At 35.7% G+C, this 57671-nt stretch carries 47 protein-coding genes, 1 tRNA gene and 1 riboswitch (2 of these 49 cut by a window edge); of the genes, 35 read left to right on the forward strand and 13 right to left on the reverse strand.

What is annotated here, in order from left to right; translation table 11 throughout:
- From JNL75_08090 to JNL75_08170, 17 genes are all read left to right on the forward strand, one after another.
- Nucleotides 1-438: the final stretch of a glycosyltransferase gene (locus JNL75_08090; protein ID MBL7789768.1), read on the forward strand. 486 nt of this gene lie to the left of the window's left edge; the window shows 438 of its 924 coding nt (coding positions 487-924); its start codon lies beyond the left edge, outside the window; its stop codon occupies nucleotides 436-438.
- Entirely contained in the window at nucleotides 438-1298 is an 861-nt protein-coding gene (locus tag JNL75_08095) for an FkbM family methyltransferase (GenBank protein MBL7789769.1), read from the forward strand. The genes JNL75_08090 and JNL75_08095 overlap by 1 nt, the downstream gene beginning before the upstream one ends.
- Before the next feature lie 30 nt (nucleotides 1299-1328).
- A complete protein-coding gene (locus JNL75_08100) occupies nucleotides 1329-2267 on the forward strand; it encodes a hypothetical protein (GenBank protein ID MBL7789770.1) in 939 nt (312 codons plus the stop codon).
- A complete protein-coding gene (locus tag JNL75_08105; protein ID MBL7789771.1) occupies nucleotides 2268-3227 on the forward strand; it encodes a GDP-mannose 4,6-dehydratase in 960 nt (319 codons plus the stop codon). It abuts the gene before it with no gap.
- Nucleotides 3211-4650, forward strand: coding sequence for a hypothetical protein (locus JNL75_08110; protein ID MBL7789772.1), 1440 nt, complete (start codon nucleotides 3211-3213; stop codon nucleotides 4648-4650). The genes JNL75_08105 and JNL75_08110 overlap by 17 nt, the downstream gene beginning before the upstream one ends.
- 11 nt (nucleotides 4651-4661) lie before the next feature.
- A complete protein-coding gene (locus JNL75_08115) occupies nucleotides 4662-5600 on the forward strand; it encodes a glycosyltransferase family 2 protein (GenBank protein ID MBL7789773.1) in 939 nt (312 codons plus the stop codon).
- Nucleotides 5601-5736: 136 nt separating this feature from the next.
- Nucleotides 5737-6549, forward strand: coding sequence for a class I SAM-dependent methyltransferase (locus JNL75_08120; GenBank protein MBL7789774.1), 813 nt, complete (start codon nucleotides 5737-5739; stop codon nucleotides 6547-6549).
- Between the two features lie 5 nt (nucleotides 6550-6554).
- The gene (gene asnB, locus JNL75_08125; GenBank protein MBL7789775.1) at nucleotides 6555-8420 is read left to right on the forward strand and encodes an asparagine synthase (glutamine-hydrolyzing); all 1866 of its coding nucleotides are present in this window, start codon (nucleotides 6555-6557) and stop codon (nucleotides 8418-8420) included.
- An 8-nt stretch (nucleotides 8421-8428) separates the two neighbouring features.
- Entirely contained in the window at nucleotides 8429-9361 is a 933-nt protein-coding gene (locus JNL75_08130) for a hypothetical protein (protein MBL7789776.1), read from the forward strand.
- 10 nt (nucleotides 9362-9371) lie between these two features.
- Nucleotides 9372-10505, forward strand: a complete 1134-nt coding sequence (locus tag JNL75_08135; protein MBL7789777.1) for a glycosyltransferase — start codon at nucleotides 9372-9374, stop codon at nucleotides 10503-10505.
- Nucleotides 10489-11721, forward strand: coding sequence for a glycosyltransferase (locus tag JNL75_08140; GenBank protein MBL7789778.1), 1233 nt, complete (start codon nucleotides 10489-10491; stop codon nucleotides 11719-11721). Before JNL75_08135 ends, JNL75_08140 begins: the two co-directional genes overlap by 17 nt.
- Complete coding sequence (locus tag JNL75_08145) at nucleotides 11718-14099, forward strand: N-acetyl sugar amidotransferase (GenBank protein ID MBL7789779.1); 2382 nt, start codon at nucleotides 11718-11720, stop codon at nucleotides 14097-14099. The genes JNL75_08140 and JNL75_08145 overlap by 4 nt, the downstream gene beginning before the upstream one ends.
- Nucleotides 14100-14108: 9 nt before the next feature.
- On the forward strand, nucleotides 14109-16022 hold the full coding sequence (asnB, locus tag JNL75_08150) for an asparagine synthase (glutamine-hydrolyzing) (GenBank protein MBL7789780.1): 1914 nt from the start codon (nucleotides 14109-14111) through the stop codon (nucleotides 16020-16022).
- A gap of 162 nt (nucleotides 16023-16184) precedes the next feature.
- On the forward strand, nucleotides 16185-17438 hold the full coding sequence (locus JNL75_08155; GenBank protein MBL7789781.1) for an ATP-binding protein: 1254 nt from the start codon (nucleotides 16185-16187) through the stop codon (nucleotides 17436-17438).
- A 3-nt stretch (nucleotides 17439-17441) separates the two neighbouring features.
- Nucleotides 17442-18674, forward strand: a complete 1233-nt coding sequence (locus JNL75_08160; GenBank protein ID MBL7789782.1) for a glycosyltransferase — start codon at nucleotides 17442-17444, stop codon at nucleotides 18672-18674.
- Nucleotides 18667-19755 (forward strand): glycosyltransferase, encoded by a 1089-nt coding sequence (locus JNL75_08165; GenBank protein MBL7789783.1) that lies wholly within the window; start codon nucleotides 18667-18669, stop codon nucleotides 19753-19755. Before JNL75_08160 ends, JNL75_08165 begins: the two co-directional genes overlap by 8 nt.
- 31 nt (nucleotides 19756-19786) lie before the next feature.
- Complete coding sequence (locus tag JNL75_08170) at nucleotides 19787-20638, forward strand: neutral zinc metallopeptidase (GenBank protein ID MBL7789784.1); 852 nt, start codon at nucleotides 19787-19789, stop codon at nucleotides 20636-20638.
- On the opposite strand, the gene JNL75_08175 is transcribed toward JNL75_08170, so the two are convergent.
- From JNL75_08175 to JNL75_08195, 5 genes are all read right to left on the reverse strand, one after another.
- Complete coding sequence (locus JNL75_08175) at nucleotides 20635-21282, reverse strand: hypothetical protein (protein ID MBL7789785.1); 648 nt, start codon at nucleotides 21280-21282, stop codon at nucleotides 20635-20637. The two genes, JNL75_08170 and JNL75_08175, sit on opposite strands and share 4 nt — an antisense overlap.
- Nucleotides 21283-21287: 5 nt before the next feature.
- Nucleotides 21288-21596 (reverse strand): type II toxin-antitoxin system RelE/ParE family toxin, encoded by a 309-nt coding sequence (locus JNL75_08180; protein ID MBL7789786.1) that lies wholly within the window; start codon nucleotides 21594-21596, stop codon nucleotides 21288-21290.
- The gene (locus tag JNL75_08185) at nucleotides 21584-21820 is read right to left on the reverse strand and encodes a hypothetical protein (protein MBL7789787.1); all 237 of its coding nucleotides are present in this window, start codon (nucleotides 21818-21820) and stop codon (nucleotides 21584-21586) included. The genes JNL75_08180 and JNL75_08185 overlap by 13 nt, the downstream gene beginning before the upstream one ends.
- 100 nt (nucleotides 21821-21920) lie before the next feature.
- Nucleotides 21921-23324 carry a dihydrolipoyl dehydrogenase gene (gene lpdA / locus JNL75_08190; protein MBL7789788.1) on the reverse strand — a complete coding sequence of 468 codons (1404 nt, stop codon included), beginning with the start codon at nucleotides 23322-23324 and terminating at the stop codon, nucleotides 21921-21923.
- 67 nt (nucleotides 23325-23391) lie between these two features.
- Nucleotides 23392-23751 (reverse strand): four helix bundle protein, encoded by a 360-nt coding sequence (locus JNL75_08195; GenBank protein ID MBL7789789.1) that lies wholly within the window; start codon nucleotides 23749-23751, stop codon nucleotides 23392-23394.
- Between the two features lie 170 nt (nucleotides 23752-23921).
- Between JNL75_08195 and JNL75_08200 the strand changes: the two genes are divergently transcribed.
- The 7 genes from JNL75_08200 (at nucleotide 23922) to clpX (ending at nucleotide 32075) form a co-directional block, all read left to right on the forward strand.
- Entirely contained in the window at nucleotides 23922-26339 is a 2418-nt protein-coding gene (locus tag JNL75_08200) for a transglycosylase domain-containing protein (protein MBL7789790.1), read from the forward strand.
- Complete coding sequence (locus JNL75_08205; GenBank protein ID MBL7789791.1) at nucleotides 26340-26678, forward strand: hypothetical protein; 339 nt, start codon at nucleotides 26340-26342, stop codon at nucleotides 26676-26678.
- An 81-nt stretch (nucleotides 26679-26759) separates the two neighbouring features.
- The gene (locus JNL75_08210; GenBank protein ID MBL7789792.1) at nucleotides 26760-28295 is read left to right on the forward strand and encodes a HAMP domain-containing histidine kinase; all 1536 of its coding nucleotides are present in this window, start codon (nucleotides 26760-26762) and stop codon (nucleotides 28293-28295) included.
- A 63-nt stretch (nucleotides 28296-28358) separates the two neighbouring features.
- Nucleotides 28359-28443: transfer RNA gene (locus JNL75_08215), tRNA-Leu, on the forward strand.
- A 63-nt stretch (nucleotides 28444-28506) separates the two neighbouring features.
- A complete protein-coding gene (locus JNL75_08220) occupies nucleotides 28507-29928 on the forward strand; it encodes a hypothetical protein (protein ID MBL7789793.1) in 1422 nt (473 codons plus the stop codon).
- A 134-nt stretch (nucleotides 29929-30062) separates the two neighbouring features.
- The gene (locus JNL75_08225) at nucleotides 30063-30749 is read left to right on the forward strand and encodes an ATP-dependent Clp protease proteolytic subunit (protein ID MBL7789794.1); all 687 of its coding nucleotides are present in this window, start codon (nucleotides 30063-30065) and stop codon (nucleotides 30747-30749) included.
- Nucleotides 30750-30824: 75 nt separating this feature from the next.
- Nucleotides 30825-32075, forward strand: a complete 1251-nt coding sequence (clpX, locus tag JNL75_08230; GenBank protein ID MBL7789795.1) for an ATP-dependent Clp protease ATP-binding subunit ClpX — start codon at nucleotides 30825-30827, stop codon at nucleotides 32073-32075.
- Here the strand turns inward: clpX and JNL75_08235 are convergent.
- Nucleotides 32060-33784 (reverse strand): hypothetical protein, encoded by a 1725-nt coding sequence (locus tag JNL75_08235; protein MBL7789796.1) that lies wholly within the window; start codon nucleotides 33782-33784, stop codon nucleotides 32060-32062. The genes clpX and JNL75_08235 overlap by 16 nt on opposite strands.
- Nucleotides 33785-33852: 68 nt before the next feature.
- Here JNL75_08235 and rbfA point away from each other — a divergent pair, with 68 nt between their 5' ends.
- From rbfA to ligA, 3 genes are all read left to right on the forward strand, one after another.
- Nucleotides 33853-34215, forward strand: coding sequence for a 30S ribosome-binding factor RbfA (gene rbfA / locus JNL75_08240; GenBank protein MBL7789797.1), 363 nt, complete (start codon nucleotides 33853-33855; stop codon nucleotides 34213-34215).
- 180 nt (nucleotides 34216-34395) lie between these two features.
- Nucleotides 34396-34881 carry a hypothetical protein gene (locus tag JNL75_08245; protein ID MBL7789798.1) on the forward strand — a complete coding sequence of 162 codons (486 nt, stop codon included), beginning with the start codon at nucleotides 34396-34398 and terminating at the stop codon, nucleotides 34879-34881.
- Nucleotides 34882-34909: 28 nt separating this feature from the next.
- The gene (gene ligA / locus JNL75_08250; protein MBL7789799.1) at nucleotides 34910-36943 is read left to right on the forward strand and encodes an NAD-dependent DNA ligase LigA; all 2034 of its coding nucleotides are present in this window, start codon (nucleotides 34910-34912) and stop codon (nucleotides 36941-36943) included.
- 291 nt (nucleotides 36944-37234) lie between these two features.
- Here ligA and JNL75_08255 read toward each other — a convergent pair whose 3' ends face one another.
- Nucleotides 37235-37606 (reverse strand): hypothetical protein, encoded by a 372-nt coding sequence (locus JNL75_08255; protein ID MBL7789800.1) that lies wholly within the window; start codon nucleotides 37604-37606, stop codon nucleotides 37235-37237.
- Nucleotides 37607-37709: 103 nt separating this feature from the next.
- Here JNL75_08255 and JNL75_08260 point away from each other — a divergent pair, with 103 nt between their 5' ends.
- From JNL75_08260 to JNL75_08270, 3 genes are all read left to right on the forward strand, one after another.
- Nucleotides 37710-38699 carry an aspartate-semialdehyde dehydrogenase gene (locus tag JNL75_08260; GenBank protein ID MBL7789801.1) on the forward strand — a complete coding sequence of 330 codons (990 nt, stop codon included), beginning with the start codon at nucleotides 37710-37712 and terminating at the stop codon, nucleotides 38697-38699.
- 165 nt (nucleotides 38700-38864) lie between these two features.
- Entirely contained in the window at nucleotides 38865-39554 is a 690-nt protein-coding gene (locus JNL75_08265) for a response regulator transcription factor (protein ID MBL7789802.1), read from the forward strand.
- Nucleotides 39551-40582: a GHKL domain-containing protein gene (locus JNL75_08270; GenBank protein ID MBL7789803.1), complete on the forward strand. Its 1032-nt coding sequence runs from the start codon at nucleotides 39551-39553 to the stop codon at nucleotides 40580-40582. The genes JNL75_08265 and JNL75_08270 overlap by 4 nt, the downstream gene beginning before the upstream one ends.
- 5 nt (nucleotides 40583-40587) lie before the next feature.
- On the opposite strand, the gene JNL75_08275 is transcribed toward JNL75_08270, so the two are convergent.
- Both JNL75_08275 and JNL75_08280 read right to left on the reverse strand, forming a co-directional pair.
- The gene (locus JNL75_08275) at nucleotides 40588-41361 is read right to left on the reverse strand and encodes a TIGR02757 family protein (GenBank protein MBL7789804.1); all 774 of its coding nucleotides are present in this window, start codon (nucleotides 41359-41361) and stop codon (nucleotides 40588-40590) included.
- Nucleotides 41362-41363: 2 nt separating this feature from the next.
- The gene (locus JNL75_08280) at nucleotides 41364-41738 is read right to left on the reverse strand and encodes a hypothetical protein (GenBank protein MBL7789805.1); all 375 of its coding nucleotides are present in this window, start codon (nucleotides 41736-41738) and stop codon (nucleotides 41364-41366) included.
- A 291-nt stretch (nucleotides 41739-42029) separates the two neighbouring features.
- Here JNL75_08280 and JNL75_08285 point away from each other — a divergent pair, with 291 nt between their 5' ends.
- The gene (locus JNL75_08285; GenBank protein ID MBL7789806.1) at nucleotides 42030-44636 is read left to right on the forward strand and encodes a T9SS type A sorting domain-containing protein; all 2607 of its coding nucleotides are present in this window, start codon (nucleotides 42030-42032) and stop codon (nucleotides 44634-44636) included.
- Between the two features lie 117 nt (nucleotides 44637-44753).
- Nucleotides 44754-46277, forward strand: a complete 1524-nt coding sequence (locus JNL75_08290; GenBank protein ID MBL7789807.1) for a glutamate--tRNA ligase — start codon at nucleotides 44754-44756, stop codon at nucleotides 46275-46277.
- On the opposite strand, the gene JNL75_08295 is transcribed toward JNL75_08290, so the two are convergent.
- On the reverse strand, nucleotides 46259-47383 hold the full coding sequence (locus JNL75_08295) for a hypothetical protein (protein MBL7789808.1): 1125 nt from the start codon (nucleotides 47381-47383) through the stop codon (nucleotides 46259-46261). The genes JNL75_08290 and JNL75_08295 overlap by 19 nt on opposite strands.
- A gap of 357 nt (nucleotides 47384-47740) precedes the next feature.
- Here JNL75_08295 and JNL75_08300 point away from each other — a divergent pair, with 357 nt between their 5' ends.
- Nucleotides 47741-49957 carry a tetratricopeptide repeat protein gene (locus JNL75_08300; GenBank protein ID MBL7789809.1) on the forward strand — a complete coding sequence of 739 codons (2217 nt, stop codon included), beginning with the start codon at nucleotides 47741-47743 and terminating at the stop codon, nucleotides 49955-49957.
- Here JNL75_08300 and JNL75_08305 read toward each other — a convergent pair.
- Nucleotides 49954-51615, reverse strand: coding sequence for a hypothetical protein (locus JNL75_08305; protein MBL7789810.1), 1662 nt, complete (start codon nucleotides 51613-51615; stop codon nucleotides 49954-49956). The genes JNL75_08300 and JNL75_08305 overlap by 4 nt on opposite strands.
- A gap of 88 nt (nucleotides 51616-51703) precedes the next feature.
- Here JNL75_08305 and JNL75_08310 point away from each other — a divergent pair, with 88 nt between their 5' ends.
- Nucleotides 51704-52213, forward strand: coding sequence for a TlpA family protein disulfide reductase (locus tag JNL75_08310; GenBank protein MBL7789811.1), 510 nt, complete (start codon nucleotides 51704-51706; stop codon nucleotides 52211-52213).
- A 36-nt stretch (nucleotides 52214-52249) separates the two neighbouring features.
- Nucleotides 52250-53104, forward strand: coding sequence for a DUF4197 domain-containing protein (locus JNL75_08315; protein MBL7789812.1), 855 nt, complete (start codon nucleotides 52250-52252; stop codon nucleotides 53102-53104).
- Between the two features lie 168 nt (nucleotides 53105-53272).
- On the opposite strand, the gene JNL75_08320 is transcribed toward JNL75_08315, so the two are convergent.
- Complete coding sequence (locus JNL75_08320; GenBank protein ID MBL7789813.1) at nucleotides 53273-55474, reverse strand: TonB-dependent receptor; 2202 nt, start codon at nucleotides 55472-55474, stop codon at nucleotides 53273-53275.
- A gap of 81 nt (nucleotides 55475-55555) precedes the next feature.
- A riboswitch (TPP riboswitch) is annotated at nucleotides 55556-55654 on the reverse strand.
- Between the two features lie 42 nt (nucleotides 55655-55696).
- Nucleotides 55697-57671: the end of a gliding motility-associated C-terminal domain-containing protein gene (locus JNL75_08325; protein ID MBL7789814.1), read on the reverse strand. 2234 nt of this gene lie beyond the right edge of the window; the window shows 1975 of its 4209 coding nt (coding positions 2235-4209); the start codon falls outside the window, past its right edge — the gene reads right to left on this strand; the stop codon is at nucleotides 55697-55699.

The following is a 57671-nucleotide window of genomic DNA, read 5'->3' on the forward strand; positions in this document are numbered from 1 at the left end:
CTTAACACGAACCTCCGGAATACTGTGGTGAGTAGTAAGGTTATGCACAAATTTGGGCATGATGTTAAAACATTTTTTATTGCCTTATTGGAAGGAGAAATTAGATTCCTTCCTAAATCGACTATGAAATACAGAATTCATAGTAATAATCTATGTGGATATAAGAGAACCCAGGGAATAATCGTGTCTATAAAAGACTTTATGAAGTATTTCTACAGCTCAAATGAATATCGAAAAATAATTCTAAGACCTTATTTCGAATTGTACGAAAATCTAAAATTAAGTTACGATAAAGACATTCTTCAAACAAATGAACTATATTGTGAAGAGGATATAAATTCTTTAAATTTTATACAACGTAAGTTATGGTATCAGAAGCACTTTCTACCATTCTTTCCAAGTTATATTGAAGGAATATTAAAAGTACTAACATTTTGATGCTTAATTTTAAAAAAGTGTATTTATTTAATCTAGTAGAGACAATACAAATAGTTATCTATTCTCTATGCTCGCGAATTATACACGCTATTCCACGAAATTTAAAAAACACTTATGAATTCACCAATATTCTATTAGGCAAAGGAATTCGTTTAAATAAAGAAGGATACGGATTTTATTCATTTCCCTATTCCATAGGTAATACTATATTTCATTTTTTTATGAAGATTGATTCTTCAGATTCTAGAGTGTTTGAACAAATAATATTGAATAAAGAGTACGAACCCGTTGTAAACGAAATTAGAAATAAGAAAATTAAAATAGATTTCATACTTGACTTAGGAGCGAATATAGGTTTAAGCTCTATTTATCTATATGCGCATTTGACACCATCAAAAATAATAGCGATAGAACCATCAAATAAAACATATAGAAGGCTTCTAAAGAATATGGAGGCGAATAATCTCTCCAATGTAAAATGCATTCCAAAAGGAGTATGGAGCAAGCCTACTTTTTTAAACCCAGATATTAGTTTCAGAGATGGTGAAGATTGGTCATTTCGCTTAATAGAAGGTGATGAGAAAGGCGAGGAAGGGATTGAAGTAACTACCATCAATCAGATTTGTGAAGAAGAAAATATTACAACTTTAGATTTAGCCAAAATGGATATAGAGGGAGGTGAAATAGAAATTTTTCTTAATAGTAATTTAGATTGGCTTACTAAAACTAAGGTTATAGCACTAGAAATCCATGATGAATTCAATTGTAGGGAGAAGATTGAAGAAATACTTTTAGATCGAAACTTTGAATTAACGCATTCTGGGGAGTTGACGATTGGGTTTAATAAAAACCTAATCTAACATTGCCCTAACCTATTTGATAATACCAGTTTGACTTGTAAAAATTCTATAGCCCTCCTAATTCCATACTTCGGAAAATTTCCCGAATGGGCGCCATTGTATTTTGAGACCCTTCGTCAAAATTCTACAATTGATTTTTACTTTTATACCGATTGTGACTATACTCCTTATGCGCATATACCTAATGCTATATTTCGCAAATTCGAGTATGAGGATTATTTAAATATGGTGCGCAGTAATGCAGAAATTGATTTTAAACCTTCATCGGCTTACAAATTATGCGACCTTAGACCTTTGTATCCTCTCATTCACTTCGAAGATATTCAAAGCTATGATTTCTATGGGTGGACGGATATGGATATTTTGTTGGGAGATATACGCTCCTTTTATACTGATGAATTACTTCAAAACTACGATGTTTTTTCTACTCATGAGATACGAATATCAGGTCATCTAGCTATTTTCCGCAATACAGCTAAGAATAGAAATGCATATAAAAGCATTTATAATTGGCGTGAGAATTTAGCGCATCCAGATTTTGTAGGTATCGATGAGCATGGTATTACCAATGCCTTAACTATGACTTTTTTTGACAAGTTAAATGAAAAAATGCATTGGAAGATAGATAATTTTATTACTCGCTGGCTCAAAAAAATAAAAATGGCCAGGCTCTATTTGTTGGAGCAATACACAACTCCATTTATAAGCACCCCATGGATTGATGGCAGTGTCAATAGCGCCCAACCAGATGTTTGGTATTATAAAGATGGACACATAACAAACAATAGAGATGGTAATCGGAATTTTATTTACCTACATTTTATGAACTTCAAATCGAGTCAATGGCGCCATGATAGTACACAAGCCCCATGGGAGGGTAAAAGAAATATTGTTAGTGCCAAAGTGGAAGATATGAAACAGGGAATAGTAATTGATACGAATGGAATATATAAATTGTCAGAAGATTAAATGCGAATTTTAATAACAGGTATCGCTGGTTTCATAGGCTCTCATCTGGCAGAGAGACTTATAAGTGAAGGAAATGAAATCATTGGTATCGACAATTTTGATTCCTTTTATTCACGTTCTCAGAAGGAGAAAAATTTAGCAGCGCTTTCTATAAGCCCCATTTTTAAATTATATGAAGGAGATATTTGTGATTCCGATTTCTTACAAACGATATTTTCATCCCATAAAATTGAGCTTGTGATTCACCTGGCAGCCAAAGCAGGTGTGAGGCCATCTATTTTAGATCCTGAATCATATTACAATGTGAATGTGATGGGGACTCTAGGTCTACTAAGAACTATGCAAAACCATAGTGTCAAGAGTTTGATTTTTGCTTCATCTTCTTCTGTGTATGGAAATAATAAAAAAATCCCATTCTCCGAGACAGATAATGTTGATTTTCCAATTTCGCCCTATGCGGCTAGCAAAAAAGCAGGAGAGCTACTAACTTATACTTACCATCATCTTCATCACTTTAAAGTGATGAATCTTCGATTTTTTACAGTATATGGGCCACGCCAGAGGCCAGACCTAGCCATTCATAAATTTTTTAACAATATCTATAAGTCTCTGCCAATTGATATTTATGGAGATGGATCTACTAGTAGAGATTATACTTATGTTGATGATATCGTAGAAGGAATATTTCAGTCTATAATTTATCTAAAGTCAAAAAAGTCAATTTATGAGATTGTAAATCTTGGAAATAATAGCCCCTTAAGTTTAAGTGATTTAGTTTGGAATTTGGAATTAATCATAGGGACTACAATTCAAAAGAAATATTATAATACGCAAGAAGGAGATGTAGATAAAACGTTTGCTGATATAAAAAAGGCTAGACAATTATTAGGTTTTAACCCAGAGACAACGATTGAAGATGGACTTAGGAAATTCAAAATCTGGTATGAAGCGAATATTTAATTATCAACTGTTGATGCCTCAACCATCCCATTGGACATTTTGGATTGGAACTGCACTTTTGTTTAAGTTTTTATATTTCATTTTTTTTATAAAATTCTTCTCAAATGTGACTTTAGATGTTCATTTGTTCACTAATTTCTGGGGAACATTAGCGCCTGATACCTATACTTATTTTGAACCGATAGAACATTTAATACTTCAGCAAGATTTTTCATTTCTTTTTAAATTTAGGATGTATGGTTATGGTTTACCGTATTTATTTCTTAGGTATTTTTTCGAGCCATCCACAGCATTGAATGTATTAATAACTATTCAAACAATACTTTCTGCCATTTCAGTTTATTACCTAAGTCTAATGGCAAGCAATTGGCTAAAAAATTCAGCTGTTTTTTATTTCGTTTTTATTGTATACTTCCTGCTGATAAGTATATCTTTTTATGATATTGTTGCTTTGACTGAAAGTTTCAGCACATCCTGCTTGATAATAAGTATTTATTTTTTAGCGCATTCAAATTCAAATGTGAAAATATTTCTATCGGGAGGGTTCTTAGCTTGGGGAATTTTTATGAGACCTGTTTTCTTTCCATTAGTTCTTTTTTTTATCATATATCATATTTATCAGAATTATTCATTACAGACTAAGAAACTTTTGATTCATATATTCATTTTTCTAATTCCAATTATAATTTTTGAAAGTATTTGGCTGGTCGGTATGAAAAAGTATAATGGAAAATTCTATTTAACTACACCTTCCCTCTTTCACCCTTCATATCTAGATTCAAATCATCATTCTATGGAAAAAATCAATTTTTTAAAAACTATAGGAGAGGATTGGGAGAAGACAAATTGGTTTACATCCAATGATCCAGAGTTAGCATTGCCCTATGTAACTCAAACATCTATTTTTAACATGGACTCTTTGAGACAATTAAAATTGGAGCTAATTCAGTTTGACACGATTTCTAATACAGCATCAAAGTTAAAGCTAAATATAGATTTGAAAAGGAAATTAAATAGTTATGCCCAAGCTATTAAAATAGACTATCCTTTAGTATATTACATAATAAACCCTATTAAAAATCTAATTCGAATATCAGTTAAGAGTTCTACTCATAGAATGTTTGGGGAGTATAGTATTATGAATTCTAGCCTTAAATTTTTTAGATTTTTTTTAGATCTTATTTTTTGGTTGATAGAAATTGTTTGTATTCTGACACCATTCTTTTATGTTAGAGTAAAGTATTGTCGAAGTTTTTTTGTATTACTGCTATCAATAATCGCTTACTTTTATATTATTCATAGCCTTGTATTTAAGTCCTCAGATAATAGATATTTACTACCAGTAATGCCATTGATGGCTATGGTTTTTTCTTATTCCATTTCGCTTTTTACCTCATATCTCAATTCTTTTAAACGAAATTAGACACCTAAGTTATGATATCAATTATTCTACCTATTTATAATGAAGCTGAGAGTATTCCTGAGTTGTTTCAGGAAATAGAGAAGGCATTGAAAACTTTTGATTATGAAATCGTGGCTGTGAATGATGGCTCCAAAGATCATTCATTTCAGATAATCAAAGAGTACACAACGAAGGATAGACATATAAAATTGATCAACTTTAAATATAATTCAGGGCAAACAGCAGCTATCAATGCTGGGATTCAACATGCATCTGGAGATATCATTGTTTTTATGGATTCTGATTTGGAAAATCTACCAAGTGATATTCCTGCAATGATTGATAAGTTAAATGAAGGCTACGATGTAGTCAGTGGCTGGCGGCGCGACCGGTGGCAGGGTCAGTTTCTCACCCGTAAACTACCTTCACTTTTAGCAAACAAGCTAATAAGCAAAATTTCTGGGGTCAAACTTAATGATTATGGTTGTACCTTAAAAGTATATAGGAGTGATGTGATTAAAGATGTCAAATTGTATGGACAAATGCACCGTTTTATCCCAGTGTATTGCAAGTGGCAAGGAGGCAAGGTTGCAGAGCTCCCCGTTCAATACCAACCTAGAAAATATGGTGCCAGTAACTACGGAATTGGAAGAACATTTAAAGTGTTATTAGATTTAATTGTCATTAAATTTTTAGATAGATATATGCAGCGTCCGATTCATTTTTTTGGAGGTTTCGGATTCTTCTCTATGTTACTTTCGATAATTTCCTTTTTACTTGCTTTATACTTTAAACTATCAGGTCAGAAAGATTTTGTACAAACACCTTTGCCCACATTTACAGCTATGTTTTTTGTAGTTGGCTTAGTGATGATATTGATGGGTGTTCTGGCTGAAATGCTTATGCGAACTTACTATGAGAGCCAAAATAAATTTCCATTCATAATAAAAGAAAAAATAAATTTTGATTAGGTGATAAATGTTTCGTTTAAATATTTGTAAAATACGCATCCAAACAAGATAAGGTTTGTGTGATAAATCATTATCTTTTTAATATCGTGAAGACCCGAATTCATTAATTCCATTAAAATAATTTACATCATAAAGTATGGCTGAAAAAGACATAAAAACAGCAGAAGCCTTTGCAAATTCATGGAATAATTTACCGAACGGTTCTATTTATACGTTTGATCAATTCGAAGATTGGTTTCAACCCTTAGATCAAATTGATTTTGAAAACAAGGATATATTAGAATTAGGCTGCGGTAATGCAAGCCTATTAATGCATGCAATACGTTGGAATCCAAAGTCGATAATTGGCGTGGATTTGGGAGATTCCGTATTATCAGCGAATACGAATATGCGTGAAACAGGATTCGCTAATTTTAAAATCGAACAATCGGATTTAACTTCTTTTGATTCAGCGGTTCAGTTTGATTTAGTATATTCTATAGGTGTTCTCCATCATTTGAAAGAACCTAAAAAGGGGTTCGAGTCCGTAATTCGAAATACAAAATCAGGTGGAAATTTCCATTGCTGGGTTTATGCAAGAGAAGGAAACACTATAATTCGATATATCGTGGATCCTATTAGGAAACTAGTCTCTAAATTGCCTTGGTGGGTAACTAAATATCTTGTAGCGACACCACTTTCCTTTCTTTATTATCTCTATGCACATGCCATCACCTTCTTACATCTATCCTTTATGCCACTATATGAATATAGCATTTGGATATGTAAACGAGATTTCTTATTTTTTCGGCATGTAGCTTTCGATCAGTTAGTCACACCTCAAACTGTATATATTGATAAGCAAACAATAGAATCTTGGTTGAAATCATATGACCAGATAAATCAAACTTCCACATATATCATATTTCGAAATGGAAATTCTTGGAAGTTTGGAGGCAAACTAAAATAAATGACATGTGCGGCATTGCGGGATTTACTGGAATAGGAAATCAAGATACTATAATGGCAATGATACAAGCTATACGGTATCGGGGACCAAATGCTCAGCATACCTATATTGATAATGATATTGCTCTTGGACATGCACGCTTGGCTATCTTAGATATACGACCAGAAGGAAACTGCCCAATGTTTACAAAAAATAGAGATCTTGTAATAACCTTTAATGGTGAAATATATAATTACCAAATACTTAAAACAGAACTTAAGAATAAATATTCATTTAACACGAATACCGATACCGAAGTTCTTCTTTATTTATATAAAGAATACGGAGTAAAGATGTTGGAAAAAATAACAGGTATGTTTGCCTTTGCTATTTATGATTTCGAAAACAAGGAGCTATTTTTAGCCCGTGATCGCATGGGTAAGAAGCCACTATATTATACTTGTACAAATAATAGTTTTGTCTTCGGCTCAGAGTTGAAAGCTGTTTTAAAACATCCGGAAGTAAAGAATCAAATCAATCTGGAAGCGGTAAACCAATTTCTAACCTTTGATTATATACCTACACCATCTAGTATTATTCAGAATATTTATAAGCTAGAGGCTGCTCACTATTTGGTTGTAAAGAACAATACTTTAATTCAAAAAAAAGCTTATTGGCATCATAGTTTTCTGCCAAAGTTGAATATAACATGGAGTGATGCTAAAACTAGATTAGATAATTTGTTAGAAACAGCAGTTCAAAGGAGGTTGATGAGCGATGTGCCTCTTGGCATTTTTCTCAGTGGTGGTTTAGATAGCTCTACGGTGGCTTATTATGCTCAAAAAAATTCTAGTTCGAAAATTAAGACCTTCTCGATAGGCTTTGAAGATAAAAGTTATGATGAAGCAGATTATGCAGTTCAGGTAGCACATCATTTAAATACAGAGCATCATAGTCAAATCTTAACTCCCAAGGCTACCATAGAACTCATTGAGGAAATTTATCCTATGGTAGACGAACCTTTTGCAGATGCCTCGCTCATCCCCACATATTTTTTATCGAAGTTTACGAGACAGCATGTCACCGTTGCCTTAGGTGGCGATGGTAGCGATGAGCTTCTGGCAGGCTATCCTACCTTTATTTCAAATTATTTTACTCAGCCATTTGCCTCTTTCCCTAAATCATGGACTCGTGGATTACTCAGAATATTTCAGCATTTGCTGCCGAGTTCGGATAAAAATATTAGCCTTGATTTTAAAATCAATCAGTTTCTTAGAGGATTTCAGGGCAAAGAGAATGAGATCCATCAGCTCTGGCTAGGAAGTTTTCTACCCGATGAAAAGGAAAAATTATTTCGAAGTGACGTCTACCAAGATTTAAAAAATAAAGACGGGTTAGAAATTATTAATTATCATTTCGGAAATGTGGAATCTGCCTGGTCTGATTTTGACAAATTGATTTACTATTATTGCCATACCTATCTATTAGATGATATTCTTGTCAAAATAGATCGCGCTAGTATGTATAACTCGCTCGAAGTAAGAGCACCCTTTCTTGACACAGACCTAGTTCAGTTTTTACATCAACTACCTAAGAAGTTTCTGCAAAACGGCTTGACTTCGAAATATATTTTGAAAAAACTCATGGAAGATAAACTGCCTCGAAATATTGTATATAGGCCGAAGAAAGGCTTTGGCATCCCCGTATCTGACTGGATAAGAAAAGACATTAAACAACAAGTGGGAGAGATTTTATTCGAAAGAGATGAGCTGTTTAATGCACATTATATTGAAAAGCTATGGAATGAGCATCAATCGAAGAAGTTCAATCACAGAAAACTATTATGGAATTTATTTATGTTTAAGTATTGGCATCTCATCTATGCAAAGTAAATCAATCGATGAAAGAGGAGAATAAGGATATAAGACTTCATTTGGGGAATGTCTCCTTAGATGTCAATTTGGGCTCTTATTACATCGATATGCGCCCAGCCATGATTCATTATACGGACAATATCTATAATGGCAAGTTTGATGCTCAGGGAGTTCCAATGTGTGGCTTCGAGCTAGGTGTATTTTCTTACTTCCCAATTAATATAGCCCAGTATGGCTTTATGCTGCATGCAGAATGGTTGAAGTCGAAGGACGAAAGTTTGCTTACCACCTTAAAGGCATGTATTGAGCGCTTGGAACTTCTCAAGACTGAAACCGAAACTAGTTGCGTATGGTATCATCATCATTATGAATCTAAATACAAAATTTCTGCACCTTGGGCTTCCGCCATGGCACAGGGCGAGTGCATTTCTTTTTATTTGCGTATGTATCAGCTATTAGGAGACGATAAATATTTAAAGACTGCTTGGAAGGCGTATCAGTTTTTAGATCTAGATGTCAAGGAAGGAGGCGTTAAGCGGATAGACCAAGATGGAAATTTATGGTATGAAGAATATCCTTCCGAACCTCCGTCTTATGTATTAAATGGATTTATATATACCATGTTTGGATTATATGATTTGTTTCGTGTTACAGGCAGTCAAGAAGTACAAACTAATATTGATAAATGTATCAAAACTTTAAAGGATAATTTGCATAAATTTGATGCAGGCTATTGGTCCTATTATGATTTATTGAAAAAAGAATTGGTCCGCTATTATTATCAGAAGAATGTACATCTACCACAATTGCAAGTGCTTCATGTTTTAACGAAGGAGCCAATCTTTCAATACTTTGCACAACGCTGGGAGAAACAACTCACTCCTTGGAATTATTTTTTGGTAAAAATTATGTATCGGATACTTCCACGATGGAAAGCAAAAAAATTATTTTTAAACTAATAATCTTAAATTGAAAATATTATTTGTTGTACAATCTTTAAAGAAAGCTGGGGCAGAGAGAATGCTCGTTAACATTTGTAACGAATTAGTTAAAGATCAAAAATTCAAAGTTGCTATTTTTTTAATGAAAATGGATAATGAATTTCAAGATGAATTAGATAATCGTGTCATTTTAGCTGGTGGAGAGTGTGAAATTAAATTCTCTTTAATAAGAAGAAATATAGTTACAAATCATAAGTATATTGAGTTCATTCATAAATTCAAACCAGATATAATTCATAGTCATTTATTTCATGCAGATATTTTTGCTCATACTTACTATTATAAGGATGCTGTTTATGTGTCACATCTACAAAATAGTATAGTAGAGGAATATAATGGTTTTTTATTTAAGAGAATATTCAAAAAGCCCATGTGGACAAATCTTTATGAGTATAGCTGGATATATTCTAAATATAAAAAATTTAAAACGAATTTTATCGCATGCTCTGCTGGAGCCTACAAACTGCATAATGATAGATTAGGAATAGGAGAAGTAAAAATAATTCCGAATGCAAGCCCATTACCAAAGAATCTAGAACCAAGAACCTCTGTGAGTAGAATCGTAAAAATGATATGGGTGGGACGATTCACAGATGTTAAAAGACCACAGTTAGCTATTCAGATAGCAAAATTACTTAGATACAAAGACATACCCTTCCATTTAAAAATGATAGGTACTGGATTAGAACTGGATAATTGTAAAGAGTTGATTCACAAAGAGGGGCTTGCAAAAAATGTACAATTGTGTGGGCTCATGAATAACATGGATTCTATTTATAAGAATGCTGATTTATTGATTCATACCTCTGTCTATGAAGGTTTACCGCTAGTTTTTGCTGAAGCAAATTCTTATGGAATACCTATTGTAACAACCAATTGTATGCCAGACAATGATTTTATAGTGCATAAGAAAAATGGTTTAATAATCAAAACGGATAGTCCTACTGATTTTGTTGATGGAATTTGCGATATTATTGAAAATTCTGTTTTGTATGCGGAATTATCGAAAAATGCAATAGAACATTCGAAAAAATTTGGCATGGAAAATTATATTCAAAGTTTACTGGACTTTTATCATTCAATGCTTGAAAAAAAGAAATAACTTAATTCTTCTTACAGACTCTTACCCTTTTGGGATTGGTGAGTTGTTTTTGGATAAGGAAGTTGAGCTTTTAAGTCATTTATATGAGACTATCTATGTTTATTCACTAGAGGAAGATAGCGTTATAGCAAGACCATTTCCAGCTAACCTCGTCTTGTGGAATCCGATGCACCTTAAAAGCTTGCATAGGACAATATATCTTCTCAAGGCTTTGTTGTTTAAAGAAGTTTGGAAGGATTTTTTTAGTGTACAAATGCGATTTAAGCACAAGTCAACTTTTCTTCACTTCAAGATTCTACTAGCCGATTTTATGAAAGCTGCCTGCATAGCTAGTGATATTTCTAAATATTGCAGCAACTATTCAATAGACATGAATCAGACTATTTTTTATTCCTATTGGCATGATTCGAAAGCACTAGCTCTCTGTTTGATAAAAAATAAATATAAAATAAAGGCAATAGCGAGAGGTCACGGTTGGGATCTAGACTATCCCCGGCACCAGCCAGCTTATCTTCCTTATAAGAATTTTTTAGTTTCTACTTTAGATAAATCAATTAGTATTTCGGAATATGGTGCACGTAAGCTGCGTGAACTTACTGATTTTAGTTACCATGATAAGATAATTGTTTCACATTTAGGAACCTTAAACACAAATACTAGTTTGTCGGCAAAGAATAACAATGCGCGCATTATTTGCAGTTGCAGTAGTTTGATACCACTAAAAAGAGTAGATCGTATTATTGAAGTATTAGCCAGTCTCCAATTACATAATTTTCATTGGGTTCATTTTGGTGACGGACCATTAAGAGCTGAACTAGAAAATTTGGCAAATGAATTTAATCTAAGTGCAGAGTTCAAAGGAAATGTGAACAATGAGGAAATTCTAAAATATTATGCTGAAAACTATGTAGATCTTTTTATAAATCTCAGTACTTCAGAAGGGATTCCTGTAAGTATCATGGAGGCGCAGTCTGCTGGTATTCCAGTATTAGCTCTAGACGTAGGAGGTTGCTCAGAAATAGTCAATAATGAGAATGGACTTCTACTTCCTGCGGAAGCTACTAATTCTGATATTGCTAAAGCAATCACAGAATATTTAACAAGTCCCCAAGAAAGCATAGAGAGCAAAAGAAGTTACTCATATGAGAATTGGAAGAATAATTTTAGTGCAGAAGAAAATTATAAAGAGTTCGTAAAAATGCTGACTCAGATATGAGAAAAATACTTTTATTATCTTACTACTACCCACCAGCCAATTTTGTAGGCGCCGAGCGCATAGCCTCTTTTGCTAGGCATTTGCATAAGTTTGGTTATTATCCTATCATAGTCACTCGAAACTGGAATGAAAATCAAACGAATACTTACGAAGAAGTCATAGATAATACTATGAAGCACCATGTATTTGAAACGCATGAGGAATATTATATGCCTTATCATAGATCATGGCGAGATAAATTATTTCTCAAAACTTGTTTTTTCTGCACATCCTTGCGTCGCGTACTGACATTTATAGAACTGATAGTTTCTAGTTTTTGGATATCGGCTCTACCCTATGCCAATCTTTATTCACAGGCAAGAAAACTACTGCAAGACGACAAGGATATTCAAGCTCTCATTATTTCAGGTAGTCCTTTTGAATCCTTCCATTTTGGATATAAACTGAAAAAGGAGTTTCCATACATTCATTGGATACCTTCATATAGAGACGAATGGACGGCTTTTCGGCGTTATCCCTACACTAGCCTACTAGAAAAATTTATTTTTAAGTTCAATTCATATCTTGAAAAAAAATATATTAGCAATAGTAGTTGTTTTATAAGTGTTTCTGAAGATTGGGTAAAGCGTATCGAGCACTACATATCTAAGAAGGGATATACAGTGATGAATGGTTTTGAGCCAGTTTCGATTTCTAAGCTAGACTTACCATTAGATGGCACTAAGTTTATTTTAGCATACAGTGGTTCTATTTATCCCAATCAAGATTTTTCACCTATAGCTAGAGTATTAGATATGGTCAGAAAGGTTTTTGAAGACAAGGTGTTAATAGAATTTCAATTCTATGGAATACAAGATGATAAGTTAGCTGAAGAGGTAAAATTGTCTTTTGAGAATAACAACATTTTATGTCGTATTTTTCCACGAATATCAGTCGAAGAATTGCATAAACAATTGCAAATAGCTGATTTTATGTATGTGACTAGATATGGAGAATTTAATAGTTTTATTCCTGTAAAGGTCTTTGATTATTTTAATCTGGGTAAACCTATGTTACATTTTCCATCAGACAAAGGAGAAATAGAAAATTTTATTTTATCCACGCATTCAGGATGTGCGTTCGCTTATGAAGAGGACTGCTACATAAATCTTTCAGAAGCTATATCTAGGAAGTTAAATGGTGAAGCTGTATTTAACATGGATCGTCGGACAGATGCTTGCATGTACACGAGAGAGCACCAAGCATCTATCCTTGCGACTTATTTGAATAAGATTTTAGAAAAAGACTATCAAATTTGCAACCGCTGTGTCATGGATACCACTGACCAAGATATCGTTTTTGATGAAAATGGAACCTGTAATCATTGTACCGATTTTTCAAAAATTCTACAACAGCCACGCTATCAGAAAGACCATACATCACAAAAGCTCGACAATTTCATTCAACGTGTAAAGGGAAAAGGTAAACAATATGATTGTATTGTAGGTATTAGTGGAGGTGTAGATAGTTGTTATACCGCTTATCTCTGTCATAAATGGGGCCTCAGACCCCTCCTATTGCATATGGACAATGGCTGGAATTCTGAGATAGCTGTGCGCAATATTGAAAATATAGTAGAGAAACTCAACCTTGATTATATAAGTTATGTACTGGACTGGAATGAGTTTCGAGAGATACAGTTGGCTTTTCTTAAGTCCTCTATTGTAGATTTGGAAATACCCACCGATATAGCTATCCCAGCTAGTCTTTATCAGACAGCATCTAAATATAATATTCCTTTTATCATCTCTGGTGGCAATTATAGTGGCGAAGGAATCTTGCCGCTGACCTGGGGTTATCATGTGATGAAAGATGCTTATTTGTATAGGCATATAGTCAAGAAATTTTCTAAACTACCATTAAAGAAGGTTCCTGTGGTGGGTCTTTTAGGTGAAATATATTATAAATTTATATGTAATATCAAAACCTTGTACCCGCTAAATATCATCGATTATAACAAAGATGAAGCAAGAAAATTTTTAAAGAAAGAATTTGACTGGAAAGATTATGGCGGGAAGCACCATGAATCCAAAATCACTGCATTTTGGCAATCGTATGTTATGCCTACCAAGTACAACATGGACTATCGCCGAGCGACATATTCCTCTCAGATTGTATCAGGACAGTTGAAGAGAAATGAGGCTTTAGAAAAATTAAAAGAGTTGCCGTATAATTCCGAAACCATTTCTACGGACAAAGAATATATAGCCAAAAAGTTTGGGATTTCAGTAGATGAATTAGAATACTATCTGTCTCTGCCACCTATGACTTATAAGGACTTTCCGAATCAGAAGAATTTGATACAGTGGTTTTACAAAATATATAGAAGACTTAATTAGAATACCACTATGTGCGGCATCACAGGCTTTATAGATTTCCATAGCAATAGCAGTGAGAGTGTATTGCAAAATATGCTGGCTACAATGCATCACAGAGGACCTGATGGGAATGGAGTTTTTTATGAGCAAAATGATAATTTTTGCCTTGGTTTGGGACATAGTCGCCTCTCGATTATAGATTTGTCTTCTCATGCCAATCAACCGCTATACTACAAAGATTGGGTCATCGTTTTCAATGGAGAGATTTATAATTTTCGAGAAATTAAACAAGAGTTAGAAATACTCGGTCATACATTCACCACCCAATCCGATACAGAAGTTATGCTGCATGCTTGGGAAGAATGGGGTCAAGAGGCTGTCCATAAGTTTATCGGCATGTTTGTCTTTGTCATCTATCATCGTTTGGAGCATACCTTACATATATATAGAGACCGTGCGGGAGTCAAACCTTTATATTATTATTGGCAGGATGGATTATTTCTATTCGCATCCGAATTGAAAGCATTTCATCCGCATCCACAATTCAGAAAGGAATTAGATATGGATGCTTTAGCATTATTTCTCAAGTACTGCTACGTACCTGCACCACATTGTATTTTTAAAAACTGCTACAAGCTACTACCAGGATGCTATCTCAATCTTTCCCTCTCAACCCTCAACTCTCAACTCTCAACTCTCAACCCTCATAATTATTGGAATGTTAACGACGCCTACATCAAACCTAAACTTGATATTGGAGAACAAGAAGCTATCGAAGAAACAGAAAAAGTATTGAAGAAGGCTTTTGATTACCGCATGGTGGCCGATGTACCCGTAGGAGTATTTCTCAGTGGTGGCTATGATAGCAGCGTGGTTGCAGCTCTATTACAGAGAGATGCGACACAGAAAATTAAGACCTTTACCATAGGTTTTTATGAAGAAAAATATAATGAGGCCCCATTTGCCAAGGATGTGGCAGCCAGATTAGGGACTGATCACACGGAGTATTATTGTACTATCGATGAGGCGAAAGCAATCTTGCCTACACTGCCCTACTATTATGACGAACCTTTTGGGGATAGCAGTGCTATACCTACTATGCTAGTGAGTCAATTGGCAAGAAAGTCTGTGATAGTAGCTTTGAGTGCAGATGGTGGGGATGAAATATTCGGGGGCTACAATCGCTATCCTATCATTCAGCGTATGGATACTACCTTTGGTCGCTTACCTAAGTTTACTCGGAAATTCGCCTATCATACTTCGGGCTTATTCGCACCGGAAAAAATTCCAATTCTCAAGGATAAAAAACTCATAGGTCAGCGCTACAATAAAGCTAGAAAGCTTATCAAAGAAGCTAATGCCACCAATTATCTCAAGGCTATGTGTAGTGTCATAGACGATGAGAGTTTAATGAAATTAGTGTTAGCTGATATCGAAGAACCTTGGACTTATTTCGATGAAAAGACCTCGGATATATTGAGTTTGCTCGATAGGATTTTGGCGAAAGATTATAAGACCTATATGGTTGATGATATTTTGACCAAAGTAGATCGGGCTACCATGAGTGTATCGCTAGAAGGGAGAGAACCTTTTCTCGATCAAAATATCATAGAGTGGGTAGCGGAATTACCTAATCATTATAAAATCCGAAATGGCCATAAAAAATATTTATTGAAAGAAATCGTACATCGCTATATCCCAAAAGAGATGATGGATAGACCCAAGGCTGGTTTTGCTATCCCTATAGATGAATGGTTTGCGAAGGAATTATCAGAATACTTTGCCACCTATCTAAACAAAGATTATCTTCATAAGCAAGGCATTTTCAACCCAGATTTGGTGCAGCGATGGTTGTATCTTTATCAATCAGGTAAAAAAGAATATATGACCCAGCTGTGGAATATACTTATGTTTCAAATGTGGTATGAAAAATGGATGAAATAAATTTCCCAGCGCATTTATAGGTTATTGGAGCGTATAAACAACAATTGTATTATTAATTTGAGCGTAAAATTAATAATATCATTTACAACTTGAGCGTAAAATTAATGATACGATAAATAATTATACGCTATATTTGCCTCAAAATAAATCAAGCAATCTATAATGAATAGAAAATCTAGATTAGAAGGCAAATTGGTAGAGGCTCTATCTAGTTCGCCATTGACTAGAATCTTGGTGCTCACCGGTGCACGACAAGTAGGTAAAACTACACTGCTTCGGCATCTTTTTCCACATTATTCTTATATCAATATGGACGAACCTCTACTGAGAAAAGAGGTAACAGCTATGTCATCGGCACAGTGGCTCGCAGCTTATGACCATGTCATAGTAGATGAAGTGCAAAAATGCCCAGAAGTTGTAGAAATGATCAAAGCTGCAAATGACATGGGTCATGAGCAACGCTATATTCTCACAGGGTCGAGCCAACTCATGCTCTTGAAGAATGTGAAAGAGAGCTTGGCTGGAAGATGTATTATTGAGGAACTATATCCCCTGACACTGCCTGAATTGATGACCACAAGCTGGGAAGATAAGGTTGCATATTCTCATTTCCAACATATAATACTTGGTCAGAATATTCCGAATTTTATACCATTTCGATTTCAAAAAAACTTTTCGCCTATAATGGAAGTGTATGATTTCTACCTTCAATTTGGTGGCTATCCAGCACTTGTAGCTAAAGGATTGAGTGCAAATGACAAAAGAAAATGGCTTAAAAACTATATTAAGACCTATCTAGAAAGAGATATTCGAGATTTAGCTGATTTTAAAAATTTGGAACCGTTTACCTCACTGAAAAGAGCCACCGCCATATCTACAGGTCATTTGATTAATTATTCCTCACTGGCCCGGCAGGTGGGCGTTACACCGAGCACAGCACAGCGATTTCTACACTATTTGTCTATGAGCTACCAAGTATTGATATTGCAGCCTTGGCACAAAAACGAACTCAAACGATTATCTAAAATGCCAAAAGTCCATTATTTGGATCCAGGCATACAGCGAGTTGTGGTAGGCAATGTGAATCCTCATTTGTCTGGTAGCGAATTTGAATCTGCTATTGTAGCTGAAATGTACAAGCAGCTGCAATACTTGCAGTTGGATACCCATATCTATCATTTGAGAACGAACGATGGCAGAGAAGTGGATGTGCTGATAGAAACACCGCAAGGTTATTATGCTTTTGAAATAAAAATGACCGCCAATTATAACCATACTGATAATCGACACTTGAGAAATTTAGATGAAATACTAGACAAACCGCTACTACATTCATTTGTCATTACACAAGATACTATTCCAAATCAAAAAGAAAAAAATATAACGGCCATTCATGCCGCTCAATTTCTCACTTAAATCATGACTAGACAAGTACTCTATATCTCCTATGATGGCATGACAGATACCTTAGGTCAGAGTCAAGTGCTACCTTATATATGTGGATTATCTATGCAGGGATATTCATTCACTTTGATTAGTTGCGAAAAACCTGAAAGATTTGAGGCAAATAAAAATATCATTGAAAAAATATGTTTGGAAAATAATATTGACTGGCATCCTCTGACTTATCATAAATCTCCACCGATAATATCTACTATTTGGGACATAAACCAAATACAAAAAAAAGCATATCAACTCCAAGAAATAAAAAACTTTTCATTGGTTCACTGTCGAGGTTATATATCGGCTTTGGTTGGCTTGGCTCTCAAACGGAGATATAGCTTGAAGTTTTTATTTGATATGCGCGGACTCTGGGCCGATGAAAAAGTGGATGCGGGTGCATGGAATCTTCAAAGTCCGATTTATCGAGTAGTGTATAATTTTTTCAAGAAAAAAGAAAGAGAGTTTTTCTTAAATGCAGACCATACCATAAGCCTTACAGAGCGGGGCAAAAAAGAAATTCAATCGTGGGATTATATGCGAGGCCTTGCAGATAATATTACGGTGATTCCTTGCTGCGCGGATACGGATTTGTTTGATTATTCAAAATTGGATAATCAAAAATTACAAACTTGGCGAGAACAATTGCAGATTTCAGAAAAGGATTTTGTAGTATCATATTTGGGGTCTATCGGCACCTGGTATATGCTCGAAGAAATGCTCGATTTTTTTAAGGTTTTAAAAGGGAAATATGCACAAGCTAAATTTCTCTTTATCACGCATGACGAGCACGAACGAATCAAGATGGAAGCTGATAAAAGAGGCTTGACAAATGATATTATTATTCAACCAGGACAGCGAAATGAAGTGCCGAATTTGCTAGCTCTATCTTCCTTGTCCTTATTTTTTATTAGACCTACTTACTCCAAACTAGCTTCCAGTCCTACCAAGCAAGCAGAGATTATGGCTATGGGCATCCCTCTTATATGCAATTCGGGAGTGGGTGATACGGACAAATTGGTTATGAAATACCAAGCTGGCTATGTCATAGAGAATCTATGTGAAGTGAATTATAAAAAACTAGTAAGCGAAACAGATGTTACGAATTTTCAAAAACAAAAGTTGAGAGAAGGAGCTTTGGATTATGCGAGTTTGGAAAAAGGAATTAAATCCTACGAAATTGTTTATAAGAAATGTATAGCCATTGACTAAGAAATCAATACTATTTGTTTGTCCATATCCCTTTGACAAAGCGCCTTCGCAGCGTTTGAAGTTCGAGCAATACTATGACTATTTCAAAGAAAATGATTACGTGATAACACATGATAGTTTCCAGTCTATAGCTATGTGGAATGTGGTCTATAAATCAGGTCATATTTTTTTGAAATTTATTCATACCGTATTAGGTTATTTGTCGAGAATATGGCTGTTATGTAGACTTCCGTTTTATGATGTAGTGTATATTCATCTTTGGGTCACACCTTTCGGGCCACCATTTTTCGAGCGGCTATATAGACTATTTTCCAGAAAAATTATCTATGATATAGACGACCTTGTTTTTATGGAAAACTCAAGCGAAGCGAATGCATGGATAGCAAAATTGAAAGGCAAAAACAAACCTATTTTTCTTATGAAAAATGCAGATGCCATTATTACTACAACACCTTATTTAGTTCATTTCAGTCAGCAATATAATCAGCATGTACATGCTATACCTCCTAGTTTAGATGAAAATATTTTTTTTCCATTTCTCAATAATGAGAAAGTAAAACTGACGATAGGTTGGGTGGGTAGCCACACGACGGAAGCTTATTTAGAGATAGTAAGGCCAGCGCTAGAGTCTTTAGCGAAGGAATTGGATTATCGAATGATAACCATGGGGGCAAAAAATTTTAGATTGAAAGGTGTGGAACTAATCAACAAGGAATGGAATGCCTCTCAAGAAAATGAAATACTTAATGAAATAGATATAGCCATCTATCCTTTGCCAGAAGCCATTTGGAGTCAAGGTAAATTTGGTGGAAAACTCATTCAATACTTTGCTGCAGGTCTACCTTGTATAGCTTCGGATGTCAATGAGTCTAATCGTATAGTGATAAAGAATAGCGTAAATGGGATACTTGTGAAAAATTCTGATGATGAATGGTTATTGGCTCTGAGATTATTGGCTGCTAATGAATCTTTACGACGAAAGATAGGTGAGCAAGCGAGATTGGATTTTATGAATAAATATTCTCACAAGGCTAATGAAAACAAATATTTAAATATTTTGAATGCAGTCACAAAAAATTAGAATAAATTTGTAGTACTAAAATTATAAGTAAATGGAATGGCAAGGAAATAGAGAATCCACTAATGTAGAAGACCGAAGAGGCGGTGGTGGTGGCCGAAGAATAGCAGGAGGTCTTGGCATAGGCACCATAATCATAGCTGCTGTTGTATATTTTCTAGGCGGTGACCCTACGCAAGTTTTGCAGATGGGAAGTGGCAATCAAGTGAGTGACTATCAAGAAGCACCAAGCCATGCGAATGGCGTGAAGGATGAAGGTTGGGATTTTGCTAGTACAATTTTAGCGAGCACAGAAGATGTATGGAATACAGAATTTCAAAAAATAGGTATGCAATATCGTGAGCCCAGATTGGTGCTATTTACTGGTCAAACGGTCTCAGACTGTGGTGGTGCGCATGCTGCCTCTGGACCGTTTTACTGTCCTGCAGACAAGCAGATCTATCTCGATTTATCTTTTTTCAATGAACTCAATCGCAGGTTCGGGGTGAAAGGAAATTTCGCACCGGCTTATGTCATAGCTCATGAGGTGGGTCATCATGTGCAGGACTTGATGGGTATTACCACGAAAATACATCGCATGCGCCAGCAAGTTTCCGAAGCAGAAGGCAATAGGTTGAGTGTAATGCTGGAATTGCAGGCAGATTTTTTAGCAGGTTATTGGGCTCGTCGTGCCGGCAATTTAAAATTAACAGAAAACGACATTCGCTCTGCCCTAGAGGCGGCGAATGCTATCGGTGATGATAAACTTCAAAAAGAGTCTCAGGGTTATGTTGTCCCAGATGCATTTACACACGGCACCTCTGAGCAGCGTATGGAATGGTTTATGAGAGGTTTTAAGGCTCAGTCCTTAAATGAAGGAAATACCTTTCAACAGTTGGGGAGCTAGAGAGCTTCTTTATGAATTATAATTAATCCTGCATAAAAGTAAAGTTGTGCATTGTCTAATTTCAAGTGTTTGAAATAGGACAGGGCATCTGGGTGACTTGCCTGAGTAAATTCTGGAAGACCCGAAACCTGCGTATCTTCCACGCAATAATATCCTCCCACATTTAATCGAGGGAATAAAGTTTCAAAACTCTTGATGATATCCGAATTAACATGACTCCCATCGTCAATGATAATGTCCAAATTTTCGAATTGAGCTAGAAATTTTTCATCAGATTGATTGCCTTTATAGGTCTTAATTTGCCTATAGTCGAGTAGTGATTTATCGTAGATGTCTATTCCTAAAATTTTACTTTTAGGAAAAAACTTCGCCCACATTTTTAGGGAATTTCCTCCATACTTCGTATTCTCTCCGCCTCCTATTCCTATTTCCAAAATGCGGAGTTTTTGCTTTCTTTTTTCATGAAAGTAGTCTTGATAAATCGAGGTATAGCCATGTTCATACTTATCTGTACCATACAACTTGGCTAGTTTAGTGAGATTATTACGATAAAAAAAAGCGGGAATAGAATAGAGCCAATAACGAATAATTTCTCGTTGTTTTTCTGAAAATAGTCCTTTCAAAAAGGTTAATACTTGAACCATAAAGTTTAAACTTTTGTATGTTCAGGTATTTTACTTGGGTCTTGTGATGTATGGAATATATCGGCTATTAGTATTACATTTTCGAATCTTTTAAATATAATTTTATAATCATAGCATAAAATAAATTTAAAATCAGGAGCATAAGGTTCGTTAATCTCTAAGTAAGGATTAACTAGCAGATCATCTATAGCGTCAAGAATTCTTGAATAGACTTGACTTGCTATTAATTCTGTTGTTGTTTCACAGTAATAATTATAAATTTCTATTAGAGAAAATTGGGCATATTGAGCAAATCTTATGCTTATTTCTTCCATTTTGCTAAATTTTGTCTCATCTCCTCCATAGAAACAGTTCTTCCTTCTTCCAAGTCTCTCACTGATTGACTCAATCTATTTCTCAAGCCATCTTCGGTATGAGGATCGAGGTTTTTATTTGCATCATAGTTATAAAGAAGACTCGAGATATATTTAATAAAATATTCATCCTGAATAGAATCAATAAATTTTTTAGCTTTCTCTTTTTCTAACACTAAATCCATGTTCTATAGTTTTAAGTTAATACAAAGATACAAAAAATAACGGATTTGAATACCCTGTTCTATGTCTGTAGTCCACTGACGACCGACCACTTCTCACTATTTATACATGTATCGCCCGCTTGCTCGTAGCGTCCAAAGCTGCCTCTTTAAACGCCTCTGAAAATGTAGGATGGCCGAAACAAGTAATCGCTACATCTTCTGCCGATCCCCGATATGTCATAGCTATAGCTCCTTGCATAATCATATCGGCTACACGAGCACCAATCATCTGCACGCCGAGTATCTCATCCGTTTCTTGATGAGCTAGTACTTTTACAAATCCGTCGATATCATTTGCTGCTCTGGCTTTACCGCTGGCACGGAACGGAAATTTACCGGCTTTGTATGGAGTACCTTCTTTTTTTAACTCATCTTCAGTTTTGCCCACACCTGCTGCTTCTGGCCAAGTATAAGCTATGCCGGGTATCAAATGATGATTCAAGTGTGGTTTTTGTCCAGCTAAAAGTTCAGCTACGAATACACCCTCTTCCTCTGCCTTGTGAGCAAGCATAGGTCCAGCTACGACATCGCCAATAGCATAAATATTGGCGCAGGTAGTTTGCAAATTTTTATCTGTTGGTATTCGACCACGGTCGTCTAGGGTTATACCTATTTTTTCTAAACCTAGTCCCTCCGTATAGGGCTTGCGACCCACCGCTACGAGACAATAATCTCCTTCATATACGACTTCCTTGTCCTGACTATCGAGGGCTTTTACCGTAACTGTTTTTCCTTTTCGCTCCACAAAATTTACTTTCATAGAGGTTTGAATATCCATACCTTGTTTTTTCAAGACGCGCTGCAACTCCTTGCAGACCTCACTATCCATAGCTCCGCCTATTTTATCAGCATACTCGATTACAGTCACTTTAGACCCCAATCGATTATAGACCGATCCTAATTCTAATCCTATGATTCCACCACCAATGACCAATAAATTTTTAGGTGTTTCCTTCAAGCTCAAAGCCTCGGTAGAAGTAATGACACGTTCTTTATCTAATTTAATAAATGGAAGACTCGCTGGCTTAGAACCTGTCGCTATTATAGTATATTTGGTTTCTATCTGCGAGAGGTTGCCATCTTTATCTGTGATATTTATTTTATTAGCCGATTCAAAACTTCCTACTCCTCGCAAAACGGTAATATTATTTTTCTTCATCAAAAAATCTATCCCCTTCACCGTCATATCCACCACATTCGCTTTTCGGCTGATCATTTTCGGGAAATCGAGACTGAGCTTTCCCGTCATAATGCCATGTTCTTCAAATTCTTTGCGCGCTTTGAAGTAGTGTTCGCTACTATCGAGCAAGGCCTTAGAAGGAATGCAGCCCACATTAAGGCAAGTCCCTCCAAGGGTCTCGTATTTCTCAATCAAAGCGGTTTTAAAACCTAACTGGGCGCATCGAATAGCACCTACATAGCCGCCGGGACCAGAACCTATCACTACTACATCAAAATTGGACATATTGTAATTTTATTTTAGTCACAAAACTAAATTTTTATTTATTAAAAAGAATTAGTTTAAGGAAATTTTATTTGAATCGCTGTTTAGCGGTCTTGATATTCGTATCAATCAATTTTCTCAAGATGGTCGTTTCACGTTGAAGACTTTGAAAAGTTTCTTTGTCTATTAAATCGACCCCGAGCATTAATTCTAAATGAAACTCTGTCTGAATAGCCTTGAGATGAGCTCGCTGCAGGCAGTTGACAAAATGCTCTAGACTTTCAGAAAATTCAGCCTCACGTAGTCGGGCTCCAATCTTTGTACCCACTTTGAATACCTCACGTGTCAATATATCCTCTTCTTTTTGAATTCGTACATCATGCACAAGTTTTACTATTTTCACCCCAAATTCCAGTGACCTTTCTAATAATACATTTTTATTGACCATGAGTGCTTTATTTATTAATTCACAGTTACAAATTTAATTGAAATTTCAATAATTTCAATTATTTAAAACTTATAAGGACGCTCTAAGTAGCTATTCAAGGTAGTATATTGCTTTTCTTTAAGCAAATAAAGAAAGAATTTTAGCATAATATCTATATTTGCTCTAGAGATATGAAATTTTTAGAACAGCGAAAGATTCATTGGAAATGGATAGGAGGTTTTTTTCTAGCCATTATACTATTTTTTACCTTGCTCAATTTTGGATTGTTTGGAGAAATGCCATCCATTAAGGAATTGGAGAATCCAAAAAGCCACATGGCATCCGAGGTTTATGCTGCTGATGGCACTATGATAGGCAAGATATATACACACAATAGAGTTCCCTGCAATTTTAAAGAACTGCCGCCACATTTAGTCAATGCATTAATTGCCACTGAAGATTCTCGCTTTTATATACACTCAGGTATCGACCCAAAGGCCATTATGGGTGTGATAAAAGGCATGTTCACCACCGGCAATAGAGGCGGGGGAAGCACGATAACACAACAATTAGCTAAAAACTTATTCCCAAGAGGTAGGGTCAATGGTATTCAACTCGTATTTAGAAAATTTAAAGAGTGGATTATTGCCGTGAAGCTGGAGCGAAATTTCACGAAACATGAAATCATTTCTTCTTATTTCAACACTGTGGAGTTTAGTGATAATGCCTATGGTGTCAAAGCCGCAGCTAAGACATATTTTAATAAAAAAATCCAAGATATCACGGTAGATGAAGCTGCAATCCTGGTAGGTATGCTCAAGGCTACCTATACCTTTAATCCTCGTGTACATCCTGAGGCTTCTAAAGAAAGACGCAATGTAGTTTTGAGCAAGATGCATGAATACGGATTTCTTACTGATAAAGATTATGAAAAGTATAAATCTAAGCCTATAAAACTGAATTTTAATAATGACTTCTATACTGATGATTTATCTCCATATTTCATAAGCTATTTGAAAAAATATCTCAAAAATTATTTTCAGCAACACCCCAAGAAAGATGGCAGTTCTTATGATATTTACAGCGATGGTCTCAAAATTTACACTACGATAGATCTCAAAATGCAGAATTATGCAGAAGAAGCAGTGCAGGAGCATTTGAAATACTATCAAAAACTGATGTTTAGTCACTGGGCGGGCAGCAGTCCATGGTACAGTAGACCTTCGTTTTTCTTGCGCCATATAAAGAAAACACAGCGATACAAAGACCTCAAGGCTGCTGGTATGGAGGATGATTCTATTTATGCAGAGCTTAAGAAGCCCATCAAAATGACGATTTGGACCTATGACAATCCAAATAAAGAAGTAGAAATGTCGCCATGGGACTCCGTGAAGTATTATAACATGATATTGCAAGCTGGTTTTCTCGCGATTGACCCTGAAAATGGTTATGTCAAGGCTTGGGTAGGTGGCGCTAATTTTGACCATTTCAAATATGATCACGTCAATCCGGGTACTAAAAGGCAAGTAGGCTCTATATTCAAGCCCTTCTTATATGCTGCTGCTGTGGACCAGAAAGGGTATTCACCCTGTCATAGAGTGCCTAATGCTCGCATCGTATTTCGTCCGGGAAATCCTAAATGGAAGTTGGCAGCGGCTTGGAGTCCTTCAAATTCTGGTGGTGGATATGGAGGTTCGCCTACATTGACTCAGGCTCTTTCAAAGTCGCTCAATACGGTGTCGGCTAGACTGATGTATGAAGTGGGACCTTACGAAGTGATTAAGTTATGCAGAAATTTAGGAATAGATACTAATACCAAATTGAAACCTTATCCTTCTATATGTCTCGGGACACCTGAAATATCCGTATTCGAAATGGTGGGAGCCTATACCGCATATGCCAATGAAGGTCTTTATAATAAACCAATTTTTATCACTCATATTGATGACATGAATGGCAACACCATTTATGAATCCTATCCGACATTTAAAGAGGCTTTTCGACCTGAAGTAGCCTACGTCATGCAGGAGATGATGAAAGGCGTGGTAGACCAAGGGACAGCCAAACGATTAAGAGGCACCTATGGATTGAAAGGGGAAATATGCGGTAAAACAGGAACGACACAGAGCAATGCCGATGGTTGGTTTATAGGACTTACACCTAGATTGATAGCTGGTGTATGGGTGGGTTGCGACGATCGATTAGTGCGATTTAGAAGCACAGGATTGGGTCAGGGAGCCTCTATGGCTCTTCCTATTTGGGGTAAGTTTTTTGGTAAGTTAGCCAAGGACAAAGATTCCTCTTATAGAAAGCTATTAGACGCTAAGTTCGCAAAATTAGATTCTACGAAGCGAACGATCATTACAGACTGCAGTAAATATCAAGGCTGGGGTGCTGGTGCTGCTGGTCGTGCTGATTTGACTAAAATTGTAGAATCGGAAATCCCGTCGGATGTCATGGAAACAAAATATGATAATTTAGATGAAGATGATTTGGAAAACAAAATGAATTCTGAAAAACCTGCACCATCACCGGTCAATAAATATGAGCCTTCTCCTGCTGCTATTGATGAGAAAAAAGCTCCCGCTAAAAAATTAGAAGTTAAATAGATGAATTATTCAGAAATAAGTATAAAGGTAGGATTGAATGATGATAAAATCCCTACGGACATCAAATGGAAAGCCACGGATAGCGAAGTGAATCAATTAACAGACGCTAAAGCTTTTGGGCTCAATATTTGGGATCCCGTAGCCTCTCAATCACTTAATTTAACGCTATGGACAGAAGATATGCAGACCCATGAAATGCATTCTTTCTTTTTCCAATCTTTGCTCCAGCAAGTAGAAAATTATTGCAAAGCAACAGGCAATCCATTCGCAAAAGAAGATATGCTTAAATTTGTTCAGGATTTATCGAAAAAAACCTCGGACTGGGAGAATACAAAATAAGTTGCGAGCTACTAGTTACTAGTTATAAGTTGCTAGTTAATGGTATGAATTCCATATCTATAATATTTTTACATTTCACTTTTGAATAAACTGACTAGATTTTTTAAGACAAAAAACAAGGGTGAGATTACTCTCATGTTGGCTATAGTGGTATTCGCCGCAGTATCTATTTTTTATGCAAATAAGATAGCCGAGAGAATAAAAATGCAAGAGCAAGCTCAGGTGATTTTGTGGGCTAAGGCGATAGAGGAAAAAGCCAAAATTTTAAAACTATCCAACGAAATCTTTTTAAAACTAGCAGAAGAGGAAAGAAAAAAGGTGGAAATTACCTCTAGGGCGACTCAGCTACTCGCTAATGAAAATCACAATGAAAATACAACATCACTTTTTCTAAGTATTGTTACCCTCAATAATCAGATTCCATTGATTCAAACAGATGAAAACTTGGTCATTACGGATTTTAAAAATATAGATAAAAATGTCCAAAAGGGAATTGTATTAGATAAAGCTAAGTATCCTGATTTCTTTAAATATAAGCCCATAGAAGTCGTATTCTCCGATAAAAAAAACTATATTTTCTACAAAGAATCTATAATCTATCAAAATATATCGACGGTGATCGATAAATCTAGTGATCAGTTTATCAGTGAAATCACTAACAATGCTTCCTTGTTGCCCATTGTCTTATTAGATAAAAATAGAAAGCTAATTCAGTCAAGTAATATTCCAGAAGAAATCAAGGCAAATAGTCAGAAATTTAAAGATTACTTGGAAGAGCTAACCAATTCTCATGAACCTATAATTCTGGATATAGAGCCAGGCAATACAAAATTCCTCTATTATCAAAGTTCGAACCTGGCGTCTTTTGTTCAATGGTTTCCTGTAGTCTTATATTCTGTCTTAGCAGCTATTTTATTTTTGGCATTTGCTGCTATACGCAATGTCAGAAGGTATGAAAAAAACCAAATATGGGTGGGCATGTCGAAAGAAACGGCACATCAGCTAGGCACGCCTATATCCTCTCTAAGTGCTTGGCTAGAGGTACTCAATGAGAACGAAGCTCTACCACTGACACAGCGAAATGTAGTCATTGAAATGAAAAAGGATGTCAGCCGACTATCGTTAATAGCAGACAGATTTTCTAAGATAGGTTCCAAGCCCAAGCTAGATAGAATCAATCTCCACGAAATACTGACCACTTGTTTTGAATACCTCAAAAAGCGTGGGTCAAAGAAAGTGCACTTTCAGTTAAAAGATATTCCGCCTGATTTGTTTGTAGAAATTAATAAAGAACTTTTCGAATGGGTCATAGAAAATTTAGTAAAGAATGCCTTCGACTCCATTCATCATGAGGGCGAAATAGCTATTGAAACAAAACTAGAAAAAACTCAAGTCTGTATTGATGTAATCGATACCGGCAAGGGAATAGCACCCCAGGATATTGAAAAAATCTTTGAACCTGGATTTACGACTAAAAAACGAGGCTGGGGATTGGGTCTATCGCTCTGTAAGCGTATTATCGAAGAGTATTTTAATGGCAAAATCTATGTTCTTAGTTCGAGATTAAATCATGGGACAGTGATTAGGGTAGAGTTGCCTAGGAAAGCTAAAAAATAATTTCAGCTATTTAATTTCCATTTCCTTACTTTTGCAGTCCCTTAAACGGAAGATATAGATTTTGCGGGTGTGGCGAAATTGGTAGACGTACCAGACTTAGGATCTGGCGCCGCGAGGCATGGGGGTTCGAGTCCCTCCACCCGCACCAAAACTATTTAGAGACGTAGCCCAGCTACGTCTCTTTAATTTTAGAGAATATAATATCAAAATTATGAACGTAACACGAGAAACAAAGGCAGCTCAAAACGATATACTCAAAATCGAATTGACGAAAGAGGATTATCTGGACGGCTTTGAGAAAAAATTAAAGAAATACTCCAAAGAAGCCAATATCAAAGGATTTCGTAAAGGTGCAGCTCCGGCTGGAATGATTCGCAAAATGTATGGGGAGTCCATTCTAGCGGATGAGTTAAATCATTTAGCAGATACAGCACTTCAGAATTTTATCAAAGAAAACAATATTCGATTGCTAGGCAGACCTATGTTAGCTGAAAATCAAGAGACATTAGACATCAAACCTAATGAGGATAAGTCTTATGTTTTAAATTTTGAAATCGGATTTGAGCCGAGTTATACGATCGCATTAGATGGTTCTTTTTCGAAATATGAAATCAATGTCACCAAAGAGATGGTGGACAAGGAGATTGAAAATGTCATGAAGCATTTCACAAAGTTGGAAGACAGCGCTGATCCAATAGCTGATGGCGATACTATTTATTTCAACTTTGATAATGGAGCTGATATAAAAGGCGAATCTTTTTGCTCTACGGATGAATTGACCGAAATGGGTCTTAAATCTTTCGTTACTAAGAAAATGGGAGATAAGATAGATGGACTGGCTATGGAGCTGTTCAATAATGAAAAATTGGATGTAAAGCGATATATACTTCATATACAGGAGGCATCGGAAGAAGTAGAGGCGCAAGTAGCCAAGTCTATGACGTTTGAAATAACCAATGTGAAGAAGCGTGTCACTCCGGAGACCCTAACTCCAGAGCAGATAGCCCAGGTGACTAGAGATGAGTCTAAAACTACCATGGAAGACTTGAAACAGAGCCTAGAAGAGGATATCAAAAAGCAATACGACGAGCTTTCAAAAAATTTCTTGAGAAACGATGTCTATGAATATGCTTTGGAAAATACGAAAATGGAACTTCCTGTAGCTTTTTTAAAAAAATGGATAGCTTCTGAGGAAGAGAATAAAATGAGTCTGGAGGTCGTAGAGAAAGAATTTGCGAATATTGAAAAGTCTATAAAGTGGGATTTAATTTCGGCAAAGTTCGCTATAGAAAATTCTGTAAAGGTAGAAATAGAGGAAATCAAAAATGAATATAAAGCACGTTATGTGCAGTATTTCTTGCAGTCTGGCTATAATCCACCTGCGGAGCAGTTAGACAAATTCGCAGATGAGGCCATGAAAGACCAGAAGAATGTTCGCAAAACCTATGAGCAGCTGCTCGACACAAAAGTGCTAGATGGCATGAGTGCTCAGGTTAAAACAAAGTCTGTAATATTTACTGAAGAAGAGTTTATAGCAGAGAGTAAGAAGCGTAATGAAAAGCGCAATGCCAATAATCCTGCACATGGAGAAGAAGGTCATGTTCACGACGAAAATTGTGCGCATAATCATTAGTCTCTGATTAGCTTTTAGATTATTTTAATCTACTAAAGGCTTTTTTCTTGTAAATTTGTTTATCAATTTATAAACGTGTGAGCTAAATAGTTCGTAAAGGAATTATTATTCACTATTAATTATTAATTAACTCGATGGATCACTTAGGAAATGAATTTGTAAAATACGCAACTAAACATCATAGATTGAATGACAAGCTAGTCAATGATTTTATTTGGATGCACGGTCAGCCTTCATCCTATCTTACCCCCAATATTATAGAAGAACGCCGAATGAATGCAGTCGCTATGGACGTATTTTCGCGTCTTATGATGGATAGAATCATATTTCTCGGTGTTCCTATTTACGATGATGTGGCGAATATTATCCAAGCACAATTGCTTTTCTTAGAATCCACAGATGCTAAGAGTGATATTCAGATTTATATCAATAGCCCTGGTGGCTCCGTTTATGCAGGACTAGGCATGTATGATACTATGCAATATATCAATCCTGATGTAGCTACTATTTGCACGGGCTTGGCGGCTTCTATGGCTGCGGTGCTCATGTGTGCTGGTAAGAAAGGTAAGCGCACAGCACTTCCTCATGCCAGAGTGATGATACATCAGCCGCTCGGAGGTGCTGGTGGTATGGCAAGTGATATTGAGAATACGGTGATTGAAATGAATAAACTGAAAAATGAACTCTATACTATTATAGGAAATCATTCAGGGCAAACAGTTGACAAGATAGCTGCAGACAGTGATCGAGACTATTGGATGACGGCGCATGAAGCGAAAGCCTATGGTATGATAGATGAAGTCTTGGAGCGCAAAAAATAAAGTTATATAAATGGAAAGAATAAAAAGTTATTACTATCTGCTTTATCCAAAATTTAAAATTAAGAATTAAAAAATATTAGGTTGGCTAAGAAAAAAGCATCTGAGTATTGTAGTTTTTGTGGAAATCCTAGCAATAAGGTTTCATTCCTTATTAATGGATTAGAGGCACAAATCTGTGATAATTGTGCTGTAATGGCAGCTAAAATTGTGGAAGATACACGTCGAGAAGAAAATTCTTCGAAGTCTAGCTCTCCTACTGAATTTAGTTTTGACAAAAAGCCAAGTGATATTGTAGCTTATCTGAATGAATACATCATAGGTCAGGATTTTGCTAAGAAGGTAATCTCAGTGGCTATCTACAATCATTATAAACGTATTGCCAAACCAAATAATACAGAAGATGTAGAGATTGAAAAATCTAATATTTTACTAGTAGGCAATACCGGTACAGGAAAGACCTTGTTAGCTAAAACAGTCGCAAAACTATTAAATGTTCCTTTCGCCATTGCGGACGCTACAGCCTTTACCCAGAGTGGATATGTAGGTGAAGATATTGAGAGTGTCATTACGAGATTATTACAGAATTGTAATTATAATATTGATTCCGCTCAGAAGGGAATTGTCTTTATTGATGAGATTGATAAGATAGCTCGTAAGGGAGAGAATCCTTCCATAACGAGAGATGTAGCAGGCGAGGGTGTTCAGCAGGGGTTATTGAAATTATTAGAAGGTTCTGAGATTTTAGTGCCACCGCAGGGTGGTAGAAAACACCCTGAGCAACCTATGATAAAAGTAGATACTAAAAATATTTTATTTATCTGTGGAGGTGCTTTTGAAGGACTGGAGCGAATTATAGCGCAGCGAGTAAATAAGTCTTCGGTCGGTTTTAAAAAAACCAAAGAAATAGAGAGTGAAATTCAAAAAGAAAATTTACTCAAACAGGTGAATGCCCTTGACATTAAAAAATTTGGCATCATACCTGAACTATTAGGTAGACTGCCTGTGGTGGTTCACCTCAATCCATTGGATAGAAAAGCACTGCAAAAGATATTGTTAGAGCCCAAAAATTCATTGATTAAACAGTATATTGCTCTCTTAAAACTCGATGGCAAAAAGTTGGAGTTTAGTCAAGAGGCATTGGAGTTTATCCTTGATAGAGCTATGGAATACGAACTCGGTGCACGAGGCTTGCGTTCAATATGTGAAGCTATTATGACCGACGTGATGTATGATAGCCCGAATAGCAATCTAGAAAAAATTGTAGTGACCAAGGAAATGGCAGAACGCAATTTTAACCAAAATAGTGGTTATCAAGAAGCGGGCTGAGCTGCTTGATAACTAGATAGTAATTTTACAAACTCATTTTTCGCAAAAATTGCGGTTTCTTCGATATAGTTGGAATCGAAAGGAGACCTAAGCTCTGGAACTAATTTTGTTATATTTTTATAGTTGAGATTAGCTAAGTTTTTCGCTAATGTTTCCCATATTTCTATTCCGCGTTTCGGTTTTTCTTTGAAAATTTTGTAGATATTCAGTGCATTGATTATGGCCAAAGAATAATCAATGAGGTAAAAAGGACTGCCAAAATAATGGTCAGTTTCCATCCATTTATCACCATTGATAAAGTAGTCATTTTCCGAACTATCAAAGTAATTGCCGGTATATTTTTCTTGTAAATTTCTATAAACAGCTTGAATAGACTCCATAGATAGGTCATCTAATTTATAGATGGTTTCTTGAAATTCATCCCCCAATGCGCAGGTCATAGCTTGTATCAAGTGTCCTGAATAGTTGAGGATACAATACTTTTCGGCATCATTTCCAAAGTAAAGTTCCGCATCTTTTAAGCAGAGCATTTCCATTGAATGGGAAAAAATTTCAACAGTGTCAAGGGTTCCTTCAATGAAATATTTATTTGGATTATTAAAATAGGAAAGCACAAATTGTAAGGTATGCCCAAACTCATGTGTCAATACTCTAACATCAGTATCATTATTCTGAAACTGCGAATAAATTAATGGTGTGTCAATTTCACTGACATAGGTAGCATAGCCCATATTAACTTTATTGGGTCTATCCATATAGTCAATGCTATTCGCGTCGAGCATAGATTGGTATATTTGGAGCCAGTCTTGTGACAATCCTCCTAAAACTTGTTTAAGTTTATCGATCGTTACATCTTCTTTTTTTTCTTCCAACTGAGGAAACCCATCGTTAAAGAAATTGTTGTCATAATATGTTATGTTCTCAAGATGTAAATTTTTCTTCTTGAATGCGAAAATTTGTTGATATACTTCTTTAAAATTTTCGACGACGGCATCTCTATATTTTTTCAAATCCTTGTAATCATAGCCTATACGATTCCATTTTATCAAAGAAAATTCCACATACGAATCATAGCCCAATTCTTTAGCATAAGCATTTCTAATTTTAATAAGGTCGATGAGTTTTGTATAGAAGAAGACTTTATTTTTCGTATGATACGTTGCTAAGGCATCAAATGCTTTTTTTCTCTTCTGTCTATCCGCATCTTTCACATAGTTATATAGCTTACTGACAGGTATTTCTCCGTCTTCCCACTTTACTTTTGACTGAGATTTAAACTCCACGAGCTCTCTTTCTAGAGTACTTTCCTTTTGCATCAGCTCTCTAGCTTTCTCGTTTATTTCATATGAGGAATTTTTAATATCGTAATATGAATTATCGCCAAATTCTGTCTTAATTTCATCCATAAATGGGCTATCGGAAATTATTTTTTTCAATTGACTATCGCGAACAATAATTTCTGGATAAGTTTGAGTATAAAACTCATAGTTCGATTTTAACTCAGTCTGTGTGGTATCTCCAAAGAATCGAAATTGATTGAGTTGATATTGCAATCCAAATTCATTCTTAATCTCTTGAAACTTCTTAAATTCAGCTTTAAATTCTTCAAACCTTTTAGCGTCTTTGATATTCTTAAGTTGATTATCCAAATTGTTAAGGACTTCGGTCTTGTCTAATTTTACTAATGCGATAGTATTTATATTTTGCATATTTAACGAATTATATAAATACAAATGTAGCCAAATAGCTAATTTTGAATGTCAAAATATACCAAAAAATGGACTCCAGAAGACAGCAAAGAATTGCTCAATTATTACAAGAAGAATTTAGTAAAATGCTCATGAACGATATTAAGTCCTATCTAATGGGCACTTTTGCCACTTTGACCTTCGTCAATGTTTCTTCAGATTTAGGAATCGCGCGAATTAATATCAGTATTCTAGCCAGTGATAAAAAGCAGGAAATAATAAATAATCTCAATAACCATAAAGCAGAAATTAGAAAAATTCTAGGCAATAGAATGCGCAATGATTTGAGAGTGATACCGGATATTATTTTCCATCTTGATGAACGACTGGATTATGTAGAGAAAATAGATGATTTATTTAAGAAGATAAAGGAAGAAGACGAGAAGATTTGATAATTTACAAGTTTTTTTCTATTTTTGCATGTAATATGAAGAAGAAAAAAGTGACACTTGCCGATATTATTAAGAGATGGAAGCATGAACGCGAGAAGCATAATAAAGATTATGCAAGGCTAGTTGGGTCTGCTGAATACAAGATTGTCATCGAAAATCTGAAACAAGAAAAGACTACTAATGTACCAGTATTATGAAGTAGAGCATTTAACCTTTGTCTTCGTAACAAAAAATCAAGTTGAATATTCAATCTATTTCAAATCTTCTCCTTACTTTTTAGGAGATGAATCATTACCATATGCTTCATTTATTTATGAATTTATAATCGAATCTAAGCATTTAGACGATAAAGTCCTAATTCCACTGGATAAAAGAACAGGGGAAACAATTGCATCAATATTAGCAAATTTCTATTTAAAATTCGATCACTCAGTAACCATTTATATTTGTGATTCATCAGATAATCGACAGTTAGCCAGAAAATTAAAATTCGACCATTGGTTTATAGATTATAATTCCGACAAAAGTCTAGTAAAAATTTCTGAAGAATTGATAGATAGTGATGGTGTTTCCTATCCGGTGTCTCTGATTGTGAAGTATAATAATCCATATTTTCTTGACATAGTTGATCGATTTCGTAACTTAAAGGAAGATTACACAAAATAATATGTTGTTAGTTGATATTTTAAATTTTTTGAATTTAGAAATTAGTTCAACAAACTACACTAATTTCTGTAAAGCGCTCGAATATCTCAATCACAAATACTATATCGATGCCGAGCAAGTTATATCAGACTATGACTATGATATTTTGTTTAAGAAAATTGAAAAATTTGAAGAAGAACATCCTGAAATAGATAGCAAAAACTCTCCGACAAAACAGGTAGCCAAAGGTGCTCAAGCTAGTTTTGAAACGGTGGCACACTCAGTGCCTATGCTTTCTTTGTCTAATTCATACGATGCGGAAGACTTGAAAGATTTTGATGATTCCATTAAGAAAGAATTAGGCAAAGCTAGTTATGAATACTATGTAGAACCTAAATTTGATGGTAGTAGTATTGCACTTTTGTATCAAAACAACAAACTAGTAAGGGCTGCTACTAGAGGAGATGGTACCCGAGGCGAAGATATTACTGCAAATGCTCGTATGGTCAAACATATTTTGCAAGTGGTAGATTTTAAAAAATTGGGATATGATACAGTGGAGCTAAGAGGTGAGGTCGTTATCAACAAATCTGTTTTTGAGAAAATGAATGAAGCGAGAGAGGCACAAGGGCTCGCTACATTTCAAAATACAAGGAATACAGCTAGTGGCTCACTGCGAATGAAAGACAATGCTGAGGTTAAGAATAGGAATTTAGAAGCGTTTATTTATAATGTAGGTTTTGTGAGTCCCGAAGCTGGCAATGGAAGTTTAGAGCAGTCACAAGCTTTGAACATCGAACAATTGAGCAAGCTGGGATTTCAGTCTGCCCAGGGTCTCGGCAAATCATGCAAGACTATAGAGGAAGTTATTTCCTTCTGTAATGAGTGGGAAGAAAAAAGAGCTCATTTTGACTATGACATCGATGGCATGGTCATTAAACTCAATTCTATTTCACAACAAATGAATTTAGGATCGACATCACACCACCCGAAATGGGCGATTGCCTATAAATTTAAGGCTATAGAAAAACCAACCAAACTTCTTAATATTGAATATCAAGTGGGGCGCACGGGGATTGTGACTCCTGTCGCCAAGGTAGAACCAGTAAGTGTCGGGGGAGTGACTGTGAGAAGTATTTCTCTGCACAATGAGGATAATATCCGATCCAAGGATATCCGAATAGGGGATATTGTCTATATCGAACGAGCAGGAGATGTTATACCACAAATAACACGCGTTGCGGTTGTTGTAGAGACGCATTGCAATGCGTCTCTACAACGACCCGATTTTGAATATATCAAAACCTGCCCCTCTTGTTCATCTGAATTGATACGGAGAGATGGAGAGGCGGCGTGGAGGTGCATCAATACGGCTCATTGCCCCGCTCAGAATCTTGAAAAAATTATCTATTTTGCATCGAAGGATGCTATGAATATTAATGGATTGGGCAAGGATATTATCAAGCGATTTATGGACCAAGGTTTTATAAAAGACATCCCTTCTATTTATGAATTGAATTATGAAGAAATAGTAAAACTGGATGGTTGGAAGGAAAAGTCGGTGGATAATTTGAAGCAAGGAATCGAAGAGTCGAAGTCTAATGAAATGTATCGACTCCTAATAGCCATGGGTATAGACGGCGTAGGAAATACGATGGCAAAATCACTGGCGAAGAAGGTGAGTTATCTGTTCGACTTTCAAAACTATACCATCGAACAGTGGGTGGCGATAGATGATGTTGGCCCCAAGTTAGCACAATCACTTTATGATTTTTTTCACAATGAAAATAATTTAGCCCTATTACACAAACTGGAGTTATTGGGAGTCAATCTCAAGGGATCTGAAATCAATACTTCAGGAGCACTTTACGGCAAACAAATTGTATTCACTGGATTTCGAAATCCAGAATTGGAAAAAAAGATAGAAGCACTAGGAGGTGAGGTAGGCAATAGCCTGTCAAAGAAAACTTCTATCCTCGTCATGAAAGAAAAAGGAAGCGGAAGCTCGAAGGAAAAGAAGGCTTTGGACTATGGAGTAGAGGTGATGACGGTGGAGGAGTTTGAAAACTTTCTCAAGGTATAAAGTTGCTCCTTTTTCCACAAAAAATCCATTTTTCCACACTGCAACATTTTTTAATCAAACTACTACTTTTTTGTTAAACAAATGTACTAATATTGACGTCATAATCTTGAACCTTAAAACTACAGATTATGAAAAAGGAAATTTCAAAATTTAGAGTTGTATCCAAAACAGATACAAGTGTTAAACCTGGACCAGATTCAGGAATCGGTGCAGGGACGGGCTCAAATAAACCCAAACCACAAAGCTAAATCTAGCTTTTATGAAAATTAATGCTGTGCAGTTACCTGCATACTAGTCTTCTTCATCCATACTATTGGCTATAAAAATAGCTGCAAAAGCCATAGCAATATCTTTGAGCATAAGAGGCAGTGCCATTGGGTTCGTATTCATTGAAGGCATATGAACCAGTATGACAAATAAGAAAAACATTACTGCCAGTAAATATCCTGCAATTTTTTGATATTTGTGATTAATCAAAACGGCCACGCCATAGGCTATCAATGCGCCTCCAGTAATATAAACCCATACGATAGGAGACATTGGAAGCCAACTCGGCACCATCGTAGTCATGCCTTGACCATATCTGAAGTGCAGAATCCCAAATGTAATCATAACAGCCGCGAATACATACTTGGCTATGCGAGAGGTAACAAAAGTGCTCATATATTATTGGGTTTTGGTTATGTACAAATATAATACAATCGGCAAGACTTTTTTAATTTATATAAATTTGTACTTGTTTTTCATAATTTAATAGTATAAAAGTATGCGTATTGCGGTCGTAGGTGCCACAGGTTTAGTAGGACAAAAAATGCTTCAGGTGTTAGCAGAAAGAAATTTTCCTGTTACAGAATTGATACCAGTAGCCTCTGAGAGAAGTGTAGGTAAGGAAATTGAGTACCAATCCAAGAAATACAAAATAGTTTCCATGCAGGATGCTATTGCCATGAAACCGAAAATCGCCTTGTTTTCTGCAGGTGGATCTACTTCCTTAGAGTGGGCACCTAAGTTTGCCGAAGTAGGTACGACAGTGATAGATAACAGTTCGGCTTGGCGCATGCACCCAGATAAAAAATTAGTCGTTCCAGAGGTTAATGCAGAAGTTTTGACCAAAGAAGATAAAATTGTAGCGAATCCGAATTGCTCCACCATACAGCTGGTGGTAGCCCTTAAACCCCTAAATGATATAAATCCCATGAGGAGAGTGGTAGTGAGTACCTATCAATCTGTTACGGGTACAGGAGTTAAAGCCGTCGCTCAAATGCAAAACGAGCGCAAAGGAGTTCAAGGCGATATGGCATACAAATATCAGATAGATATGAATTTGATTCCTCAAATCGATGTATTTCTGGAGAATGGATATACTAAAGAGGAACAGAAAATAATGGATGAGACAAAAAAAATTATGGGATTGCCTGATCTAAAAATAACAACTACAACTGTCAGAGTGCCAGTTATGGGCGGACATAGCGAGTCTGTCAATGTACAATTTAAAAATCCTATTGACCTAGCACAAGTGGCAACATCGTTGGTTAATTTTAATGGAATAAAGCTTTTAGACAATCCCAGTGAGGCGCAATATCCTATGCCTATTACTGCCCACGATAATGATTATGTATGGGTAGGTAGAATCCGTAAAGATGATAGTGCAGATAATGCTATCAATCTATGGATTGTTTCAGATAACTTGCGAAAAGGAGCCGCTACCAATGCTGTGCAGATTGCAGAGTATCTCGTATCAAATGAATTAGTTTAAAGTGTAAAGTTGAAAGCGAAAAGTTAAAAGAAAAGTTGAAAGGAAATATTAAAACTTTTCACTTTCAACTTTTAGCTGATTCCTATATTATCTTATTGTAAAATCTAGCTTAAATGATTGTAAAAACCGACAATCTTCATCTACCTTTGTGGTAAAATTGAAAAGATGGAACTAGAAGGCGCAAAAATCTTATTGGTAGATGATGAGGAAGATATTCTGGAATTTCTAGAACATGTATTGAGCAAAGCAGGTGCGAAAGTCATAATTGGAGTCAACGGACAAGATGCTATCACCTTAGCTCAAAAGCATACTCCCGATATTATTATTTTAGATAAGATGATGCCTGTCATGGATGGAGTAACTGCCTGTCGGGAATTGCGAAAAATAGATACACTCAAAAAAACCAAAATTGTGATGCTTTCTGCTATTTCAGATACAGAAAGTCAAATAGAAGGATTAGAGTTGGGAGCAGATGATTATTTAGTCAAACCTATAAAGTCCAATTTATTGATTTCCAAAATTAAATCACAATTACGCCAATTTAAAAGTCTGAAGCAGGACAAGCCAGAAGTCATTGAGTATAAACATATCAAAATAGATAGATCCAGATTCATAGTTCATATTTCTGGAAATGATATTACGCTGCCTAAAAAGGAATTTGAACTTCTATACTTACTTATGTCTCAGCCAGACCATGTATTTCGAAGAGAGGAAATTCTGGAAACCGTTTGGGGGAAAGATGTCTATATTGGAGATAGAACCATCGATGTACATATTCGAAAAATACGCGAAAAAATAGGCGATGATTATTTTAAGACCATAAAAGGAATCGGCTATAAATTTGTAGCGTTTTGAATGGACTCACTCAAGGAAAAATAGCTCTTATTATAGCACTGACAGTATTATTTAGTCAGTGGGTGGGCATGGTTTACATCTACTATGCTATCGGTGCATTTCAAAAGTATCTATTTATACTTCCATTATTGGCTTCTTTGTTAGTTTATTTTTTAATTCTAGCTCTCATTGAGTATTTCATTCTACGAAAAGTCAAAATTCTTTATAGAACTATTGGAGGTATAGGTAGGAAAATAGATAAACCTTCGCTCAAGGACCCTGAGTTGTTTGAAAATTTAAGAACCCAAGTGGAAATTTTTCAAAAAGAAAAAACGACGGAAATAGAAGTCCTCAAAGAAAATGAAAAATTTAGACGTGAGTTTATAGGCAATGTTTCGCATGAACTGAAAACACCTCTAACTTCTATTCAGGGATTTGTAGAGATTCTGCTCGAGGAGGCCCAGTCTGGGAAACCTGCCGAAGTGAAGTACCTTCAGAAAATAGCGAATAATTCAGACCGATTGATAGATATCGTGCAAGATCTGACTATGATCTCTCAAGCAGAATCGAATGAGCTAATATTGAATTTAGAAAAATTCCATATATATGAATTAGTGCTTACTGTTATGGATTCTTTAGAAGAAATGGCTAAAGAAAAACGCACGATTATAGAAGTAAAGGATCTCAATCATATCTCTTATCAAGTATACGCGGATAAACAAAAAATATATCAGGTACTCTATAATTTGATAGAGAATGCTATCTTTTATTGTCCACCGCAGTCTAAAATTGCTATTCGTTTTTTTGATTTAGAGAGCAATATCATGGTAGAAGTAGCTGATAATGGGGAAGGCATTACATTAGAGCACCTTCCGAGAATTTTTGAGCGATTTTACCGAGTAGATCCAAATCGCAGCCGTGCCAAAGGTGGTTCTGGTCTAGGACTCAGTATCGTCAAAAAAATCATCGAAGCCCATGGCTATACCATACAGGTAGATAGTCAGGTGAATAAAGGTACTCGATTCCGATTTGGATTGAAAAAGGGTTAGAGATTTCATTCATCTTGAAATTTATGAACACCCATACTAAACAAAGCTAAATCATATTTAACAGGGTCGTTTTTGTCCATTTTTCTCAGTTTCTCTGTAAGCTTAAGTGCCGTTTTCCAGTTAGGCTTGTCAGCTTCACCTATGAGCTTTAGATTATTGGTTAGTCGAATGACATGTACGTCAAGAGGCATAATCAATTGAGAAGGTTTAATCGTTTTCCATAGACCAAAATCCACTTCATCCTTTCTCACCATCCATCTCAGATACATACAGAGGCGTTTACATGCAGCGCCACTGACGGGAGTAGAAATATGTTTTAAATTGCGCTTTTCATGCGGCACTAATTCTGATAGATATAGATAGAAATGGGACAGGTGTGATTCTATGGTTTTATGAGATGCATTATTTTTTATAGCAAATGCTTCTTCTAATGAATGGTATGTCGCATAGTGTTTCTGAAAAGCCCGTATGTAAAAATCCAAATCAGAGGCGTTGAAGGTGCGGTGTTTGAATTTCGATATTCTTGTAAAGTCTTTATTAGAATAGTTTCGCACAAACTCATAGGGATTATATTTCATGAGTTCCATCAATTCCTTAGATTTTGAAATAATGATATCTCTTCGACCCCATGAAAATATAGCAGCAAAAAATCCTGCTATCTCTATGTCTTGTAACATGGAAAAACTATGAGGAATCGAGATGGGATCATTGGCTATAAAACTTGACTGGGCATAGTTTTCATAGGCTAGGTCTAATCGTAGTTTTAGACTAGTAGGCATTTCTATTCTAAACTATGTCCTTCCATATCCAGAATCGGAATCAAACTAGGTTTGGTTAATTCTGAAGCTCTGAAACTAAATTCTTTTTCATAAATATCTAGCCCCACATAATAGGTCACAGAAATAAGATTGCTAAGCGCAGCTACTTCACCATATACCGTTTCAAATTTTATAAAGGAAATAGGAGGAATGGATTCCAAGAAATAGCGGAGCTTAGAAGATATTTTCTCCTCGCCACTGGCTTCGGTCACTATTAATATATTTTGAAGCGAATGCTCATTCTTATTTATGATGTAGAGATCCCAGGCTTGATTCTGTTGGGGGATGATAGCGAGCTGAAATCCTGTAGGAGTAGGGATATGAATGTCTTTTTTCAATGTGAATTTTTAAAACTATCGCAAATCTAATAGAAAATATTTATTTAGTAAGAACGCGCCTCAAGGCGCATTCCTACATAATCTAACAAATGACTTTATTTCTTGTTTTTATGTGCGAAAATAGGCCGCATCTTTGCATTATAAAAAAACAAGAATATGATAGAAAAAACCAAAATAGTAATCAGACTTTGTTTTAATTTCTTTCAAAACTGGAAGTCTGATTTAGAAGAAATCAAACGTCTCGAACAAATATTAAAAAAGACCAATTAATAACCATTTAAATTATTCAAAATGAAATCAATTCAAAAAGTTTTATGGCTATTCGCTCTGTGCACGAATATGCTGTTTTTCTCAAAAAACGTAAATGCACAGTGTAGTAGTTTTAATGTGACCGCTTCTAAAACAGCTGATGGCTCCAGCCTTGGAGACGTGACACTAACCGCTAGTGTTACTGGTAGTTCAGGATGGACCGTATATCGCTGGGTTACATCAAGCTATTCACACCTTGGCTGGGGAGCAGTTATCAATAACCGGAACGCGGGATCATACTGTGTGATTGCTACTGATTCAAGTAGTTCAGGGGTTTGTATTGATACCTTCTGTCTGACGGTAACAGATACAGGTAGTTTTAATTGTGCCAATTTGCAATCTTCATTATACGAAGCAGACTCTTGCCAAATAGGAGATGTCAATCTATACACAAATGTTTGGGGAGGATCTGGCAGCTATTCTTATAGCTGGAATACAGGCGCTACTAGTCAAAATCTTTTGAATAGAACGAATGGTACATTTACTGTCATTATCACGGATATTCTTTATGGCTGTAAGGATACGTTACAAATAACTGTAGTCGATGACACTTGCAATCCTTGTATAAATTTCAAAAGTAACAGCATTATCAATGAATCCGACTATTGTCAGAAAAATGATGTTACCCTGACAGCCATTAAATGGACTGGAAGTCAAAAATTTAAATATTTATGGAATACAGGAGCCACTACACAGTCTATCTATAATAAGGGAGCTGGTTCTTATTGGGTTAAAATTACTGATTCTGTTTATGGTTGTATAGATACCTTATTTATTACCGTCACGGATGATACTTGCTCTCCTTGCCAATATTTCAATGCATGGATATACGAAAATGATTCTTGTCAGAAAAATGATATTCGCTTGACCGCATATCCTCAAGATAGTCTTGGTAATACTAGATACAAATATTTGTGGAATACAGGTACAATAACAAATACGCTGAGTAACAGAGGTGCAGGGAGTTACTGGGTGAGAGTGACAGATAGTATTTTAGGATGCATCGATACTGCTTTTATTACAGTGGCAGATGACACATGTAATCCATGTCAGAATTTCGGTGGATATATGTATAAGTATGATAGCTGCCAATCTAATGATATAAAAGTATATGCCTACGCCTGGGGTGGTTCTGGAAATTACTCATATAACTGGAGCACAGGTTCTACGGCTAGTTTCTTGACAAATCGAGGAACAGGATGGTATAAAGTAACTATTACGGATGTGGTCAATGGTTGTGTCTATAAAGATTCAATTTATGCTATTGATTCTAATTTTAAATGCTGTCGTGCTTGGTTTTATACCTCTGATAGTGCTGTAGCGTCGACCAAGACCTTCTATGGCTATTCAAATATAAAAGATTCCACAAGTGGAGGAAGTACAAGCTATTCATGGAACTTTGGCGATGGCACTACAGGTACAGGTCAGTCCAAGAGTCATACCTACACCCGTGCTGGGAATAAAACCGTTTGTCTCTATATAAGTACGGCTTCTGGCTGCAAGGATACGTTCTGCTCTGTAGTTAATTCTCCTGCTCCTGGCAAAAACTTGAAAGTTTCCCATTACGGCATACCATATATCAAAGATACCCATCGCTACACCTATATTACCTATCAGAATATTGGTACAACTACTGAAAATGGAATTGTAGAGTATAAATATCCTGCAGGCATGACTTTGATTTCGAGTACGATTAGTCCTTTGACCCATATCGGCAATAAAATAACATTCAGTGTGGGTAGTCTAGCACCTGGTGCGAGTGGTACGATTTATGTTGTAATGAAAACACCAATGAGCTTCACGCTCGGTTCTATTAAATGTGATACCGCTATCATACTGCCAGTATCTGGAGACATAGCGCCCACCAATAATGCGTCCTATGAATGTGATAGTGTAGTAGCTTCTTGGGATCCGAATGATAAAACACCAAACCCTAAAGGAATAGGCCTCGATGGAAACATTCCGCCTACCACGAACGAGATAGGTTATTTGATTCGATTTGAAAATGAAGGAAACTGGAGAACCTATCGTGTACGGGTAGATGATGAAATCGATGCATCGTTTGATATCAACTCGCTTATGATAGGTGATGCTAGCCATGCCTATAGACTAGTGAGAAAGGACAACAAACTGACTTGGTATTTTGATAATATCGAACTTACTCCGAAGTCGGTAGATCCGAATAGAAGTCATGGCTATATTCAATATACCTTGCAGTTGAAACCAGGCTTATCACTCGGCACGCAGATAAAGAATACAGCTTATATTTACTTTGATGCGAATCCTGCTATTATCACCAATACAACCAAGAATACGCTGAAAAATACAGATGGTTCTTCAGCGGTACGCAGTATAGAGTATTCTGATTTGCTCGACTTTAACCTAACTAAGCATGGAGATAAATTGATGATAAGTTCACCTTCAAAAATGGAACACATCAAAATCTTCGATATGTCAGGTAAGTTGTTGTTGGATTCTCAAGTTGGTTCAGATAGATTTGAATCGAATCAAGCTATCATAACAAGCGGTATTTATATTATTCATGTAGAAATCGATAAACAAACCGTCATTAAGAAGTTTCAATTCTGATTTTGTTTTTCTTTTTGGATTCATTCCGAGAGGCTGTCAATTTTTGACAGCCTCTTTTGTTTTTTTTACCATGATTAAATATTAAATAGACAATACCTTTGCTTCAAACAATAATTCATGACACGTGTTCGAACCAGATTTGCCCCATCTCCTACAGGCCCGCTGCATATTGGTGGCGTACGAACAGCTTTGTACTCATACTTGTTTGCTAAAAAGCACGGCGGTGATTTCTTATTGCGGATAGAGGATACAGATACTGCAAGAACGGTACCAGGTTCAGAAGATGTCATCAACGAATCACTCAACTGGTGTGGCATTATCCCCGACGAAGGCATAACCCAAGGTGGTCCTCATGCTCCTTATCGTCAGTCAGAGCGCAAACCTATGTATCTCCAATACGCTGAACAGCTTGTGAATAGTGGCAAGGCCTATTATGCTTTCGATACTGAGGAGGAAATAAAAGTTTGGAGGGAAAAAACAGCCACGGAAAATAACGGAATTTCTGCAGCTTATAATTTTTCGACAAGAGGTCAGATGCGAAATTCCTTATCCTTATCGGCAGATGAAGTAGCTGGATTGATTGCAACTGGAACTCCAAAAGTCGTGAGACTCAAAGTAGATGCAGAAGACCATGTGGAGTTTGAAGATTTGATTCGTGAAAAAGTGCGATTCGATAGTAGTCAACTCGATGATAGAGTTTTATTAAAGTCGGACGGCATGCCTACTTATCACCTTGCCAATGTAGTCGATGACCACCTTATGGAAATATCACATGTCATTCGTGGGGAAGAATGGTTAGCATCTACCCCTCATCATATCTTATTATATAAGGCCTTTGGTTGGGAAGAGCCAAAGTTTGCCCATTTACCATTGTTCCTAAAACCAGACGGCAAAGGAAAGTTGAGTAAACGTGATGGTGACCGATTGGGCTTTCCTGTATTTTGTACACGTTTTATCAATCCAGACACTAAGGAAATTACAGAAGGTTTTCGTGAAAAAGGTTTTGAGCGCGATGCCTTTGTCAATTTTATTGCCATGCTAGGATGGAATGATGGAAGCGAAAGAGAACTTTTTGATATGCCAGCTTTGATAGCAAATTTCAGTTTAGATAGAGTCCATAAAGCGGGTGCTAAGTTTAATTATGAAAAAGCAGTATGGTTCAACCAACAATATGTACGTAATCTTTCTAATGAAGCGTTGGTTTCAGCTTGTGAAACAGATATAAAATCACTAAATCCTAATGTAAATAAAGAGTTTGTATCAAAATATGTAGAGCTTTTTCGTGACAGAATAGATTTTAAATATCAACTAGTGAGTGTAGGAAAATATATGTATTCGGCTATTGAAGAGTATGATATTGATACTTTGAAAAAGAAATGGAAGCCCGAGATAGAAGGATTTATATCTTCATATCTAGATTTTCTATCTAAGACAGAAATTCATTCGTCTAGTGTACTTGAGTCTGAGACAAAGTCACTTATAGAAAGTCATCATTTAGGTCTAGGGAATATTTTACCAGTTTTGAGAATATTGCTGACAGGTACCATGAAAGGTCCATCAATATTTGATACCATTCTACTTTTAGGAATAGAAGAGACTAAGAAAAGATTATTGAAATTATCCTATCTTTTGAATAACTGATCAAAGGCTGCGTCCAGTTGATCTCTCGAATTTTTATTGACAGGAGGGGGTGTCGTCGTATTTGATTTTGTGGCAGGAGGGGTAGTTGCTGGCTTTGTAGCAGACTCTGTAGGATTAGCTACTGGAGCTGCACTAGCTATTGCCTTTGGTCTTTGTGTTGTAGGTGCAGGTGAGTTAGCTGGTGGAGTAGATGATATTATGGCATCTCTTTGAATATTTGGAGCCTTTAATTGAACTGGCTCAGAACTCTTTGCCTTTGGGGTATTCGCGGGAGGAGTTGCAGGTGTGGTAGGAGTTACAGGAGCTTTAACCACTGCTGGATCAGAGTTCTTTTTAAGGTGCTCCTTATATCCTATTGGTATATAGTCTGGATATTGAACATTTTTATTTGTTTTTGGAGCTGCTGGCACTGCACTGCTGCCAGTAGAAGTCGGAGTTTCTGAAGCTAAAAATTTACTATCTGTTTTATATCCTTCCTGTCTTTCACCATTTGCATCATATTTAGTCACAAATGCACCTGGAAAGCCTAATTTCTGAATTTTTTGTGAAAACTCTAAAGCTTCCGCCTCATCTTTAAAGCCTTGTACCTCTATCACATTTCTATTGTTCAATTTTTGAATGCCTAGAGTTTTATTAAAACTACCAAAGAATTTTTCAAAATCCTCTCTAAAATAAGCTGCGAGTTGAACCCTAAAAGGTGTATGCTCAGTTTTCCCCTGAACTTTAGTAACAATTGTAGTTGTTTGTTGTGCTGGCTTTGCAGGTGAACCTGCACTTACTACAGTTGATGAAGGATTGGCTGGCGCGCTTTGAGGAGCCATACGGCTAGCTATGGTGGCTTTATTTTTATAGATTTTAATGAGACTATCTTTCTTATCTAGTAGAGATAAGTATTCCTCTGAAACCTTCATCGTATTCTCATTAGCCTTGTCTGCTCTTTCATTGAGTGCTTTGATTTTTTCGTAATACAATTTAGGGTTTTCGATATACTTGTCGAGTAATTTTCGAACTTCTTCTTCATTATAATCCTTGCCTTGTGCATTCATGGGATGCACAGAGAATAATAATACCACTATATTGAAAATGAGTATTGTCGTTTTGAACATAACTTCTTTTTAATTTATTTCAAGAATGTGGTTAGATAATAACACACTGTAATTTTTCTTACTTTGTTCGTTATCTAAACAATGTATTTGTAAATTTATTTTATACCTTTCTGCAAAGATAGCTCAAATATTGTTTTATTCAAATTAGCTTAGACAATAAAATGTAAAAAATAAATAAAAATTAACAAAAATATTATTTATTCCACATTTTTTTAAACTTGTCTTGATTAGTGTTCAATCAATGACTTTTTTATGTAGAATATAGTCTCTAATCGGAATTTTAAATTGCAATTTAAATAATTAGTTAAATTTGTAAAGCTATCCATTTGTTAAATAAAAAAGGTGAACAAAAGCTATATGGCAAAAACAAAAAAGGAGATAAAGGTTCAAGAAGCAACTTTGGATCAAACTCATACCCGATCTAACAGCTATTTTGATAGAATAAAAAGTCATATTGTCCCATTGGGCATTCTTTTTTTTATAGCTATCCTAGCATACTCCAATACCGCTGGACATGAATACGCCTCCGATGATCAAATGGTTATTTATGACAATAAATTTGTTACGGCAGGCACAGATAGCCTTGCACGAATATTAACTAGTGATGCATTTGAAGGTTTTTTTGGTGAGCGAGGCAGTCAACTCATATCAGGTGGTCGTTATCGACCGCTTACCTTTATTACTTTTGCGCTAGAGTGGGAGTTTTTTGGACGCAATCCTACCATCAGTCATATCATCAATATAATTTCTTATGCAATACTATGTATGCTTATTTATATTTTTCTAACTTGGCTTTTTCCTACTAGAAGAGATCAGGCTTTTGAGCAATGGTCAAAACTACTTAATTTACCGTTTATTGCTAGTTTGCTTTATACTTTACATCCTATTCATACAGAAGTAGTTGCTAATATTAAAGGAAGAGATGAGTTGTATGGATTTCTATTTGGTATTATGACATTGATTTATTTCTTTATAATTTTTAGAGGCAGATGGTGGGAATATATTGCAATTTTTTTCTCTTTCCTATTTGCATTATTGAGTAAAGAAAATGCTATCACCTTTTTAGCAGTTATTCCATTGGTAGCTTTTATAAAAAGAATCTCGATTTTTTCAACTCAGTTTATGAAACCATATTCAGTTGTAATTTTACCCACGATTGCTTATCTGGTTTTTCGTGCTATAAGCACAGAAGCTTCATTGAATGCCCATACAGAGGAAATTCTGAATAATCCATTTGTACGAGCAAATGGATCAGAAAAATGGGGAACAATATTGTTTTCTTACAACGAATACTTCAAATTACTAGTTTTCCCGTCGAAGCTTACTCATGATTATTACTTTAATCAAATTCCTTATCGCAAACTATCTGACCCAATTGCGCTAATCTCATTGTTATCCATATTAGCTCTTCTATTTTGGCTAGCGAATAATTACAAGAAAAGAAATGAATTGGTATTCGCGATATTGTTTTTTATAATTACTTTCTCAATTGTATCAAATGCTCTATTTACAGTAGGCATTATTATGAATGAACGATTTATATTCGTACCTTCACTTGGGTTTTCCATAATCTGTGCTTGGGTCTTTTTAAAAATGGTTAAGCAGAGGGCTTTACTGTTAATTGTTTTAGTTGTAACTCTTGGGTTATACTTTATCAAGACCTATTCTAGAAATTTCGCTTGGAAGAATAATTATACGTTGTTTAGTACAGATTATTATAATAGCAATAATAGTGCAAAAGTAGCAACAGCCTTCGGCGGGACACTCCTAGAGAAATCGAATGATTATATTAAATCAGATAGCGTTAAAGCAAAAATCTTTATTGATTCGAGCATTAAGGTGCTAGAGCATTCTATTAGAATTTATCCCGAGAATAGTCAAGCATGGTTATTATATGGAAATGCGTTGTATGCCAAAACAAGAGATGCGCTTCAGGCAATACCAATTTACAGGACCTGTCTTGGATTAAGACAGAACTACTTCGATGCCTTATATAATATAGGTATACTGCATCTCAATATGAAGCAAGAAGACTCTGCAGAAGTATACCTAAGAGCAGCATTGAATGCGAGTCCTACTCATAAAGAAGTTCGAGAAACTCTTGGTAAGATATATGCTAAATCTGGTCGAACACAAGAAGCACTATCCCTCACTAGTGGCAATGTTAGTAGTCTTGGTGAGTTAGCTTTAGAGGCGAAAGAAGGGGGCAATTACCAAGAGGCAGTATCATTAGCACAGCAGGCGCTTGCTCAAAATCCAAGTGATGCAAATGCTAATTTTGTTATGGGAATTTGCTATGGGCGATTCATGAATAGGCTCCCAGAAGCAATACCATATTTGGAAAAGGCAGTAAAACTAAGCCCTGAAAATGGATATTGGTTAGAAGATTTAGCTGTAGCATACGGAATGACCGGTCAAACACAAAAAACAATCCCAATATTAGAGCAAGTAATCCAACTACGACCGAATGATCCTGCAGGTTATCAAAACCTAGCAACTTCTTACAATCTGCTTGGGGACAAGAAGAAGGCAAGTTATTATTTGGAGTTAGCGCGACAGAAAAGCCAACCTTAAAAACTAGAGGTAATCTGCATTCTCAGACCACTGAATGCAGGTTCAAAACGGCATACTCCACCAGTACATATAATACCTGCCAGCTGTCTGGAATAGGACAAGGTAAATCTCGTAGCTCCTTTAGTGTATGAGGTGAAAATAGAATAAAAATGGTGTGGTTGTTGGTATTCTTTGACTACTTCATAGTTTTTATTTGGAGAAAAATTATAAAGGTCTGATACGGAGATTGACCAGTTCGGAGCGGCATTGTATTCAATAAGTGCAAATAAAGATTGCCCTAACTCTTTAGCAGCATGCTGATATTGAAATTCGAAACGAAGAGAATGCTTTCTATTGATTCTATAAGTCGGCTCTAGAAAAAAAGTATAGGATTGTATATCCGTAGGTTCATTACCTGCTAGATATTTTTGTTGATTATAAAAAACGTACTGAAACCCTCCATGTAAATCCATTTTACCATTTAGAAATTTCTTTCGCTCGATATCTAAGTAGAACTCTTTGTAATATGGCGTTTTAAATACTAAAGCAGAATCAATTACACTGATATTCAAATTTATATGTGTTTTCTTTGATGGTGAATATGTTATATCTAACGATGAAGCTACTTCACTAATTTCTATCGGTGCTATTTGGAATCTAGCCGGTAATCTCAGTGAATTTTGCCTATTGATGGGTGCTAAAAAAGATAATCTTCGATTATTGTTCAGGTTAAAATCTGCAACTGCGCCCTGGGCTGTCGATTGAAATTGAAAATTATTGACTATTCTATTTTGGAATGTTAATCCTAAGCCTTTTTGACTATAAGAGAGCGAGTTCATTATGGAATAACCATCTCTATATTGATAGGTATTTATAAATTGATTGAATACAGCGTCTTTGGTCTTATATGCCAAATCGGTTCCCCACGTAATTTTACCTATTTGAAGAGTATGATAATAGTTGAAAACATACGTATTATATGGTGCTTGAAAATAATCAGCGGCTCTTGTCCGATTCGTATCTCTTAATTGATAGGTAGATATTGTATTATTGATTATCTCTCTATCTTTTTCTATAAGGGTTCTGGATACAACTGCTGCACCAAAGTTAAGATTGGTTTTTCTATTTTTCCCTAACTCAATATTTCCTTCAAAATTTAAACCTTTCACAAAGGAACCAAAATAATCCATGCGGTACTTTTGAGTTCCAGCTATACCTCTTAGCATGAATTTATCGTTGAAATAATACTTAGCCCTAATACCAAATATAGCATTATCTATACCTAAGTTTCGTTCTTCAAATGTTCGAAGAGCCACACCGCTTCCATATTGCTCATAAATAAACCCACCAGTTAGCTCTAGATTTTCAATTTTCTTTTTGAGATACCAGTTACCAATACCATAAAATGACAATGGTATGGGTGGAGTTTGAAGAATAGAATTATAGTTTCCATCAAAGCGAATACCTCCTTCAAAACCTTTATTAATATCGCTATAAATCATTTGAAACCAAGCATTTGCAGAGTTTTTGTTTACTTCATAATTTGGTCCCACAGCAGCTATGGCACTATCTCTAACATACATATCTACATTTAAGCGAAAATTCCCTGTGAGGGTAGCTTGTGAATATAAAAAATTGTTAAACAACACGAGCACAGTAAACCAAAGCGACTTTTCCATTATCTTATTATTGAATTTTGTGGCAAAGTTAAATTTAATCAGAAAATTAAGCGGATTAAATTAAATTTGTAAAACATAAAAACAAAAAATGAAAAAAATTTTAGTTGTTCTACTTGTATCTAGTTTTATATTTCATTCTAAAGTGAGAGCCGGTGGTGGTGAAGGGAAGGATTTGCCTACAGCCATGGTAGAAGATTTAAACGGACAAAAGCTAGATTTTAAATCTATACTTAAACCTGGCAAGTTCTATGTAATATCCTTTTGGGCTACATGGTGTGTGCCATGTAAAAAAGAATTGGGCAATATGGTCGATTTGGCACCTAAGTGGAAGGAAAAACTCAACACAGAAATAATAGCTGTTTCTACAGATGATAGCCGAGCAAAATCTAAGGTTAAAACCTATGTCACGGGTGAAGACTGGCCTTTTACTGTGTTATTAGATATGAACCAGGATTTGATGCGCTCACTCGGAATTCAACAAATTCCATTTACTCTTATTGTTAATGGGGATGGAAAAATCGTTTATACCCACAATTCCTATGTAGAGGGAGATGAATTTGAGATTGAGAACAAGTTAAATAACATGGTAAACAAGTAGATCAATTCTTATCTCTTTATTTTTAAGTTCATTATTATGATTCAATTACGAATAGTGCTAATGGTTGTTGCCATCTTATTCATTAACAGTGCAGATGCCCAGTCCCGGAAAAAATCGAAAAAGACAACTAGATCGAAATCTACAACCATCAACACCGGAAGTCCAGCAACTAATGATGGTACAGCTACAGTAAACTCTGGTTCAAGTTCACCTATAGATAACGTAGTAGGGGCAATTGGAGGTTTGATTGGTGCATCTGGTTCTGGCTCAATGTCAAATGATTTAGCAGCTAATGGATTGAAGGAGGCCTTGAATGTAGGAACTGAATTAGCAGCAAATAATTTAGGAAGAGTGGACGGATTTTTAGCCAATGCCGCTGTGAAGATATTGTTTCCACCCGAAGCAAGAAAGGTCGAATCTACACTTCGTTCTTTAGGAATGAATTCAGTTTGCGATCAAGTCATAACTTCTGTCAATCGAGCTGCAGAAGCCGCTGTGGTAGAGGCTAAGCCAATTTTCGTAGAGGCTATTAAACAAATGACAATAACTGATGCTATTAATATATTGACTGGTGAGAAAGACGCAGCAACTCAGTACCTTATGAGAACAAGCGGACAGGCTTTAATGGCGAAGTTTGAACCAATCATTCAATCCAATCTGCAAAAAACAAATGCCACAAAATATTGGTCTGATGCCGTGAACGCATATAATGCAGTTCCATTTGTACAAAAGCTTAATCCGAATTTGTCTCAGTATGTCACGCAAAAAGCTTCTGACGGGATTTTCTTAATGGTAGCACAAGAGGAGGCTAAAATTAGAGAAAATCCTACGCAACGCATTGGCACTTTACTGCAGGATGTTTTTGGATGGGCAGATAAGAATAGAAATTAGTTTCAAGTTGTCAGTTGCTAGTAAAAAATTTAAAAGCCTAAAGCGAAAAGATTCATTTGATGCTCTCTATTTCGCCGACAAGATGCTAAGAAAACAAATTCAAATTAATCATTTTTTATTCAATCGGGGACTATCGGGATTAATTGGAAAATTTTCAAATTACACTCATCATATCTTCCATCCTAGCCCAACTAGAAAATTAAACCTAGCTTGTGGGAAGAAAAAGTTATAATCACGACCTCTAGTTATATGCCCTGAACTGCTTACTGTGTTTCCGCTATGATAGGTATAGCCTCTCGAGATATAATCTGTATTAAATATATTGTTGAGTAAGAGATTGAAGCTCCATTCCCCAATTTTTCGATTTGATTTTAGTATATGGGAAATAGAAACATTGGAGACATTGTATAGTGGTATGGATTTTTCAGTTGTTGAGGTATTGTCTAGAAATTGCTGACTTACCGTTTTATTCATAAATCGAATATCTGTACCTTTCCATGGAGTCCATTGAAGTTCGGCATAGGAAATCCAAGCAGGCGAAAATGCAATATTAGTAGAACTATAAAAGATTTTTTCTGTCTCCGTGTTATTGATACTGTAGTCTACTTCATTATAAGCGATTGTATAATTCGTATAATCTAGAATTTTATTGAGTGCTAGATATTGATTCGTATAGAAATTTAAATTTTTAGCTAGGCGATAACTAAATTCTAGCTCAGCACCTGTTCGGTAACTCTTAGCTACATTTTCTCGAATAGGAGCACCCGTGGTATTGATGTTTCCAGTAGGTACGAGTTGGTCTATAAAATACATTACGAATACATTGGCCTTGAATAAACTTGTCTTCATTTTTCGCTCGAAGCCTAACTCTAGATTATAAACCATTTCAGGTCTGGGTTGACTGAGCATATCTTCGTCTAGAAAATCACTTCTTACGGGTTCTCTATGACTCAATCCTGCGAAAATAAATAGTTTATTTTTTGGATTAATTTCATGGGTCCAGCCAATTTTTGGATTGAAAAATAAAAAGTTTTTATCAAAGGAAATAAAGGATTGATTTCTCAGACTACCTACCGTAGAATAATTTACCTGGCGCAGTTGTAGGTCAGCTATGAAATGAGACTTTTTCCAATGATACGTAAATTTATTAAATGCAGTCAAGTCTGTTTTCCTTGCTTCGTTATTATAAAATCTATCAATGGCATTACCATGAACGGTATTGAAAAATATAGGAACACGTCCGAAATGATCTCCTTGATAACTCGAAAATGAAATGGCAGATATATTATTGAATTTTTCTTTTTCTATTTGATGTGAAGCATTGACACCTAGGAGATAATTGTCTAACCATAACTGTCGAACCAAATCACCGTTTCCAGATAAACCGGAGCCAAAGTTGGAATAATCTTGATCTACTTTATAATCTTCATAGTAGCCAAGTCCTCTGGTAAAAAATCCAGTTAAAGAGGATTGATGACCATTTTTCCAGAGAAAGTTTTGTATCCATTGCACGTGCGTTTGATGGTAATTGTCGATTTGGTTTGAATAGGGATCTCCTGCTTTAGATTCATAGTCTGTACCCGCTATATTTTTTGTTCTTTCACCATTGTTATATTCCTCTTGACTTAGTCCAAACCATGACTGATAAGTTTTCTCACGGCCGTGAGAGGCGATGATGTGCGAAGTATATTTGTCGCCATACTTTGATACATCGAGATAAAAAGATCCTAACCTCGACCATGCTCTATCAATATAACCATCGCTCTGTATGTGTGATCCACGTGCGGTGATTTGCCAACCATCCGACATCACTCCTGTTGAAGCTTGAATCATATTTCGAAAGGTATTGAAGCTACCTAAGCTCGTTTGAAATTGAATGAATGGTTTGAGGTGTTTCTTTGTCGTCTTTATAGAAATAGAACCACCGAGACCTGTACCTCCCATGGTCGAAAAACCTATCCCTCGCTGTACCTGAATATCATCAGCACTGCTAAAAAGATCAGGAATATTGACCCAATACACCTCTTGTGACTCGGCATCATTATATGGTACACCATTGATATTGACTTGAATACGCTGTGCATCCATACCTCTTATATATAAATAGGAATAACCAATGCCATTACCTGCATCTGTTGACAACTGTAACGATGGCAGTTGTTGGATTAGGGTAGGAATATCCTGACCCAAATTTAAGTGCTGGAGTTCAGAGGTTTTTATTGTGTTGGATGACGTCGTTGATTTTGTATTCGTTCGTATGGCCTTGATATAGACTTCTCCCAGTGTTTTGGTGCTATCATTTTGTGCATAATTAGATAATGCCAAATGAATGAAGAAAAGAGTTCCTAATGTGCGTTTACAATTATTCATTACTAATTATTAATTTTTAATTCTTAATTAAATATGCAAACTAAGGGGAGAATTGAAACGAAAGAGGTTATTTAAACTCGACTTCATTTCGGCTTCCTTTCCTACGCCAGTATTATCTGGATCAGGTTATTAGGGTATTATCTCAGTCTCGTCATTGACAAGACACCCCTAGCAAGCTAGTGCTGCAAATATAAGGATTAAATTAATTCATTATGGGAGAAATTATCTTATTAATGTGACATCACCTGTTTTAAAAGCTTTTTTACCGTTTAGGTAGGTGATTTCAGCATAGTAAATATAAACCGCCATAGGAGCAGGTTGACCATGATACTTTCCATTCCAGCCGATTCTATGTGCTTCATTACTCTCGAATACTTTCTCTCCCCACCTATTAAATATGACGAGTTTAGCCGAAAAAACATTATTTGAGTATATACGAACTTGATTGTTGTTAGGGTCTTGTGAGGCAGGAGTAAAAGCATTTGGAATATAAAAAATTTCATCCTTGTATTTAATATGAACTTTATCTCGCGCTATGCAATTTTCATTATATACAGCTTCTAAGGTATAGTTTTCCGAAACGTAAGAATTTACAATTGGGTTAGGACAATCCGAACAACTCAATCCATTTGTTGGACTCCATTTAATACTTTCAATTCTATTTGAATCACCTTTGATAATCTTGAATTTGAGTAAAATAGTTTCATTTAATTTGACAACTGTATCATCTGGTATAACATCAATATCCATGATTTCAACTCCTTCTATTGCGACTAGTTTACTCGCCTGACAATGGTTTTTGTCTTTAACTTTTACGGTGTATTCCCCTGCTTTATAAACTTGTTGTTTTTGAAGTCTTTTGTAATTGAAGCCAGAATCTGCACTGTATAAATAGTTGGGAGTTCCTCCACTACATCTTATATCTAAAGTTGCATAGTTTCCACAATTCAATTTTGTTCTATAAACCGTATCAATTGTTAATAGAGGGGGGTCTTTTAGTTGAAAATAAAAAGTATCCTTGCAAGCATTTTTATCAGTGATGATAAGCCAATATTTTCCTTCCTTGAGATAACTTATTTTGTTGGCACTGGCTCCATTGGACCATAGATAATTATAAGGTAAAACCCCTCCATCTGCTACAATTAATATTTGGGCAAGACTATCTTTAAAACACGGGTTAGAAATGGTATCAATTTTTAATAAGCTTAATATTTTTGGTTCAAATATGAAAATAGTTTTGGAATTCGAACATTGATTTGTGTCAGTGACGGTGATGGTGTAGTTGCCACCTCTGAGTTTTGTAATGTAATTATTGTAATTATTATTTAGATTCCATATGTATTTATATGGCATCGTTCCGCCTGTTGGATTTATTTCGATTTCACCTGTAGAATCGTTAAAACATAGTAGATCTCGTGATTTGGTGGTTTGAATAGTAATTGGATCTGGTTGACTTAAACTAAAAGTATCACTATAAATGCATCCTTTCGAATCCCTAGTGTAGTAAGATGCAATCTTAGCAGCTTTTAAGTTTGTAATTATATTGGCATTTTGATAAATAATATTGTTTATGGAATACATATAAGGTAAATATCCATTATTCGCATTTATCGCAAGTATACCACTGCTGTCATTAAAGCATTTAAGGTTTTGGGTAGTTTTTGTCGCTATCAAAGTACTATTAAGAATCGCGATATTGACAGAGTCCTTGTTGAGACAACCTGTAGCCGAGTTAATGACTGTTAGTATAAATTTTTGGGTAGAATTAACCTTACACCAAGGCATAGCTGAAGCAGGATTATCTAGTCCATTTATTGGTAGCCAAGAATATACAATACCCGCCTGAGATGCTGTACCAAGGCGAACAGAATCTCCCGAACAATTCACTCTGGTTTTATCTAATCCTGCATCTACTATTGGCAGAGGGTGAACAGTAAGATTTAAGACAACAAAACTATCGCAGCCTCTTTTGCTTTTCAGGGTATCGTAGTACACTCCTGTTGCATTTATATTTTCACCTTTAAACGTATAGGTTTTACCTTGACAGATGTTTATAGTTAAATTTCTTACTATCTCAGGAACTACAACCAGATGTAAATAGACAAAACTATCGCAATTGCTCTGGTTCAACAAGGTATCTATATAAAGACCGCTACTTGTTCGGAAAGAACCATTAAAAAACACAGGAGCGTTTTGG

This window comes from Chitinophagales bacterium (genome assembly GCA_016787225.1).
GTDB lineage: Bacteria > Bacteroidota > Bacteroidia > Chitinophagales > JADJOU01 > CHPMRC01.

What these genes read in the sequence shown, in the direction of transcription:
- JNL75_08095 (MBL7789769.1), top strand. Translation starts at nt 438, where the DNA reads ATGCTTAATTTTAAAAAAGTGTATTTATTTAATCTAGTAGAGACAATA.
- JNL75_08105 (MBL7789771.1), top strand. Translation starts at nt 2,268, where the DNA reads ATGCGAATTTTAATAACAGGTATCGCTGGTTTCATAGGCTCTCATCTG.
- JNL75_08110 (MBL7789772.1), top strand. Translation starts at nt 3,211, where the DNA reads ATGAAGCGAATATTTAATTATCAACTGTTGATGCCTCAACCATCCCAT.
- JNL75_08115 (MBL7789773.1), top strand. Translation starts at nt 4,662, where the DNA reads ATGATATCAATTATTCTACCTATTTATAATGAAGCTGAGAGTATTCCT.
- JNL75_08120 (MBL7789774.1), top strand. Translation starts at nt 5,737, where the DNA reads ATGGCTGAAAAAGACATAAAAACAGCAGAAGCCTTTGCAAATTCATGG.
- asnB (MBL7789775.1), top strand. Translation starts at nt 6,555, where the DNA reads ATGTGCGGCATTGCGGGATTTACTGGAATAGGAAATCAAGATACTATA.
- JNL75_08130 (MBL7789776.1), top strand. Translation starts at nt 8,429, where the DNA reads ATGAAAGAGGAGAATAAGGATATAAGACTTCATTTGGGGAATGTCTCC.
- JNL75_08145 (MBL7789779.1), top strand. Translation starts at nt 11,718, where the DNA reads ATGAGAAAAATACTTTTATTATCTTACTACTACCCACCAGCCAATTTT.
- asnB (MBL7789780.1), top strand. Translation starts at nt 14,109, where the DNA reads ATGTGCGGCATCACAGGCTTTATAGATTTCCATAGCAATAGCAGTGAG.
- JNL75_08155 (MBL7789781.1), top strand. Translation starts at nt 16,185, where the DNA reads ATGAATAGAAAATCTAGATTAGAAGGCAAATTGGTAGAGGCTCTATCT.
- JNL75_08160 (MBL7789782.1), top strand. Translation starts at nt 17,442, where the DNA reads ATGACTAGACAAGTACTCTATATCTCCTATGATGGCATGACAGATACC.
- JNL75_08170 (MBL7789784.1), top strand. Translation starts at nt 19,787, where the DNA reads ATGGAATGGCAAGGAAATAGAGAATCCACTAATGTAGAAGACCGAAGA.
- JNL75_08175 (MBL7789785.1), bottom strand. Translation starts at nt 21,282, where the DNA reads ATGGTTCAAGTATTAACCTTTTTGAAAGGACTATTTTCAGAAAAACAA.
- JNL75_08180 (MBL7789786.1), bottom strand. Translation starts at nt 21,596, where the DNA reads ATGGAAGAAATAAGCATAAGATTTGCTCAATATGCCCAATTTTCTCTA.
- JNL75_08185 (MBL7789787.1), bottom strand. Translation starts at nt 21,820, where the DNA reads ATGGATTTAGTGTTAGAAAAAGAGAAAGCTAAAAAATTTATTGATTCT.
- lpdA (MBL7789788.1), bottom strand. Translation starts at nt 23,324, where the DNA reads ATGTCCAATTTTGATGTAGTAGTGATAGGTTCTGGTCCCGGCGGCTAT.
- JNL75_08195 (MBL7789789.1), bottom strand. Translation starts at nt 23,751, where the DNA reads ATGGTCAATAAAAATGTATTATTAGAAAGGTCACTGGAATTTGGGGTG.
- JNL75_08200 (MBL7789790.1), top strand. Translation starts at nt 23,922, where the DNA reads ATGAAATTTTTAGAACAGCGAAAGATTCATTGGAAATGGATAGGAGGT.
- JNL75_08205 (MBL7789791.1), top strand. Translation starts at nt 26,340, where the DNA reads ATGAATTATTCAGAAATAAGTATAAAGGTAGGATTGAATGATGATAAA.
- JNL75_08220 (MBL7789793.1), top strand. Translation starts at nt 28,507, where the DNA reads ATGAACGTAACACGAGAAACAAAGGCAGCTCAAAACGATATACTCAAA.
- JNL75_08225 (MBL7789794.1), top strand. Translation starts at nt 30,063, where the DNA reads ATGGATCACTTAGGAAATGAATTTGTAAAATACGCAACTAAACATCAT.
- JNL75_08235 (MBL7789796.1), bottom strand. Translation starts at nt 33,784, where the DNA reads ATGCAAAATATAAATACTATCGCATTAGTAAAATTAGACAAGACCGAA.
- rbfA (MBL7789797.1), top strand. Translation starts at nt 33,853, where the DNA reads ATGGACTCCAGAAGACAGCAAAGAATTGCTCAATTATTACAAGAAGAA.
- JNL75_08245 (MBL7789798.1), top strand. Translation starts at nt 34,396, where the DNA reads ATGTACCAGTATTATGAAGTAGAGCATTTAACCTTTGTCTTCGTAACA.
- JNL75_08255 (MBL7789800.1), bottom strand. Translation starts at nt 37,606, where the DNA reads ATGAGCACTTTTGTTACCTCTCGCATAGCCAAGTATGTATTCGCGGCT.
- JNL75_08260 (MBL7789801.1), top strand. Translation starts at nt 37,710, where the DNA reads ATGCGTATTGCGGTCGTAGGTGCCACAGGTTTAGTAGGACAAAAAATG.
- JNL75_08265 (MBL7789802.1), top strand. Translation starts at nt 38,865, where the DNA reads ATGGAACTAGAAGGCGCAAAAATCTTATTGGTAGATGATGAGGAAGAT.
- JNL75_08275 (MBL7789804.1), bottom strand. Translation starts at nt 41,361, where the DNA reads ATGCCTACTAGTCTAAAACTACGATTAGACCTAGCCTATGAAAACTAT.
- JNL75_08285 (MBL7789806.1), top strand. Translation starts at nt 42,030, where the DNA reads ATGAAATCAATTCAAAAAGTTTTATGGCTATTCGCTCTGTGCACGAAT.
- JNL75_08290 (MBL7789807.1), top strand. Translation starts at nt 44,754, where the DNA reads ATGACACGTGTTCGAACCAGATTTGCCCCATCTCCTACAGGCCCGCTG.
- JNL75_08295 (MBL7789808.1), bottom strand. Translation starts at nt 47,383, where the DNA reads ATGTTCAAAACGACAATACTCATTTTCAATATAGTGGTATTATTATTC.
- JNL75_08300 (MBL7789809.1), top strand. Translation starts at nt 47,741, where the DNA reads ATGGCAAAAACAAAAAAGGAGATAAAGGTTCAAGAAGCAACTTTGGAT.
- JNL75_08305 (MBL7789810.1), bottom strand. Translation starts at nt 51,615, where the DNA reads ATGGAAAAGTCGCTTTGGTTTACTGTGCTCGTGTTGTTTAACAATTTT.
- JNL75_08310 (MBL7789811.1), top strand. Translation starts at nt 51,704, where the DNA reads ATGAAAAAAATTTTAGTTGTTCTACTTGTATCTAGTTTTATATTTCAT.
- JNL75_08315 (MBL7789812.1), top strand. Translation starts at nt 52,250, where the DNA reads ATGATTCAATTACGAATAGTGCTAATGGTTGTTGCCATCTTATTCATT.
- JNL75_08320 (MBL7789813.1), bottom strand. Translation starts at nt 55,474, where the DNA reads ATGAATAATTGTAAACGCACATTAGGAACTCTTTTCTTCATTCATTTG.